The 57,671-nt window shown below is 49.6% G+C and carries 44 protein-coding genes (2 of these 44 cut by a window edge); 31 read left to right on the forward strand and 13 right to left on the reverse strand.

What is annotated here, in order from left to right; all coding sequences use genetic code 11:
* The 15 genes from J2Y43_RS16210 to J2Y43_RS16280 form a co-directional block, all read left to right on the forward strand.
* Positions 1–2,996, forward strand: partial view of a two-component regulator propeller domain-containing protein gene (locus J2Y43_RS16210; protein ID WP_309984503.1) — the 3' portion only. The gene continues 1,123 nt to the left of window position 1, outside the view; the window shows 2,996 of its 4,119 coding nt (coding positions 1,124–4,119); the start codon falls outside the window, past its left edge; it ends in the stop codon at positions 2,994–2,996.
* 384 nt (positions 2,997–3,380) lie between these two features.
* Positions 3,381–6,599, forward strand: coding sequence for a TonB-dependent receptor (locus tag J2Y43_RS16215; protein WP_309984505.1), 3,219 nt, complete (start codon positions 3,381–3,383; stop codon positions 6,597–6,599).
* 38 nt (positions 6,600–6,637) lie between these two features.
* Complete coding sequence (locus J2Y43_RS16220) at positions 6,638–8,263, forward strand: RagB/SusD family nutrient uptake outer membrane protein (protein WP_309984507.1); 1,626 nt, start codon at positions 6,638–6,640, stop codon at positions 8,261–8,263.
* Between the two features lie 19 nt (positions 8,264–8,282).
* On the forward strand, positions 8,283–9,452 hold the full coding sequence (locus J2Y43_RS16225; protein WP_309984509.1) for a glycan-binding surface protein: 1,170 nt from the start codon (positions 8,283–8,285) through the stop codon (positions 9,450–9,452).
* A gap of 182 nt (positions 9,453–9,634) precedes the next feature.
* Positions 9,635–11,983: a TIM-barrel domain-containing protein gene (locus J2Y43_RS16230; protein ID WP_309984511.1), complete on the forward strand. Its 2,349-nt coding sequence runs from the start codon at positions 9,635–9,637 to the stop codon at positions 11,981–11,983.
* Positions 11,984–12,142: 159 nt separating this feature from the next.
* Complete coding sequence (locus tag J2Y43_RS16235; RefSeq protein WP_309984514.1) at positions 12,143–12,724, forward strand: sigma-70 family RNA polymerase sigma factor; 582 nt, start codon at positions 12,143–12,145, stop codon at positions 12,722–12,724.
* An 85-nt stretch (positions 12,725–12,809) separates the two neighbouring features.
* Positions 12,810–13,895 carry a FecR family protein gene (locus J2Y43_RS16240; protein WP_309984516.1) on the forward strand — a complete coding sequence of 362 codons (1,086 nt, stop codon included), beginning with the start codon at positions 12,810–12,812 and terminating at the stop codon, positions 13,893–13,895.
* 134 nt (positions 13,896–14,029) lie between these two features.
* Positions 14,030–16,918, forward strand: a complete 2,889-nt coding sequence (locus J2Y43_RS16245; RefSeq protein WP_309984518.1) for a TonB-dependent receptor domain-containing protein — start codon at positions 14,030–14,032, stop codon at positions 16,916–16,918.
* Positions 16,919–17,011: 93 nt separating this feature from the next.
* Entirely contained in the window at positions 17,012–18,664 is a 1,653-nt protein-coding gene (gene pafA / locus J2Y43_RS16250) for an alkaline phosphatase PafA (protein WP_309984520.1), read from the forward strand.
* A gap of 83 nt (positions 18,665–18,747) precedes the next feature.
* Positions 18,748–19,557 (forward strand): SDR family oxidoreductase, encoded by an 810-nt coding sequence (locus J2Y43_RS16255; protein WP_309984521.1) that lies wholly within the window; start codon positions 18,748–18,750, stop codon positions 19,555–19,557.
* Between the two features lie 28 nt (positions 19,558–19,585).
* Entirely contained in the window at positions 19,586–20,491 is a 906-nt protein-coding gene (locus J2Y43_RS16260) for a helix-turn-helix domain-containing protein (protein WP_309984523.1), read from the forward strand.
* A gap of 45 nt (positions 20,492–20,536) precedes the next feature.
* Entirely contained in the window at positions 20,537–20,884 is a 348-nt protein-coding gene (locus J2Y43_RS16265) for a DUF488 family protein (RefSeq protein ID WP_309984525.1), read from the forward strand.
* A gap of 138 nt (positions 20,885–21,022) precedes the next feature.
* On the forward strand, positions 21,023–21,214 hold the full coding sequence (locus J2Y43_RS16270; RefSeq protein ID WP_106595025.1) for a hypothetical protein: 192 nt from the start codon (positions 21,023–21,025) through the stop codon (positions 21,212–21,214).
* 383 nt (positions 21,215–21,597) lie between these two features.
* Positions 21,598–22,014, forward strand: coding sequence for a hypothetical protein (locus J2Y43_RS16275; protein WP_309984528.1), 417 nt, complete (start codon positions 21,598–21,600; stop codon positions 22,012–22,014).
* A gap of 646 nt (positions 22,015–22,660) precedes the next feature.
* Positions 22,661–23,488 carry an SGNH/GDSL hydrolase family protein gene (locus tag J2Y43_RS16280; protein ID WP_309984530.1) on the forward strand — a complete coding sequence of 276 codons (828 nt, stop codon included), beginning with the start codon at positions 22,661–22,663 and terminating at the stop codon, positions 23,486–23,488.
* A gap of 12 nt (positions 23,489–23,500) precedes the next feature.
* On the opposite strand, the gene J2Y43_RS16285 is transcribed toward J2Y43_RS16280, so the two are convergent.
* Positions 23,501–24,058: a DUF4468 domain-containing protein gene (locus J2Y43_RS16285; RefSeq protein ID WP_309984533.1), complete on the reverse strand. Its 558-nt coding sequence runs from the start codon at positions 24,056–24,058 to the stop codon at positions 23,501–23,503.
* A 135-nt stretch (positions 24,059–24,193) separates the two neighbouring features.
* Between J2Y43_RS16285 and J2Y43_RS16290 the strand changes: the two genes are divergently transcribed.
* The 5 genes from J2Y43_RS16290 (at position 24,194) to purL (ending at position 29,400) form a co-directional block, all read left to right on the forward strand.
* Positions 24,194–24,547: a DUF6152 family protein gene (locus tag J2Y43_RS16290; protein ID WP_309984536.1), complete on the forward strand. Its 354-nt coding sequence runs from the start codon at positions 24,194–24,196 to the stop codon at positions 24,545–24,547.
* A gap of 2 nt (positions 24,548–24,549) precedes the next feature.
* Positions 24,550–25,035: a DUF6644 family protein gene (locus J2Y43_RS16295; RefSeq protein ID WP_309984538.1), complete on the forward strand. Its 486-nt coding sequence runs from the start codon at positions 24,550–24,552 to the stop codon at positions 25,033–25,035.
* Positions 25,036–25,112: 77 nt separating this feature from the next.
* Positions 25,113–25,358 carry a transposase gene (locus J2Y43_RS16300; protein WP_309984540.1) on the forward strand — a complete coding sequence of 82 codons (246 nt, stop codon included), beginning with the start codon at positions 25,113–25,115 and terminating at the stop codon, positions 25,356–25,358.
* 18 nt (positions 25,359–25,376) lie between these two features.
* Complete coding sequence (locus J2Y43_RS16305) at positions 25,377–25,574, forward strand: hypothetical protein (protein WP_309984542.1); 198 nt, start codon at positions 25,377–25,379, stop codon at positions 25,572–25,574.
* 160 nt (positions 25,575–25,734) lie between these two features.
* Positions 25,735–29,400 carry a phosphoribosylformylglycinamidine synthase gene (purL, locus tag J2Y43_RS16310; RefSeq protein WP_309984544.1) on the forward strand — a complete coding sequence of 1,222 codons (3,666 nt, stop codon included), beginning with the start codon at positions 25,735–25,737 and terminating at the stop codon, positions 29,398–29,400.
* Between the two features lie 91 nt (positions 29,401–29,491).
* Here the strand turns inward: purL and J2Y43_RS16315 are convergent, their stop codons facing one another.
* From J2Y43_RS16315 to J2Y43_RS16340, 6 genes are all read right to left on the reverse strand, one after another.
* Complete coding sequence (locus J2Y43_RS16315; protein WP_309984546.1) at positions 29,492–31,300, reverse strand: sialate O-acetylesterase; 1,809 nt, start codon at positions 31,298–31,300, stop codon at positions 29,492–29,494.
* Positions 31,301–31,326: 26 nt separating this feature from the next.
* On the reverse strand, positions 31,327–32,763 hold the full coding sequence (locus J2Y43_RS16320) for a hypothetical protein (protein WP_309984548.1): 1,437 nt from the start codon (positions 32,761–32,763) through the stop codon (positions 31,327–31,329).
* A 265-nt stretch (positions 32,764–33,028) separates the two neighbouring features.
* Entirely contained in the window at positions 33,029–34,429 is a 1,401-nt protein-coding gene (locus J2Y43_RS16325; protein ID WP_309984550.1) for a hypothetical protein, read from the reverse strand.
* A gap of 16 nt (positions 34,430–34,445) precedes the next feature.
* Positions 34,446–35,900, reverse strand: coding sequence for a hypothetical protein (locus J2Y43_RS16330; protein WP_309984552.1), 1,455 nt, complete (start codon positions 35,898–35,900; stop codon positions 34,446–34,448).
* Between the two features lie 262 nt (positions 35,901–36,162).
* On the reverse strand, positions 36,163–36,933 hold the full coding sequence (locus tag J2Y43_RS16335) for a nucleotidyltransferase domain-containing protein (protein WP_309984554.1): 771 nt from the start codon (positions 36,931–36,933) through the stop codon (positions 36,163–36,165).
* A gap of 109 nt (positions 36,934–37,042) precedes the next feature.
* On the reverse strand, positions 37,043–38,677 hold the full coding sequence (locus J2Y43_RS16340; RefSeq protein WP_309984556.1) for an RNA-binding domain-containing protein: 1,635 nt from the start codon (positions 38,675–38,677) through the stop codon (positions 37,043–37,045).
* 321 nt (positions 38,678–38,998) lie between these two features.
* On the opposite strand from J2Y43_RS16340, the gene J2Y43_RS16345 reads away from it, so the two are divergent.
* Positions 38,999–39,241, forward strand: a complete 243-nt coding sequence (locus tag J2Y43_RS16345; RefSeq protein WP_309984558.1) for a hypothetical protein — start codon at positions 38,999–39,001, stop codon at positions 39,239–39,241.
* 125 nt (positions 39,242–39,366) lie between these two features.
* On the opposite strand, the gene J2Y43_RS16350 is transcribed toward J2Y43_RS16345, so the two are convergent.
* Complete coding sequence (locus tag J2Y43_RS16350; protein ID WP_309984560.1) at positions 39,367–40,719, reverse strand: alpha-L-fucosidase; 1,353 nt, start codon at positions 40,717–40,719, stop codon at positions 39,367–39,369.
* A 125-nt stretch (positions 40,720–40,844) separates the two neighbouring features.
* Here J2Y43_RS16350 and J2Y43_RS16355 point away from each other — a divergent pair, with 125 nt between their 5' ends.
* Together J2Y43_RS16355 and J2Y43_RS16360 are read left to right on the forward strand one after the other, a co-directional pair.
* Positions 40,845–41,468, forward strand: coding sequence for a hypothetical protein (locus J2Y43_RS16355; protein ID WP_309984563.1), 624 nt, complete (start codon positions 40,845–40,847; stop codon positions 41,466–41,468).
* Positions 41,469–41,734: 266 nt separating this feature from the next.
* On the forward strand, positions 41,735–42,334 hold the full coding sequence (locus tag J2Y43_RS16360; RefSeq protein WP_309984565.1) for a 2'-5' RNA ligase family protein: 600 nt from the start codon (positions 41,735–41,737) through the stop codon (positions 42,332–42,334).
* Here the strand turns inward: J2Y43_RS16360 and J2Y43_RS16365 are convergent.
* Together J2Y43_RS16365 and J2Y43_RS16370 are read right to left on the reverse strand one after the other, a co-directional pair.
* Positions 42,321–42,644, reverse strand: a complete 324-nt coding sequence (locus J2Y43_RS16365) for a hypothetical protein (protein WP_309984567.1) — start codon at positions 42,642–42,644, stop codon at positions 42,321–42,323. The genes J2Y43_RS16360 and J2Y43_RS16365 overlap by 14 nt on opposite strands.
* Positions 42,645–42,650: 6 nt before the next feature.
* Positions 42,651–42,803, reverse strand: a complete 153-nt coding sequence (locus J2Y43_RS16370) for a hypothetical protein (protein WP_309984569.1) — start codon at positions 42,801–42,803, stop codon at positions 42,651–42,653.
* A gap of 226 nt (positions 42,804–43,029) precedes the next feature.
* Here J2Y43_RS16370 and J2Y43_RS16375 point away from each other — a divergent pair, with 226 nt between their 5' ends.
* Positions 43,030–43,587: a hypothetical protein gene (locus J2Y43_RS16375; RefSeq protein WP_309984571.1), complete on the forward strand. Its 558-nt coding sequence runs from the start codon at positions 43,030–43,032 to the stop codon at positions 43,585–43,587.
* A 58-nt stretch (positions 43,588–43,645) separates the two neighbouring features.
* On the opposite strand, the gene J2Y43_RS16380 is transcribed toward J2Y43_RS16375, so the two are convergent.
* Both J2Y43_RS16380 and J2Y43_RS16385 read right to left on the reverse strand, forming a co-directional pair.
* Entirely contained in the window at positions 43,646–45,574 is a 1,929-nt protein-coding gene (locus tag J2Y43_RS16380; RefSeq protein WP_309984574.1) for a T9SS type A sorting domain-containing protein, read from the reverse strand.
* Positions 45,575–45,613: 39 nt separating this feature from the next.
* A complete protein-coding gene (locus J2Y43_RS16385) occupies positions 45,614–47,425 on the reverse strand; it encodes a T9SS type A sorting domain-containing protein (protein ID WP_309984576.1) in 1,812 nt (603 codons plus the stop codon).
* Positions 47,426–47,718: 293 nt separating this feature from the next.
* Between J2Y43_RS16385 and J2Y43_RS16390 the strand changes: the two genes are divergently transcribed.
* The 6 genes from J2Y43_RS16390 to J2Y43_RS33600 all read left to right on the forward strand — a co-directional run bounded on the left by J2Y43_RS16390 (position 47,719) and on the right by J2Y43_RS33600 (position 55,299).
* The gene (locus J2Y43_RS16390; protein ID WP_309984578.1) at positions 47,719–48,291 is read left to right on the forward strand and encodes a sigma-70 family RNA polymerase sigma factor; all 573 of its coding nucleotides are present in this window, start codon (positions 47,719–47,721) and stop codon (positions 48,289–48,291) included.
* 73 nt (positions 48,292–48,364) lie between these two features.
* Positions 48,365–49,450: a FecR domain-containing protein gene (locus tag J2Y43_RS16395; protein ID WP_309984580.1), complete on the forward strand. Its 1,086-nt coding sequence runs from the start codon at positions 48,365–48,367 to the stop codon at positions 49,448–49,450.
* A gap of 160 nt (positions 49,451–49,610) precedes the next feature.
* Complete coding sequence (locus J2Y43_RS16400) at positions 49,611–53,060, forward strand: SusC/RagA family TonB-linked outer membrane protein (RefSeq protein WP_309984582.1); 3,450 nt, start codon at positions 49,611–49,613, stop codon at positions 53,058–53,060.
* Between the two features lie 23 nt (positions 53,061–53,083).
* Complete coding sequence (locus J2Y43_RS16405; protein ID WP_309984584.1) at positions 53,084–54,694, forward strand: RagB/SusD family nutrient uptake outer membrane protein; 1,611 nt, start codon at positions 53,084–53,086, stop codon at positions 54,692–54,694.
* Between the two features lie 218 nt (positions 54,695–54,912).
* Entirely contained in the window at positions 54,913–55,125 is a 213-nt protein-coding gene (locus J2Y43_RS16410; RefSeq protein ID WP_309984586.1) for a type II toxin-antitoxin system Y4mF family antitoxin, read from the forward strand.
* Positions 55,126–55,299 (forward strand): HipA N-terminal domain-containing protein, encoded by a 174-nt coding sequence (locus tag J2Y43_RS33600; protein WP_409014437.1) that lies wholly within the window; start codon positions 55,126–55,128, stop codon positions 55,297–55,299.
* Here the strand turns inward: J2Y43_RS33600 and J2Y43_RS16415 are convergent.
* A complete protein-coding gene (locus J2Y43_RS16415; RefSeq protein ID WP_309984588.1) occupies positions 55,296–56,030 on the reverse strand; it encodes a DNA-formamidopyrimidine glycosylase family protein in 735 nt (244 codons plus the stop codon). The two genes, J2Y43_RS33600 and J2Y43_RS16415, sit on opposite strands and share 4 nt — an antisense overlap.
* Positions 56,031–56,273: 243 nt before the next feature.
* On the opposite strand from J2Y43_RS16415, the gene J2Y43_RS16420 reads away from it, so the two are divergent.
* Positions 56,274–57,671 carry the 5' portion of an MBOAT family O-acyltransferase gene (locus J2Y43_RS16420; RefSeq protein WP_309984590.1) on the forward strand. Its footprint extends 6 nt past the window's final position, so the window shows 1,398 of its 1,404 coding nt (coding positions 1–1,398); its start codon is at positions 56,274–56,276; the stop codon falls past the right edge of the window.

Below are 57,671 nucleotides of genomic sequence, written 5' to 3' on the forward strand. Positions count from 1 at the left end.
GCCTGCCATTCGACGACGTGAATGTGTTTGCAGAAGACCGCAAGGGTAATCTGTGGGTAGGCACCAACGGAGGCGGGCTGATTTACTATGACCGGGCCAACAACAGCTTCCGGCAGTACCGGAACAAGCCAGGAGATGCCGGTAGCCTTAGTAATGACGTGATCGTGAGTCTGTTTCTCGACCGGCAGGATGTACTCTGGATCGGGACTTACTTTGGGGGACTCAACAGTTTCGACGGACAAAAATTTACCCGCTACCTGCACGATCCGGCCGATTCGACCAGTCTGATCGACGACCGCGTTTGGGAGCTATTCGAAGATTCACAGCGACGATTGTGGGTAGGTACCATGGCCGACGGGCTTGATTCGTTCGACCGGTCATCGAAGGTATTCAGGCATTACCGCAACCTGGCGCCCAATTCCGTTCGCTCAGATTACATTTCGGCCATGCTGGAAGACAAGCAGGGTAACCTCTGGATCGGTACCGCGAACGGAATCGACGTGCTGATGCGTCAGACCGGCCGTTTTGTGCATTACCAGCATACCGACGGCGACGCTAACAGCCTCAGCAGCGACGCGGTGACCGCGCTGGCGCAGGATAATGCCGGTACAATCTGGGCTGGAACCTCCGAAGGCCTCAACCGGTTTGATGCCGCGCGAAATGTATTTGTAACTTATGACACCCGTCACGGACTGCCCGACAATTCCATATTAACCGTAGTGATTGACGCGCATCAGCAATTATGGCTTGGTACTCCGAAAGGCGTAGTGAATTTCCGGGTCGGCAAACAAGTACGTACCTATAATGAGGTTGATGGTTTGCAGGGCCGCGGCTTCAACGAGAACGCGGCACTCCGGTTGCGTTCGGGCGAGTTGGTTTTCGGCGGGGCCAACGGTTTTTCGATTTTTGATCCCGCACGCGTGACCGATGAGCGAGCCGCTGCGAAAGTGATGCTGACCGATTTTCAGATTTTCGATAAAAGCATTCGTCCCGGAATCCTCGCGGACGGCAGTCAGGTTCTTGAAAAATCCATTTCAACAACGGAACGCATCGTGCTGGAACACAGCCAGAATGTATTCACCATTGAATTTGCAGCGCTGAATTTCCTTCACTCCGAGAAGAATCATTATCTCTATACTTTACAGGGCTTTAACGACCAGTGGTTTGAGGCCGATAACACCCGCCGGGTCACCTACACCAACCTTGATCCGGGTAGTTATGTGTTCAAGGTTAAAACCAAAGAAGGCGGCGCTGCAACTGAACGCCTGTTGGAAATCAGGGTATTGCCGCCGTTCTGGCGGACGCCCTGGGCCTATTTACTGTATTTCTTGCTGATAGCAGGCGCATTGATGATCGCCCGTTGGATCCTGATCGAGCGGGAGCGGATGAATTTCAAGCTCGAACAGGAGCGGCGGTATGCCCAGCAAATGCATGAACTGGATTTGATGAAGATCAAATTCTTTACCAACGTGAGCCATGAGTTCCGGACGCCGCTGACGCTCATGCTCACACCGCTCGAAAATCTGTTGCGCGGCATCCGCTCCGACCATACCGTGCATCGGCAGCTCTCGCTCATACACCGCAATGCCCAGCGGCTGCTCAATCTGGTAACGCAAATGCTCGATTTTAAAAAGCTCGAAGTCGAAGAAGCCCGTTTCATGGCCGAGCGCGGAGACATCGTGCAGTTTATAAGGCAAATCACGCAGACATTCTCCGACCTTTCAGAGCACAAGCATATCCGGTACCGGTTTGAAAGTGACCTGGAATCGCGCTATGCCGATTTTGACCAGGATAAATTATCGAAGGTGATGTATAACCTGTTGTCGAATGCATTCAAATTCACGTCTGAAAACGGCCAGGTGACCGTGCGGCTGCGGACGGTGGAGCAGCAGAGTGGGCAGGCCCTGGAAATCAGCGTTGAAGACTCCGGTATCGGCATTCCGCCCGAGGCGCAGCAGAAGGTCTTCGACCGTTTTTACCAGCATCCTATGCCGGGGCACATTGTGAACCAGGGCAGCGGTATCGGGCTGTCCATTGCCGGCGAGTTTGTGAAAATGCACGGCGGCACCATCGAACTGGAAAGTGAAGTAGGCAAGGGCAGCACGTTCACCATCACACTGCCCCTGCGTGAAAGCCTTGCGAGGGAGTTGCCTGCGGACATAACGGAGGCGGCCCCCGTGTACGCGCCGAGTATCGAAATTGATCTTACCGAGGAAAAGGCAGGTAAAGAAAAGCCTTTGATCCTGCTGGTGGAAGACAACGACGAGTTCAGGGAGTATCTCAAAGAAGTGTTTCAGAAAAAGTACCGCGTCCTGCAAGCCGCTAACGGCAGGACGGGCCTGGACATGACCCTTGAACATGTCCCGGACCTGATCGTGAGTGATGTGATGATGCCTGAAATGGATGGGATCGAGCTTTGCCGGACCATTAAAACCGACCGGCGTGTGTCCCACATTCCGGTGATATTGCTCACTGCGCGCGCAGAGGACGAGCAGCAATTGCAGGGATACCAAACCGGCGCTGATGCGTATGTGACCAAGCCGTTCAGGCTGGATATTTTGCTGGTCAGGGTCTCGAACCTGATCGTGCAACGCGAGCAGTTGCAAAGGCAGTTCCAGCAGCACGTGCAGATTCGCCCGAATGAAGTGGCCGTGCGGTCGATGGACGAGCAGTTTGTGAATAGCGCCGTGAAAGTAGTGGAGGACAACCTTTCCAATGCCGAATACACGGTGGAGCAGCTGAGTGAGGCAATGTCGATGAGCCGCGTTTATCTGTATAAAAAAATACTTTCGCTAACGGGTAAAACACCCGTCGAGTTCATCCGCATTATCCGTATGCGCAGAGCAGCCCACCTGCTTGAAAAGAGCCAGCTGACAGTCTCCGAGATCGCCTACCAGGTCGGCTTCAACAATCCCAAGTACTTCGCTAAGCTCTTCAAAGAAGAATATCAGATGCTGCCTACCGAGTACCGCAAAAAGCAAGGGGCAGAGGCGTAGCGCATGTTCCGAAGCGGCCGGAAAACTCCATTTTGCAAAACCGCAATTCCGCAGGCCTTCCGATGGTAGGTATTGGAATAGTGCAACGCGCCACTCCGATACTCTTATTGCCGATCGCTAACACCTGCTCATTACTTGCTCACCTGTTCGTACCGTTTGTACATGCTCAAACTGGAATAAAAGGCGAAAAAATAGCCCGATTTTTCGTGCCGGTTTACAAATGATGCCCTATTTGTAAACATTTGGATCCCTTGCCGCATGGTTTTAAGAGACACATTTGTCCAACTATTCATTCGATTTATCCCATTGTTCGGTGCGCAACCCCGGGATATCGGAAATGTCTAAATCGGGATGAACCAATAGTCACTTTTAAAACAAAACAACATGCAACAAAATTTGTACGAAACAAGGCGGGCAAAGCGGCGTTTGCGCTTGCTGGCCGGGTTGCTGCGACCTCTCCTTCTGTCACTCGGGATCATGGGTACGGCCGTCGGCGCATTTGCGCAGTCGGAAACTAAAAGAGTTATTACCGGGACGGTCGTTGCCCTGGAACGAGGTGATGGAATACCCGGCGTGAGTGTGGTGGTGAAGGGCACATCCAACGGTACGACAACCAATACCAACGGGGCGTTTTCGATTGAAGCGAGCTCGGGCGGCACGCTCGTGTTTTCCTTCATCGGGTATGAGACTCAGGAGGTGGCCATCGGAAACAAAACCAAAATCGACATTAAACTGAAAGAAAGCATCTCCTCGCTCGAAGAAGTGGTGGTAGTAGGGTACGGGGAAATGAAAAAGACCGACGTTTCCAGCTCACAAGTGACGGTTTCGGGTAAGGATTTGAGCAAAACCATCAACACCTCGCTCGAACAGGGCTTACAGGGGCGCGCGGCGAACGTGTTAGTGCAGCAGAACTCGGGCCAGCCCGGGGCGGCACCTTCGGTACTCATCCGAGGGTTGAGCTCGCTCACCGGTACCACGCAGCCATTGTACGTGATCGACGGTGTGCAGATCAAACCAGATAACATGAAGGATGACCCTAACAACCGTCCTACGGGCTTTTCGAATATCCTTTCGAGTATTAACCCTGACGATATCGAGACGATCAACGTTTTGCAGGGACCTTCGGCGACCGCTATTTACGGTGCAGTGGGCGCTAATGGGGTGGTGATGATCACCACCAAACGTGGTAAGGCGGGCGAGGCCAAGATCACCTTCAATTCCCTCGTGACCGTGCAGGCGGAGCCTAAGCATATCGATGTGATGAACCTGCGCGAATATGCGCAGTTCAGAAACGAAGCTGCGGCGGTGGGCAGCACGGCCAGCGAGCCGCAATTTGCAGATCCGTCGGTGCTCGGCAGCGGTACCGACTGGCAGAGCGCGCTTTTCCGGCCTACGACCCTTCAAAAATACTCGTTGGGACTCAGCGGTGGTACCGAAAAATCGACCTATTATCTGTCGGGGGAATATTTCAACCAGAAAGGGATCGTGGAAGGTTCGGGCTTCAAACGTTACAACAGCCGTTTGAATCTTGAAAACCAGACCCGCAGCTGGCTGAAAATCGGCGCGAATATGAGTGTGGGTATCACCGAGGAAAAAGTGAATACCAACAACGGCGGCATTATCCAGCTGGCTCTGGACCAGAACCCAAGCGTGCCCGTTACCAATCCCGACGGCAGCTGGGGAGGACCTACTTCCACGCAGTTCCAGTTCACAAACCCGGTGATGATCTCGAAGATCTACAACGATTACAACCGCCGCACTTCGATCCTGGGAAGCCTTTTTGCCGATGTGAAGCTGGCCAAAAACCTTACCTGGCACACCGAAGCGAACGGTAGCGCCGAATTTTTGAAATACTATTCGTTCCACCCGTCGTATACCATTGGCGGTTACGTGGTGTCACAAGATGCGGCCACCTCGACCCGCTCGGTGAATACCAACACCTGGTGGAGCTTGCATAGCCGGTTAACCTATGATTTGAAACTCGGTCGCCATGGTATTAACCTTATGGCTGGTCACGAGGCGCAGGAGTTTGCTTACGAGTCGCTCTCGGGTACGCGTAAGAAGTTTATTACCAATACCATCGAAGAGCTTTCCGGCGGGGATGCTTCGGTGATTTCCAATGTGAGCAACAACAGCGGCAAGGGTGGCGGCTCGCGCGAATCGTATTTCGCCCGCGTGAATTATAGCTTCAACGAACGCTATTTCTTGCAGGGAACTTACCGGATGGACGGTTCCTCCTCATTCCGCGAAGGCCGTCGCTGGGGTAATTTCCCGGCTGTATCGGTGGCGTGGCGCGTGTCGGAAGAGCCTTTCCTGAAAAATGTAAAGGAGATCAATGATTTGAAACTGCGTTTCGAGGTAGGTCGCTCAGGTAACCAGGGCAGCGGCGGCAATGCGATTTACTCGACCTTGCAAACCGTGCCTACCGGCTGGGGAACGGGCTTTTTGGCGTCCAACTTCGCCAACCAATTTCTGACCTGGGAAAAGGACGATGTGATCAACGGCGGGCTCGACCTGCACATGTTCGGCAATCGCGTGGAGCTGATCGTAGATGCGTACATCAAGAACATTACCAGCCTCATTACCGTCAACTCCTATCCATTCACCTACGGCGGCGACATCGCTTATTCGCCGGGTTACCTGAGCTGGCCGGCAGTGAATGCAGGTTCGATGAAAAACCGCGGTATCGGCTTCACATTGAATACCGTGAATATCGACAAAGGCGGTTTTTACTGGAAAACGGGGATCAACCTCTCCTTCGACCGCAACAAGGTAACCTCGCTGCTGAACCCGATTACACCGATCTGGAATGCCACATCGGTAGGTTTCAAAACGGAAGTTGGGCAGCCTGCCAGCATGATTACCGGGTACATTGCCGACGGTCTTTTCCAGGATGCCAACGATATCAAGAACCACGCCATACAGACCTCGAATGGTCAGTTGACGATCAACCCGGCAACGGGCAGCTGGGTAGGGGATACCAAGTTCCGCGACCTGAACGGCGATGGGGTTATCGACGCCGAAGACCGCACCGTGATCGGTAACCCATGGCCGAAATTTACCCTCGGTTTCAACAACAACGTGACCTACAAGAATTTCGAACTGAATGCATTCCTGACCGGAAGTTTTAAAAACGACATTCTCAACTATCCGCGCTACCGGGCCGAAATACCTGGCAACGGCGGGGTGTTCGGCAACCAGTGGAAATCGGTGGCAAACTATGCCAAGCCAAGTAGTTACAATGCGGCCGATGCGGAAACTGTGACGCTCACCAACCCGGGTTATACCATCCCGCGTATTGCACCGGGTGACCCGAACGCCAACAATCGTATGAATACCAACTTCATCGAGGACGGTACTTATGTGCGCCTGAAAAACATCACGATCAGCTACAACTTCCCGAAATCGATGTTGAAAGACTTCTTCATCAGAGGGTTGCGAGCGTCCGTGGGAGCACAGAACCTATTCACGATCACCAAGTACAAAGGCTACGATCCGGAGATCGGGATGGTGAATTATGGCGGTACGGTGATGGCCGGCATCGATACGGGCCGTTACCCATCCGTGCGCATGTACTCATTCGGTTTGCTGGCTGATTTCTAAGCCGGCTGGTCCAACATCTATTTCAAAAAGATATTTATATGCAATTCAAATTCAGATTCATAGCGGCTATCGCGGCAGTGATGCTCTTGCAGGGATGCGGCGAGGAGTTCCTCAACCACCCGCCGCTGGACGCGATGACGTCGGGTAACTTTTACAAAACCGACGACGAGATACTGGCCGGAACAGGGCCGCTCTACAATATCGTTTGGTTCGATTTCAACGATAAGGCCAATATGGCGTTCCAGGAAGCGCGCGCCGGTAACCTCAATTCCAACGACCGCACGGCCTATATTAAGCACGCCATTCCGTCGACAGACGTGAGCACGCTGCTGCCGGGCTACAAGTCGTTTTACAAGATCATCGCGCAGGCCAACAATGCTTACAAGGCCATTAAAGAGGCACAGGGCAGCACCGCTTCCGCAGCTGTAAAAGCGCAGGGCTTGGGCGAATGCCGCTTCATGCGCGCCACGGCCTATTATTACCTGGTGACCTCCTGGGGAGCCGTGCCCATTGTTTACGACAATGTAGCGCAGCTCAACACGCCGCCCGTCCGCAACCGGATCGAGGATGTATGGAAGCTGCTGATCAACGACTATCGCTTCGCTGCCGAAAATTTACCGGTAACGACGGTACAGGGCCGCCTCACCAAGTATTCGGCGGAAGGAATGCTTGCACGCATGTACCTGATGCGCTCGGGCCTGAACCAGAAAGGTACCCGCAACCAGTCGGACCTGGACAGTGCGAAATACTATGCGGAAAGCGTGATCACCAAAAGCGGCCTTGCGCTCGCTCCTACGTATGCGGAGCTGTTCGAGAGCGCTAACCACAATGCATCAAAAAATAATCCGGAAAGCCTTTTCTCCCTGCAATGGATGCCAGTAAGCAGCCCGTGGGGCGTGAACAACTCGTTCCAGGCGTATTTTGCTTACGACGCCAACATTACTGGCCAGGGCGACGGCTGGGGTGCGGCACAGGGACTCTCGGCGGACCTGGTGAAATATTTCACCGAAAATCCGGCCGATTCATTGCGAAGGAAGGCGATCGCGATGTTCGATACCGATGTTTATCCTAACATTCAAAAGGCGACCGGCGGGTTGAAATACAACCGTCCGGGGGCATTGTCGGCCATTAAAAAGTACATTATCGGCTCGCCGGCCGATAATGGTGGCCTCGGCGGCTTCATGGCGGCGTATATCAACTCCTACATGCTGCGCCTGGCGGAAGTGTACCTGATCTACGCGGATGCGGTATTGGGCAACAACGCAACCACGGCCGATACCAAGGCATTGGAATACTTCAATGCTGTGCGTAAAAGAGCGGGTATGCCTGCGAAAACCTCGCTGACTTTCGAGGATATCTTCCGGGAAAGGAGGGTGGAAACTGTGTTTGAGGGTAATTCATGGAATGAAATCGTGCGCTGGTATTATTTCAATCCAGCCAAAGCGATCGCTTACACGGCCGGGCAGCATAAGGAAAACTACACGATGACTTACACAGCGGGCTCTATCAATCCCAAAAAATACAATGTGACCTATTCGCCGGCGGAATATTACCCGCTCACAGACGCCACATTGTACCTGCCGTTCCCTGAAAGTGAGATCGTGAATGCGCCTTCGTTGAAGAACGAGCCGGTCGCTTTTGATTTCAGCAAACTAGTCGATTAACTCCAAATCTGTGACCACAATGAATTTTAGAAATATATGTAAAGCAGGGCTGGGACTGCTCCTGGCGGCAGGTATGCTGCTGTCGTTCCAGAGCTGTAATGACGACGATATCGACGGCGCGCCGGCCATCAGCAATGTACGGCTGCTGGATCCCACAAAAGCCGACAGCTCGCTGACTGCCGCCGAGCCGGGCAGCCTGATCGTGATCCAGGGCCAGAACCTGGGCAGCGTGCTGAAAGTGTATTTCAACGATTTCGAAGCAAGTTTCAACTCCGCATTGGGCAGCAACTCGAATATTGTCATTACCATTCCCGCCAATGCGCCTACCAAAGCCGTGGACGCGGCTGTGCCCAACAAGATTAAAGTCGTTACCAAGGGCGGAGAGGCTACTTACGATTTCGTACTGACAGCGCCGGTACCGGTCATTTCAGGCTTGTATTCCGAGTTTGTGAAGGCCAATGGCACGGTGGTAATCAATGGGGATTACTTCTATAACATCAAGTCGGTGAAGCTGGGTAACACCAGTTTGCAGATCGTGAGCTCGACTGTGAAGCAGGTTACCGCTAAAATGCCTGCCGCCGCTGCTACGGACATTATCACTGTGGAAGGAGAGTTTGGTACTGCCAAAACGAACTTCAAAATCAACGACCTGGTTACGGGAAACATGGTTAATTTCGATGTACCTGCCACCACCTGGGATGCGGCAGTGTGCTGGGGTGGTGCGCCCATCGTGGCCGCTACTGACGCGCAAGCCATTTCGGGTAAGTTTTCCAGGATCAAGCAAACCAAATTGCCAGCCGCAGGTTATAACGACGGGTGGGTCTTCTCGACCTGCTACTTCGACTTCAAATTAATAGCCGGAGATGCTTCGACGCGCCAATTCAAATTCGAGCATAACATTGCAGAGCCTTGGAAAGCAGGAAGGTACGAGATTACCATTGGCGCCGGGGGCACCGAGTACATCTATTCATTCCAGCCCTGGAATTCCACCGAATACGCTTCGGCGGGTTACCTGACCAACGGATGGAAGACCGCCGTCATCGAGCTCTCCGAGTTTAAAAGTGCTTCGGGATCTACCATTGCCGACGTTTCCAAAATCACCGACCTGAAAGTGTCGTTCGGTTCGCCCGATGTGGCTATTGCTTCCTTCAACGGTAGCGTGGACAATTTCCGGATCGTAAAAAAATAGGTACGATGCCGAAAAATACATTATCCGCCATCGGTTGGGCGCCCGCAACACTATTGCAGGGTTGCCCTCCGGTGGCCGGACAAACAGGTATCACATTTGAAAAGCACTCCATGTACTCCTTAAAGCGTCCAACCCACCAGATACCTCACATTTTACAGCCTGATGCTTATAGCTTAAAGCTTATGGCTTACAGCCTCTTACTAACGCTACTAGCCAGTTTCCGAGCCAGCGCCCAGCATAGTAGGCTCGTCAACGAACCGGTCGATATCAGCGGTGATTTCCGCGATTTTTCCAATACTATTTTCTTTGCCGACAGCCTCGCCTCGTTCGAACCAGCTACCGGTGCGGGGAAAATCAAATGGAAAAGAAATGAGCCGTTTTCGGCCCATAACTTCAATAACTCGATGCTGAGCTACAAGCGCTCGTTCAGCAACGAGTTTCCAGCCATTGAATATGCCCAGGACCCTGTCTTGCCATTTTCCATCGAATTCACTTCTCCGCGTACGGTGCGCATCCGTGTGAAAACGGGCGCGCAGGGACCCGCTTCGGGCGCCTCGCTGATGCTTACGGGCGAGCCTGGAAAAGATGCTTCGTGGAGATACGACCGTATCAGCGGGGGACATCAGTATACCGGCACTTACGGGTCGGTGACCATTTATGAAAATCCCTGGAAAATTCTCATTCGCGATGCCAGCGGCAAGGTATTGACCCAAACCCGCAGCCAGGCCGACGGCAAGGCTTCTTACACGCCTACATTGCCCTTTTCGTTCGTCCGCAGGGCATCCGACTATTCGCGCAGTGTGGCCGCGGTGTTTTCCATTTCGCCCGACGAAAAGATACTCGGCTGCGGGGAGTCATTTACCCGCTTGGATAAAAACGGCCAGAAACTGGTGCTGTGGACCCACGATCCCAACGGCGTCGAAACGCCGACCATGTACAAACCCATTCCATTTTATATGAGCTCGCGTGGGTATGGTATGTTCATGCATACCACATCACCCATTACTTGCGATTTTGGAGCTACTTACGGGGAGTCGAATGCGATGCAGGTCGGCGACGAAAACCTGGACCTGTTCGTATTCCTTGGGCAACCCAAAGACATTCTGGACGCCTATACCGATCTGACCGGCAAGGCTTCCATGCCGCCATTGTGGTCGTTCGGGCTGTGGATGAGCCGCATTACCTATTTCTCGGAACAGGATGGCCGGAATGTAGCCGCCAAACTTCGCCAGAACCGCATTCCGTCCGACGTGATCCATTTCGATACCGGCTGGTTCGAAACCGACTGGCGTTGCGATTACCGCTTCGCACCGAGCCGTTTCAAGGACCCTGAGGGCATGATCGCCGACCTGAGAAAGCAGGGTTTCCGTACCTCGCTATGGCAGCTGCCTTATTTTGTACCAAAAAATGAGTTGTATCCCGAAATTGTGACAAATGGTCTGGCAGTTAAAAATGCCAACGGCACCCTTCCTTATGAGGACGCCGTACTCGACTTTTCAAACCCGAATACGGTGAAGTGGTATGAAGATAAAATCGCAGGACTACTGAAACTCGGTGTTTCGGCCATAAAGGTCGATTTCGGAGAGGCAGCGCCACTGTCGGGCGTTTATGCATCGGGGCGGACCGGTTTTTACGAGCATAATCTCTATCCGCTGCGTTACAACAAAATCGTGTCCGAACTGACCCGCAAAATGACCGGCGACAACATTATCTGGGCCCGCAGCACCTGGGCCGGTAGCCAACGTTACCCGATCCATTGGGGCGGCGATGCCGAAACAACTAACAAAGGCATGGAAGCGCAGCTGCGGGGCGGTTTGTCGCTGGGATTGTCGGGTTTTACGTTTTGGAGCCACGATATCGGCGGGTTTACGATGAAAACCCCGGAAGATCTATACCGCCGCTGGCTGCCAATGGGGCTGCTCGCCTCGCATTCCCGTACCCACGGGCAGGCGCCCAAAGAGCCCTGGGAGTATGGCGAGGACTTTCAGAACTATTTCAGGAAGGCGGTGGAAATGAAGTATAAGCTCATGCCGTACATTTACACCCAATCAAAACTCGCTTCGGAAAAAGGGTTGCCGATGGTGCGCGCATTGCTGGTAGAGTTCCCCGACGACGCCGGAGCCTGGCTGGTGGATAATCAATACATGCTGGGCTCAGACCTGCTTGTCGCGCCACTTTTCGAAAATGGCAAAACCCGCAGTGTGTATCTGCCAAAAGGTAAATGGACCGACTACCAGACCGGCAAAGTCTACGGGAGCGGTTGGCACGAGATCGCAGCCGGGGATTTGGACGTGGTGATCATGGTGCGCGAAGGAGCAGTGCTCCCGCACGTTGGCGTAGCACAGTCGACCAGTGATATCGACTGGTCACACATCACATTGGCGACCTATGGCGGCGGCACCACGGGCAAAGTGCAACTTTTCCTGCCTGGCCAGAAGCGTGTGAAGGAGGTTGTCCTCAAGAAAAAGGGAAGCAAGTATGTGGTGAATACCGATCCGTTCGGAGGGAAAATTAAATGGGAAATCCGGTGAGGCTCCGGCGATGATTTTACCTATTGGTTTTGTTTTGACGGGTGTGAATACTCACGGAAGTAACCATAAATTCATTTTGTTTAATTTAATCTTGAATTGTTGACAATTTTTGTTTGATATAGCTGAAATGAATTACTTTGTGCGATTACAGTTTGCACAATGGAACCATTTAACGACCAGGGTACGGATGAGCTGCTGATTTGGAGGGCATTCAAGTCGGGAGATGAAGCGGCTTTTGGGGAGATGTACCGGACCCAGGTGCAGGCGCTGTTGAATTACGGAAATAAAATCAACCCGGACAGGCAGCAGGTTCAGGATAGCATTCAGGATCTGTTCATCGAATTGTGGAACAGCCGGGAACGGTTGAAGGACACAACCTCCATTAAATTCTATCTGTTCAGGTCATTGCGTAACAAGCTGAGTAAGCTGTCGAAACCCGATCATTCGTTTCCGCTCGATAACGCTTACGAAACAGTATCAGACCCGTCGGTTACTTTCTACTTTTTCGATCATGAAATTGAATCGGAGCGCATTGAACGGTTGCAGAAAACGATTTTAAAACTGTCCAGACGGCAGCAGGAAGCGATAAATCTCCGGTATTTTCACGATTTCAATAACGAAGAAATAGCTGAGATCATGGGTTTGAATTACCAATCGGCTTGTAAGCTCATTTATAGCGGGCTTAAATTTCTTAAAGAAAATGTAAAATTATTTACATTTATAATGCTCTTATTCAATTAGTTGAAAATTTTTTGCAATTTTTTTGAAATAGAGTGGACTAAAAAGAGCTGGTTTCTCCATTAGGTGTTAAAAAACACATGACCTGATGAAAGGAGATCGCTCTTCGTACAAACTCAACGATTTTATCGCCGACGATTCTTTCAAGGAATGGGCCTTGGGAATGGCTGGTTCGGATTTCTGGGATGGCTATTGCAAGCAGTATCCCTTGCAGCAGCAGGTGGTGGAGCAGGCCAGGGTACTGCTTTTGTCGTTGAAGGCCTCGCAGGAGAGTCGCGAGGATGATCAGGTAGTTGAGGCAATCTGGGAAAATATCAAGAAGGGCAAGGCCCAAAAGTCGCAGACCGTGTTTTTCAGTCCTGTATTTTGGCGGGTAGCAGCGGCTGCCGCGGTGTTGCTGATTTGTTGGGGTGGATACCGGTTTAGCGCCCAAAAGCAGCCGGGGTTTGGTTGGCAGGATTCCATTGCCGCTTTGTCGGACATGACCGAGGAAAGCAATACATCCGGCAAAGCGAGGGACATCAAGTTGCCCGACGGGAGTACTATCAGGCTGGAAAACAATACTGTTCTCAAATACGACAAGGATTTTAATGTTGCTACCAGAACAGTTTTCCTCCGTGGAAAGGCATTTTTCGATGTCGCAAAGAATGCTCAGAAACCATTTGTCATTCACTCCAATGGGCTGGTTACCAAGGTTCTGGGGACCAGTTTTACGATCGCAGCGAATGAGGATGACCAGGATGTGACGGTTTCAGTAGTGACTGGCAAAGTGGCCGTAGTCCCACAGGACAGGTTCGAAGCCCTGCCCGAAAAGCAAAGCGCCCAACTTTCGGGACTTGTGCTGACACCCAATCAAAAGGCTGTCTACTCCCGCGAAAGCGCACATTTAGCCAAAACACTGGTTGAAAACCCCGTCGTGGTTGACAAATCGCTGGTGCGCGATCATTTCACTTTTGAAAACACGCCGGTCAATGAGGTGTTCGCTGTTTTGTCGAAAGCATATGGTATTAACCTGGTGTACGATAGCGCAACCTTCCAAGAATGCTCGCTGATTGTGGCGCTGGAAGATGAGAGCCTCTACGACAAGCTCCGCGTCATTTGCAAAACGTTGAATGCTACGTATAGGGTAATGGGTAGCGAAATTCTGATTGAAGGTAAAGGATGTAAACAGTAATAAGTGCAGGTATAAAAAACCGGAAATGCTCGCAACATTTCCGGTTATAAGGCCCTTTCTGCTCCCTCGCAAGGATAGGAAAGGTGTAGTTCGTCAATCGTTTCTTAATTAATTAACAAAACCAGTTCAAATTTATGGAAAAACATCGACAATTTCTCTCTACCCTGTTGACAGTTATGAGGATCGCCGGGCCGCCATTGTTTATTGTTTTGCTCACTTTCAGTCTGGGTGTGGCTAAGGACGTATATAGTCAGGAGTTATTGAAAAGGCGAATGAGTATCGACGTCAGTAACGAGGAGTTCCGGAACGTTTTGTCCAGGATTGAAAAAACAGCGGATGTCAAATTTTCTTTCGTGCCGCAACTGATTTCAGCCCACGAGAAAGTATCTGTTTCGGCTCAGGGCGAGACGCTTGCAAGCGTGCTGGACGAGGTGTTGTCGCCGCTCAAAATCAGCTATGAGGTATCCGGGAAATATATTGTTCTTAAAAAAAACATCATAAGCCTGCCCACAACCCTGGTGCTGCCCCGGCCACTGATAGAAGGAAGCACGGTCCGGGGTAAGGTAACCGACGTGAAGGGCGAGTTGCTGATAGGTACGACAGTGTTCTTGAATCAGACCCGGAACCAGATCGTGGACCAGGAGGGGATGTTTGTTTTCAATAACGTACTCGACGGCAAGTATACGATCCAGTTTACCAGCGTCGGGTTCAAAAGCCTCAAAAAGGAAATAGATGTAAAAGGAGGTGATTTGCGGCTCGACATTGTGATGATGGAAGACAATTTGCAGCTGGATCAGGTGGTGGTGACCTCGGGTGGTTCGCCTAAGAAAAAGATCGAGTCGAGCGTTGCGGTGACAACCATCAGTGCCAAACAACTTACACAAAGACCGCCGTTGAACAGCACGGATATGCTCAAAGCTATTCCCGGCCTTTCGGTGGAAAGCAGCGGGGGCGACGGCCCGGGTAGCGTGCGCGTGCGCGGTTTGCCCGGAGGCGGGTATGTGTTCATGGGCGTTATGGAAGATGGGTTGCCCGTGCTTCCTACCGGGTTTACGACCAGCCCGTCGGCCGACCAGTATTATAAAGTAGACTTGACTGTCAAGAATGTGGAGGCTGTTCGTGGAGGTAATGCGTCGGTGATTCTGGCCAATACCCCCGGCGCACTGATCAACCTGTTGTCCAATACGGGCGGAGAGACGTTTGGCGGTAAGGTGAAATACACACGCGGCCTTTCCCAGAATGCAAACCGGGTGGATTTGAATCTGGGCGGGCCGCTTAGTTCTAAGGTAAAGTTCAATGTAGGAGGGTTTTACCGTGGCGATGCGGGGATTCGCCCGCCGTCGTACCGGGCCAACGAAGGCGGGCAGTTGAAAATGAATCTGACTTATCAGATCAAGCCCAACAGCTACATTCGTTTTTACGGTAAATACCTGAACGACAAAACCACCTGGCTTGTGCCCGCTTATTATAGCTACGATGGCTCCGGGCAAGGAAGAGCTTTACCAGGGTTCGATCCGCTGACGGAAATCCTGGCAACCAGGGACACGAAAGTAGAGCTGACAGGTCCCGACGGACAGAAGCGCAGCTATGATTTTGCCGATGGCGTTCACCTGAGGTCTGTTTCAGGCGGCATGGAGTTCAAGCATACGACAAGCGGGGAATGGACATTTAAAAACAGTATGCGTTACCAAAGCACGAAAGGTGGTTTTGTGGGGGCTGTCGTTACCTCGCCGTCGACCTACAAGAGTTCGGTAAAGTATTATTACCCCGGTGGGCAGGAACTGGTGAACCCAACCGGGTATTATACCGGACAAAATTTCACAGGTACTACCACCAGAGACAATCAGTTCGTAGATATCCTGGACATCGGTAAGCAAATCGGCCGGCATTCCTTGTCTTTTGGCGGAGCGTTCCATTCCTATGATGTAAACACGTATACCCTCGGCGCAACTTTTTACACCGAAATCAAAGACAAGCCGCGTACCCTGCTGATCGGCGATAACAAGGGAAATGGTTACAGTGGCGTAAATATTGCCAACTATCGGGATGGGTTGACGACGATATCTTCGGTGACCATCAGTGACGAAATCAATTTGGGCAAATTAACGACGGATCTGGGTTTGCGGGTCGACCGGTTTCATGTGAAAGGTAATCGCTTGCAAAATGCTGCTCCGTTCACGAATGTCACGACTTTTGATGAAAGCAATACGTATTTCACAGGTTCATTAGGCCTGAATTACAAAGTGAATGATGAGCACGCGCTGTTTGCAAGAGCTACCAAAACTTACAGTGCATTGAATATCAATGATTATTCCAACTTTAATTTCAACCCTGAAACTGTAAAGGACCGTGGTGTTTTTATGGCGGAAGGCGGGTACAAAGTCAATACCTCCCGGTTTGCGCTGTTCAGCTCGCTGATTTATGCCAGACTGACCAACATCGCCTCCACGATGGCGATCCCGAATACAACGGCCGGCTTTATTAATATCGGGACATTTGCATCAAGCCGTAACCTGAGTGCGGAAATTGAAGCAATTTACACTCCGTCCAAAATGCTGAATTTCAGATTGACCACCACTTTCCAGAATAGCAAGTACACCAAGTACGAAGTTACCGCTCCGGACAATGCCCGCGAGGATCTGGCCGGGAAGCCATACATCTGGTCGGGGAACAATGCCGAGCGGATCCCGAGCTACATTATCGAACTGTCTGCCAGTTACACTTACAAGATCTTCGATGCATTCCTGAGCTTCCGCCAGATCGGAAAGCGGTATACATCGCCCAGCAATGTGTACCGCCTGAATGGCTACAATGAAATTTCAGCGGGGCTGGACTGCAAGATCACCAAGGCGATTGGTTTGCGGGTGTGGGCCGACAACCTGGCCAATAGCCGTGGTCTTACCGAGGGTAATATCCGTGGAGACCAGTTCCTGGCCAATGGCGCTTTCGAAAAGGGCTCCCTGCAAATTGGCCGGGTTATTTTGCCAAGAAGCTTCTGGACTGCCCTGACCATTTCCTTCTAAATCTTCATTTCAATGCAGGCGCAGTCGGGAAAGCGTTTTTCCGGCTGCGCCTGCTTTCTGAAAACCACTTATTTTTACATTCAGCGATTTGCTATGAAATATCTAACCTTCGCTTTCGCGATTGCCGGTTTGTTTTGCACCATGCCAGGCATGGCCGGCCAGCCTGATCAAGAAAAGACACTCAAACGCCCCCGGCTGGTGATAGGGATTGTTGTGGATCAAATGCGCTATGATTACTTGTACAGATATTATGATAAGTATTCTGCGGGCGGTTTCAAAAGAATCCTCGGAGAGGGTTTCAATTGCCGCAATCACCATTATCACTACGCGCTTACGGTAACTGCGGCCGGTCATGCTTCGGTGTATACCGGTTCGGCACCTTCCGTTCACGGCATTGTGGGCAACGACTGGTATGATGCCCATACCGGTAAGAAAACGTATTGTGTCGGTGATAGCAGCGTCGAAACGGTCGGGAGCTCTAACCCGGTTGCAGGTAAAATGTCGCCTAAAAACCTGCTGGTAAATACCATTACCGATCAGCTTCGCCTGGCGACCAATTTCCGGTCAAAAGTAATTGGTATCGCGCTCAAAGACCGGGGCGCGATTCTGCCGGCCGGTCATACGGCCAGCGGTGCCTACTGGTTCGATAGCAAGACCGGGAACTGGATTACCAGCAGTTTCTACATCCGGGAACTGCCCGGTTGGGTACGTGAATACAATGCCCGGAAGCGGGCCTCTCAACTCATGACCGAGGGTTGGGCGACCTTGCTGCCCGTTGGCGAATATGCGGAGAGCACACCCGACGATCAACCCTATGAAGCCAAAATGGGGCCGGCCAGGAAATCCGTGTTCCCATACGCGCTCGCAGGAACAGCGGGAGATGCTTTTGGGGTACTTTCCTCCACACCCCACGGGAATACGCTGACCAAGGAAATGGCATTCGAAGCTTTGGAAAATGAAAAGTTGGGTACGGGAGATTTTACCGATTTTCTTGCGGTCAGCTTTTCGTCCCCGGATTATGTCGGCCATGGTTTTGGCCCAAATTCAGTGGAGGCGGAGGATATTTATCTTAGGCTCGACAGGGATATTGCCGAAATGCTCAGCAAACTGGATGATAAGCTTGGAAAGGGGAATTACCTGTTTTTCCTCACCGCCGATCACGGCATTATGGATGTGGCGGATTTCTGGAAAGAGCACAAACTGCCTGCCGGCCGCATAGATTATGTCCAAATGAATGCGACCGTAAAGGCAGCCTTGAAAGCCAGGTTCGGTGAAGGGGATTTTATCGCAGCAAGTGAAAATTTTCAGCTATACCTCAATCATCGGTTGCTCGCAGAAAGGGGCATTGCGACCGAAGCCGTTTTTCAGACGATCCGTCAGGCGCTCGGCCGTTTTGAAGGTGTAGCTGACATTGTGAATCTGCCGGAGCTGTATAAATCGGGACTGAACGAGTACCAGACCACCTTATTCAAAAATAATTACAACCGGAAGCGAAGCGGGGATATTCAGATCGTCGTCGAGCCGGGCTGGATGGCCGGCCCTATTGCAGCAAACCACGGATCGCCTTACAACAACGACACGCATATCCCGCTTTTGTTTTATGGCTGGGGGATAAAACCAGGTGAAACTTTCCGCAGAACCTCGGTAGCGGACACTTCACCGACGCTCGCGGCCCTGCTGAGCATTTTGGAGCCTAATGGCAACATGGGAAATCCGATTGAAGAGTTGATTGACAAGGGGCGTTGAAAAGTATAAGTCTTGCATAGAAATCTATAAGCCCGCCGGCCCTGTATCTGCCAACTTTGCATCCATCAATTAAACAAACCAAAATGATGACAAAGACAGTTTTGATTACAGGCGCTTCTTCGGGATTTGGGAAGGATGCAGTAAGGTTGTTTCAAAAAAACGGATGGAATGTAATCGCTTCGATGCGTTCACCGGAAAAAGAGATGGAATTGGGCGGCCTTGACCGCGTAGCGCTGGTGCACCTGGACGTGACAGACAGCACAAGTATACAAAAGGCAGTGGAAGAAGGGATTGCGCGCTTCGGTAGTATTGATGCGCTGGTCAATAATGCAGGATTTGGCTCGCTGGGCGTGCTGGAAGCGGCTCCTGTGGAAGTAGTGCGCCAGCAATTCGATGTGAACGTGTTTGGTGTGATCGAGGTGATCAAAGCGGTGCTGCCGCATATGCGCAGAAACAGGAGCGGGGTGATCATCAATGTGGCGTCGATGGGAGGGCGCATCGCGTTTCCGTTCTCTACATTATATCATGCAACCAAATATGCGGTGGAGGGACTTTCGGAGTCACTGCAATACGAGCTCGAACCGCTGGGTATTAAGGTGAAAATCGTGGAGCCGGGCGGTTATAAAACGGATTTCGCGGGCCGGTCGCTGGCAACTTTTGGCACAGGTGATTTGTTGGACTACATGCCGGCCTACAACGCTTTTGCCGGACAGGTTGACAACTGGCCGATGTCCGAGCGCGTGTGGGAGGTAGCGGAAGCTATTTTTGAAGCAGCCAGCGACGTTTCACAGCAGTTGCGTTACCCGGTAGGCGCAGATGCGGTACAGTTGCTTCAAGCCCGGAAAGAAATGGATGATCTGGCGATCAAAAACCTGATTGCCAGCCATATTTAGCATTAACCATTCAGCTGTTTCCCCTGTTATGACCAGCCAGTACCTCGATATCGAAACCATCAGCGGCCTGCACGATTACGTAGGTGCACCCGGGCCCAGGCACCCACTGATCAGCCTGATCGACAATACCCGGTTCTATGCGCAATGCCCGCGCGCGCTGACGGCCTTCCGGTTTGGGTTTTATACGATCTCTTGCAAGCGCATTCACGGTGTTTTGAGGTATGGGAAAGGACATTACGATTTTAGTGAGGGCTCTCTGATGTTCACCGCGCCCTGGCAGGTCATAACAGGCAGCATCGAAGAAACCGGCGTCGAGCAGGGGTGGGCGCTTTTTATCCACCCCGACTTGCTCAATGCAACCGAACTTGGAAAAAAGATGCATCAATATTCGTTTTTTAACTATGATGTCAACGAGGCATTGCACGTTTCAGAGGACGAAAAGCAGGTGATCCGGGACTGCGTGGACAAAATCGAACGGGAGTATTCCCAGAATATCGACAAGCATACGCTACGGCTCATTACAGGCAATATCGAGCTGCTATTTAATTACTGCGACCGGTTCTACGACCGCCAGTTTTACACCCGCGCGAAGGTGAGCAACGATCTCGTACAGCATTTTGAACGGTTGCTGAACGAGTATTTTGCCAGGGATACATTGATCGAGACGGGCCTGCCCAGTGTTAAGTACTTTGCCTCAGAGCTGAACCTTTCGCCCAACTATCTGTCCGATCTGCTCAACCGTTTTACCGGCAAGACTACCCAGGAGCACATTCATTTGCGGCTGATCGATAAGGCGAAATCGCTTTTGTGGGGGACTGAGCAGTCAATCAGCGAAATAGCCTATGATCTGGGTTTTGAGCATCCTTCCCATTTTACCAAAATCTTTAAAACCAAAACCGGTAAATCGCCCAGCGCATTCAGGAATTTGAACTGACGAATGGCTAACTTTAAAGGTTGTGATACATTTAATCGACAGCCTATGACTATCAAAACAAAACGCATTTACGAACCCGCAACGGCCACCGATGGCTACCGTGTACTGGTAGACCGCCTGTGGCCGCGCGGGCTTACGAAAGAAGCAGCCGGCATTGACCGCTGGATGAAGGAAGTGGCGCCATCCAACGAGTTGCGAACGTGGTTTCACAGCCATATGGACGAATGGGATGAGTTCAGTGCCCGCTACAAGGCCGAACTGAAAGATTCCGAAGCATTGGCTGCATTGCACGAGATCATTTCAGATCACGAAGTGGTTACCCTTCTTTTTGCCGCGAAAACAGAAGACCGCAATCAGGCGCTGGTCTTGAAAGAACTGCTTGAAAAAGCCTGATCCCCCCTCAACGTGCCGATATTAACCCAGCTGGTTACGCCACGTTCAGGTAAAAATTTTATAGGAACTATTTAATAAAAAATAGGTATAATCAAAGTGAATTGATTATATTTAAGTAAATCAAAAAATCCTCAGATCATGATGCCATTCATTAAAGTTACCGGCGAGTTCGACGAAAGCCTGAACGTAAGTGTGGAGAAGATTCTGTACTACATGGGATATAGCCATGGGAGCACGATCTGGCTTGCAACCAGTATTTCCCTTCGTGTGAAGGAATGCGAAGAGGATATTAAAAGGCTCATCGAAGAAGCATATATGCAGGAGGCATAAGCCGGAAGGCTGCATCACTGTATGCAGCATCGACCTGTACCAAACAGTGATTGATCGCTGGCGGGAAAGCGTATCCCTGCCAGCGATTTTTTTTGGCTGACGCAGTAGCTGGTTAGTTAGGAAATTGTATTAATAGGATTATTTCAATAATTTAAAATGCCAATACGAAGAATTTTGAGTAAATGGAAAAGGAATATTTAGATTTGTAAACTATTGATATACAATAATAGTTAGGGGAAATAAATGTTAAAGATGATTCCGATGGAGTAATGTGACTGATTGATATTGTTTAGTACTTTACCATTATGATAGGATTGTCTTAATAATTGGCTAAAAACCTCCTGAAAATATTGCCCTGTGGGCATTCAGTAAAATTCAATACCATGAAACAAGTAAAAAAGAGTAAAAGCAAGCATGTGCCGGTAGGTTTCCGGGCATTTCTCGGTCAGTTTTTCACAGACCACACACCGCTAAAAGAAGAAGGTTATTCTGAAAACCGGTACTCGGTTCTATACACTTTGAATGAGCAGTACCAGCATGTTGGCTGCCCGACGCAGGAAGAAGCGCAGTTGGTGCAAAGCCTGATGCTGACGGATGAAAACCGTGTTCCGGTGGGAATTTATGACTCCCGAACAGATTCTTTCGAATGGGAAATCGTAGGGGAGTATCTCGCTGCCCGTGGTTCCGAAGCGCATCAGCGCGACCGCGAGGAGGCTATTCTGACCATTGCGCGTGCATTGCGCCGCCGTGATGCGAGCTGGCATCCGGAGTACCTGCAGCGTCCGAGCTTTTTTGCCTAAGCGCAGGAAGAAATTTTTGTTATTGTATCAAAAGCAACTAGGCCGTCTCCTGAGGAGCACGGCCTAGTCTTTTTAATGTCTTAGTCTATTACCAGGTAAGGATAACAGAAACATTAGGAAGAATAGAATCAAGCCACAAAAGAAGCTGAGTAAGAGAAAGTCCAATTCCTACCATGATATTGATGAGGTTAGTGTTTTTATTGCCTACTCGATTCCAGTGGTTTTCGGCTGTCCCACACCTTGCAAAGTGTTGTAATATTAATGCTACACTTTATTAAAAGCAAATTCGATAGTTCGATGTTTCGCTACTACTGGATCTAAACATGTTGATTTGCGAGCGTTGTTTGGTGAATCAGCCATAAATAGATTTCTACAACAAGAGTATTTTTTAATCGATTGATTATTAATGCATTATAGTTGATTTGGATGGAGTGGTGTTTTTTGTTGAAAAAGACTAAGCTATAAAATCGTGTCGCATTCGTGTAGAATAAATTTAGTTGCTATGAATTAAATTTGACCTTCTTTCACGATTTATGCCACAATGACCAAGGGTGAGCTCCGGAGTTTTTAAGGGGCGAGATGGTAAATTTGCAACGTCAGAATGCTTGACTTAACTTTCGGGAAAATTCCAAATCCCTTTAAATTGATGAAAAGATTTCTGCTCCTGCTTCTGCTTACGGTCATCTTTGTGGCTTCCAAACCGCGCAAAATCACTTGGGTGGCCATCGGAGATTCCATTACTTACCTGAACGATCACCAGAACGAAACCGGAAACCGCGTCACAAAAGGGTACCTGACGTTGATTTCGGAGAAATTTCCGCAGGTTACCTACGTCAATCAGGGCCATAATGGTTGGACGTCGGTGAACATTGCCGATAAAATCGAGTCGCTCGGGCTTGTGAAGGCTGATGTTTACACCGTTTTCCTTGGGACGAACGACTGGTGGCAGGGAAAACCGCTCGGCACAATCGCCGATTACGAGCAGGGGAAAGGAAGCGGAACAGTGTATGGGGCTTTCAGGGTCATAACCGATAAATTGAATCAACTCAATAAAAAGGCCAGGATTATCCTCATTACGCCCATGCAGCGCGGGGATTTCGTGTATATCAACAGCTATAAAAACAATGCATTCGGATCCTACAAGCCTAAAAAGGACCAGACTTTGGAGCAGTTTGCTAATGCGGTGGTGGAAATTGGGAAGAAAGGAAAGATGCCGGTTGTGGATCTATATCATGACAGCGGCATCAATTTGGACAACATGGTTCGTTTCAAGCGCCTGAAAGACCCGCAAAGCGGCACCTACAAGGATTTTAAGTACCCTGACTACATCAACGTGCCTTTCAACCCGGAGACAGACGAGTATCCATACCCTGAGCAATCCATCAATATGACCTACGACGGCCTGCACCCATCCGATAAGGGGTATGAGGTAATTGCTGAAATGCTGATCAAAAAGTGGAAGGGGCTGAAATAATGCCCCCTGTCGTTAGTCCGCTTTGGGGTTAGTAATGTAGGTTTTGAGGTCCCCGAGCAGATTATATAATGACGCGTTGATGCCTTCATTATCTGCTTTCGCGGTTTGCAGGGCTAATTCTGCGTCTTTGCGCTTTTTGCGGCTGCTTTCTGTTTTAATGATTTGCTCTTTGGCGGTGATATTGTCGTTTTCCTTCGCACTCAAGCGGATGGGGCTGTGCTCAGCGGAGACGCCATCGAGCGTGGTAATGCGGGCGTCATACTGATTATCCTTGTACTGAACGCCGAGATCGAACCGGATATACTGGTAGTCGGAATGAATGACCGGTATGTAGCTGGTGATGAGTATGATACCTGCCTGGGTGTCGTCGCTGGTGATCGCATTCTGTGCATTTCCAAATTTCCTGTCGACCCACGCTCTGACTTTCTGGTGGAGTTCCGTCTTGGTCAACTTAGGCTGTCCGGAGTCGGTATAGCTAATGTTGTTTTTCGAATCGAGTGGCAGTTTGCCATCCTGTGCGAAGGTGTGGGTCGCCGCTGCGAGCAGCGCGCAAAGAAGCAAATGTTTCAAGACAAAGTGTTGAATTGGTGACCGGGCAAATATAGCGGAAAACATTTTGGTGGCGCTTTCGGTGACTTTGTATTTGGCCCGGTTTTTTAAAAGGGATGAATTGGTTACTTTTAAGTGTACTAAACTCAATAGGTTATGGCTAGATTCAAAAACGTTTCGCTTGCAATTGCGCTGCTGATCTGCGCTTCGTTTACTGTGCTGCACCACGGCTGGGCCGATTATGACCAGACCAAGCCAACAGATTTTAAAGCCAAAATCGAGGACCTTACCTACGAAAACCCGCACGTACTCGCGAAAGTCAAATATAATAAGGAGCTTACGACTGTGTATCTCGCGCCCGTTAGCCGCATGGAGTCGCGAGGATTAAATGCCGACATGATTAAAAAGGGCACAACAATTCGGTTTGTGGCCTATCCGCACAAAACCGAAAAAAACGAAATGCGTGCCGAACGCATTTTTGTTGGCAATGACAAGTACGAACTCCGTTAGGCGTGCAGGCGTATCATCAATGGCTTGAATGGCTCGAAAAGTCGGCGTGGTCCGTGGGGATCCGCCAGTCGTTGTGGCTGTATCCGGCCCTTGAAATTGTCCACATTTTGGGCATCGTGTTCTTGGTAGGCGCAGCATTCCTTTTTGACCTGCGCCTGCTGGGTTTTTCGCGTAACCTGCCTGTTATTGCGCTTTCAAAACACTTGTTGCCCTGGTCGCAGCGCGGGCTGATTCTAATCGTTCCCTCGGGCGTCTTACTGTTTTTGACCAATGCGCAGGCACTGGGTGTCGATCCGGTTTTCTGGACGAAAGTCGGTTTGATCGTAGTTGCTGCGCTGAATGTGCTTGTGTTTCACCGGTTTATTTATGAGCCTTTCAAGCGCTGTGGCGCAGAGGGTGAGCTTCCGTATCCGGCGCGGCTTTGTGGGGTTGTTTCGATTGGGGTTTGGGTTGCGGTGGTGGCTTGTGGGAGGTTGCTGGCTTATTGAGCCGGCGCCGTTTGCTCATTGTATTTTAATGTTCGGACTTAAGACATTAGCTTTTTGCTGAACGTAAATTCCTGGCGATGGGCAACAGCTATTCTCAAATCTTCATTCAGTGTGTTTTTGCAGTGAAATACCGTGCGGCCCTGCTGCGGAAGCCGTGGAGATATGAGTTGTTTGGGGTTATTGGCAATCTCATTAATGAGGCGGGAGCGGAAACGTTCATCGTGAATGGAGTCGAGGACCATGTGCATTGTTTGTTCAGGTTAAAACCCTCGCTGCCGGTCTCGGATGTCATGAAGGTAGCAAAGGCGAAGTCTTCGAAATAGATCAATGAATCCGGATTTTTGAAAAGCCGTTTCGAATGGCAGGTTGGTTACGCGGCGTTTTCGTATAATAAGTCAGAGATCAAGCGGGTTTACAGGTATATAGAGAATCAGGAAGAACATTATTACGGAATTTCCTTCCCGGAAGAATATTTGAACATGCTCGTAAAAAACGGCGTCGAATTACAGGAACAATATCTTTTTCATGCGCCCGTCTGATTCCTTTTTCAGGGATTTAAATCCCTGGCTGGAGTTTGGTTCGTACCTCTGGCACTTAATCCCAGCAAGTGCCGGAGGTACGAACGATTTTTTACCCGGGCAATTCATTGCCTGGTTTAAAAACTAAAAAAGACGTACCTTTGCGCCTTAATTGGATATCATGATTTACTTCTTCACTGGCGGAGACGAAACCGTCTTTGCACTACAAACCGAGCGAACGCTCACTGCCTCCGATTCCTCCAAATTAAGCTGGCTTTTCGGCGGCGCAGAACTCCGGAAGGAGACCGTTCTCACAGACTTTTTCGTCGGGCCGCGCGCTGCTATGATCACGCCGTGGAGCACCAATGCCGTCGAAATCACCCAGAATATGGGCCTGGAAGGCATTGTTCGCATCGAGGAATTCAAGAAAGTAAGTGCTGATTTCACGGATTTCGATCCGATGCTTTCGCAGAAATACAGCGAACTGAACCAGGATATTTACACCATCAATATCAAACCCGAACCCGTTCAGGAAATCGACGATATTGCTGCCTATAACAAACAGGAAGGCCTCGCATTGAGCGACGAGGAAGTTGATTATCTCAATGGCCTCGCCGAAAAACTCGGTCGCAAACTGACCGACTCCGAGGTATTCGGTTTCTCACAAGTGAACTCCGAACACTGCCGTCACAAGATCTTCAATGGGGTTTTCGTGATCGACGGGCAGGAACAGCCGGTTTCACTTTTTAAGCTGATCCGTAAAACTTCGGAAACGAACCCGAACTCGATCGTTTCGGCCTATAAAGACAACGTGGCGTTTCTGAAAGGTCCTGTCGTGCAGCAGTTTGCGCCCAAGCGCCCGGATGTGCCGGAATATTACGAAATCAAGGATTTTGAATCCGTACTCTCACTGAAAGCGGAAACACATAACTTCCCGACCACCGTGGAGCCATTCAATGGGGCCGCAACCGGGTCGGGTGGTGAGATCCGCGACCGCCTCGCAGGCGGGCAGGGCGCGATCCCGCTCGCAGGGACAGCTGTATATATGACCGCGCTCTCGCGTCTGGAAGAGAATCGCCCCTGGGAGAAAGGCGTGGAGGAGCGTCAATGGTTATACCAAACACCGATGGACATCCTGATCAAAGCTTCCAATGGTGCCACCGACTTTGGTAACAAATTCGGTCAGCCGCTGATCGTCGGCTCTGTGTTGACATTCGAGCACGAAGAGGACGGTCGCAAATTGGGTTACGACAAAGTGATCATGCAGGCTGGCGGTATCGGATATGGAAAGGCCGATCAAGCCAAAAAACACACGCCTGCCACTGGCGATAAGGTGGTGGTAATGGGCGGTGAAAATTACCGGATCGGGATGGGTGGCGCGGCTGTTTCGTCAGCGGACACCGGTGCGTTTGGTTCGGGTATTGAATTGAATGCGATCCAGCGCTCCAACCCTGAAATGCAGAAACGTGTGGCTAATGCCGTACGCGGGATGGTGGAAAGCGGAAACAATACCATCGTTTCCATCCACGACCACGGTGCAGGTGGACACTTGAACTGTTTGTCTGAACTGGTGGAAGAAACAGGCGGCAAGATTGATCTCGACAAGCTGCCGGTAGGCGACCCTACACTTTCTGCCAAAGAAATCATTGGTAACGAATCCCAGGAAAGAATGGGCCTCGTGATCAGCCAGGACGATATCGACTTCCTCCAACGCATTGCCGACCGCGAGCGCGCGCCGATGTATACGGTAGGAGAGGTGACCGGCGACCATCGTTTCACATTCGAATCATCGACCAGCGGCGCCAAACCGATGGACCTGGCGATGGACGAAATGTTCGGCAGCTCACCCAAGACTTATATGCGCGATAAAACCGTTGAGCGCACTTACGAGGCGGTTCTGTACGATGCTGAGAAACTGCATGAATACCTCGAACAAATGCTGCAACTCGAAGCCGTTGCGTCGAAAGACTGGTTGACTAACAAAGTTGACCGCTGCGTAGGCGGCCATGTGGCTAAGCAGCAAACTGCGGGACCGCTGCAATTGCCTTTGAACAACGTTGGCGTAATGGCCCTCGATTTCCAGGGCAAGGATGGTATCGCAACTTCGATAGGTCACGCGCCGCTTTCGGCATTGATCGATCCGGCAGCGGGTAGTCGCAATGCGGTAGCAGAAGCGCTGTCCAACATCGTTTGGGCACCATTGAAAGATGGACTCGCAACAGTTTCTCTTTCGGCCAACTGGATGTGGGCATGTAAAAATGAAGGCGAGGATGCGCGTTTGTATAAAGCGGTACAAGCATGCTCAGACTTCGCGATCAGCTTGGGCATCAACATTCCAACAGGAAAAGATTCCCTGTCGATGAAACAAAAATATAAAGACGGTGATGTAATCGCACCCGGTACTGTCATCATTTCGGCTGGCGGGCATTGCGACGACATTACTGCCGTTGTAGAGCCGGTACTGCGGAAATCAGGCGGTTCTATCTACTATATCAATCTCTCGGGTGATCGTTTCAAACTCGGCGGGTCGTCATTTGCACAAATTCTGAATAAGATCGGCTCCGAAACGCCGGATATCCAGGATGCAGCACAGTTTAAAGCGACATTCAATGCGATTCAGCAACTGATTAAAGCTGGCAAAATCCAGGCTGGCCACGATATTGGCAGCGGTGGTCTGATTACCACACTGCTCGAAATGTGTTTCGCCGACCGCGATTTGGGTGCTTCCGTTGACTTGTCGGTACTTGGCGATCAGGATATTATCGAGAAGCTGTTCTCCGAAAATATCGGAATCGTATTCCAGGCTGAGGAGTCGGCAGAGGCTGTGCTCACAGAAAACGGCATCGCATTCCACAAAATCGGAACTGTGAACCTCGCTTCAACACTGACCGTGAAAGATGCGACGGGCAAATGGGATTTCGATATCGACCACCTGCGTGATGTTTGGTTCAAAACTTCTTATTTGTTGGATCAGAAACAAACCGGCAACGGCCTGGCAAAAGAGCGCTTTGACAACTACAAGCACCACGTGCTGCGTTATAAATTCCCGGCACAGTTTGACGGTAAAAAGCCAGCAATCGACCCTTCCAAGCCACGTCCTAAGGCCGCAGTACTTCGCGAAAAGGGTAGCAACTCCGAACGTGAACTGGCTAATGCCATGTACCTGGCCGGCTTCGACGTGAAGGACGTCCATATGACAGACCTTATTTCTGGCCGTGAGACTTTGGAAGACATTCAGTTCATCGGTGCTGTGGGCGGTTTCTCGAACTCTGACGTGTTGGGTTCTGCCAAAGGCTGGGCAGGAGCATTCTTGTACAACGAAAAAGCTAAAATCGCGCTTGAAAACTTCTTCAAACGCGAAGACACGCTTTCTGTTGGTATCTGTAACGGTTGCCAGCTTTTCGTTGAGCTCGGCCTGATCAATCCGGATCACGAAGAGAAGCCGAAGATGCTGCACAATGCGAGCCATAAGCACGAAAGCATTTTTACTTCGATGACTGTTCAGCCGAATAACTCGGTGATGCTTTCTTCGCTTGCAGGTAGCACGCTGGGTGTTTGGGTTTCACACGGAGAGGGTCGTTTCCAACTTCCGCTGGCCGAAAGCGAGTACAACATTGTTTCCAAATATGGCTACGAGACGTATCCTGCCAATCCGAATGGTTCGGATTACAACACTGCTATTCTTTGCGACAATACCGGCCGCCATTTGGTGACCATGCCGCATATAGAGCGTTCGTTATTCCAATGGCACTGGGCGCATTATCCGGAAGGGCGCAAAGATGAAGTTTCGCCATGGATGGAAGCGTTCGTGAATGCTCGGAAGTGGATTGAGGAGCGGAATAAGTAAGTTTTTAAAAGAGGAAGGGAAGAAGGGAGGATGGAGAAAGAAGCTTCCAAATATTGGCCCGTCGCGAGTGATCGTGACGGGCCTTTTTTATTTAATTACTCACACGCGCCAATTTCTTGATGGTATAGCTTTCATTCACCTTCAACCTGCAAAACAACAGCCCATCCGGGTTGTCAGGCAGCTCCTTCACCGTGTACTGCCACTTTCCCTTCGCGTGCGGATTGTGCACCACAGTTTTTACAACACTTCCCTGAGTATTTATTATTTCCAGTTTGACATTACTATTATCATCCGGCACATCGAAAGCGACAGTGAAGCTATGCGTGAATGGGTTGGGGTAGGCGGTCAGTTCGAAGCCGGGTTGTTCAATAGGATCCTCGGCAATTTCCGTCCCTTCCCGTTGGCTAACATACTGTCCAATATTTATAGCCGCTGAAACGTGCCAGTTTCCAATCGCGTCTTTCATATAGCATTTCATGCCAAACCAACTTTGGTCGGTAGTATACACGCTGGACGTTCCGCCGGCGACACCCTGATTGTTGATGTGAGTGGAATTCCAATGATACTGGACACCCCCGGAAGGAGCGGTAAGCGTTCGCCAGTCATTGTTTTTTGAATACATAAGCAGCGGAACGTAACTGGCTGTCACGGGATTGCTCAGGGCGCCAATCGTCGCAGCCCATTTGCCAGCGAGCCAGCTAAGGCCTTTGATTTGTCCTGTACCCTCATAAAAATGGGTGCTGTCTTTACGATATTCGTCACCTCCATCACTTACAGTCGTAGCTCCTACATTTCCATTCACATAGTCTGTCTCTGCGCCTGCAAGAATCGTGGAGCCCGTTGGCATATTGCTTTGCCCTGTTCTAATCGTCGCGTTGATCGGCCCAAACTTGCTGATAGTTGCCTTGCAAATGTACCATGTGAGGTTAGGCGCCGCAAAATCGGACCGGGATTTGGCAATCACGGCTTGCAGTTTTGCCTGATAGTCGGCGGCACTGCTTGCTTTGTAAACCGGGTCTACATTGGCGTCTGCGTCAGCTTCACCCTGATGCCAGAGCACAGCCCGTACACCATACAGCGATCCGTAGTAATTCAAGGCGGTTTTCAGCGCTGTGTAGGGCTGGCCGTAATAGTCCTTTGGAATCACAGAGCCTCCCATATAGCCCAAACAAACTTGCGCTCCCGTGTAGGGATGTTTAGCCTCGATACCATCGGCCCCCTGCTTCCATTCGGTTACGCTCGATCCTCCGGTAGCTGCATTGAAGAATGCCACTGGCATCCCTCCATTGGCATCGGAAATCAGCTTGCCAAGGACTGCATAAGCCCACACTGTATTTCCAGTAGGTCCCAAAGGGCCCGTTCGCTTCATATTATCCGAGGTGTTCAATGGAAACATGTTGGTAAATGATTCGGGCAATTTTCTGGTACAAGTCTTGACCTCGGACGTTCCCACGACCCACTCTGGTATGCCAGCGCCGGAAGGTAATTGATTGGACAGGGTAGGAACGCCTTGGGCGTTGGACTGGCCGGCGATGATAAACACGTCACCGACCCCAAATTTGTTAGCGGTGTAAACTACTCCATTTACGAGGATTTCACATAAGTACCAGCCCTTGTTCATCACGGGTAACGCATAAAACATGCCATTGGGGGCAAGGTTCAGATTGGTGACGGCACCAGGTGCTCCCGCTATCCCCGTCGGACCTACCGGGCGAAACCGATAACTGACTGTAACAGCCAGATTACTGTAATTAAGCTGGCCAGCAACAGTCACAGTGGCCATGTTGAGTGTATTGCGCTGGATTACACTGTTGTTGACCGGGTAAGACAACGACACTGTTTGTGCTTGGGACACATAGGAGGTGAATAGGAGTGTCCATGCGATTAGTTTTTTCATCATCAAAAAAGATCAATGGTTAACAAATGCTATTTTTCAAAGCCTGTCGTCCTCACAAAGCCGGCAATATCGATCAGCGGAATCTTTGCGCCGTAATGCTTATTAATCGCCTTGATAACTTCATTGGCAATAATGGCCTGTCCGAACGGCGTGGGATAGATGCCGTCCGACGAAAAAAAGTTACCGTAAGCGGTTCCATCCACTTCAATACCGTCATCTGTTTTATACCCTCCCTGGTGAATGCGCTGATAAAGGTCGAAGAGATCTACCACGGCGAGGTCTTTTTCCGCCGCATATTCTCTGATCTTTCCATTATAGTGTTGTTGCGGATCGGACATGAAGGATTCGTCCTCGTCTATTACTTCAAAATCTTCGAAATTGACCCGGAACTCTCCCCCGCGGCTGAAATTTTCAAAAAGGTGATGTAGTTTGGCTGATGGGATCATGCAAAAGGGTCGTGAGGCATCTATGATCTGATCGGCGATACCGTTGCGATTAAAGCTGATGTAGAGTCCCCATCCTCTTTTGATTAGCTTATCGCGGGAATACCATTCCATGTACGGTAAGTCCTGATAGCGTGGAATGGTAAAGATTACCCCTTTCGGACGGGCTGCCAGAATGCCGTTGAGTGCGTAATCAGTAATTCTCCCGGAGTTTAAAATGGAGCCGTTGAAGTTGTAAACGCCGATTTGGCCCGTCATTCGAATTCCTCGCATCCACCAATCGAAAAACTCCTCGATGACGACAAAATTGTAAGGTACATCCTCTCTGATCTTGCGAAATGCTTGCGAAGGGTATTGGGGTATATAACGTTTAACCCTGCTGAGAAAGAGCTTATTCAAGCCACAATTCTCACAATCGGCGCCATGTACATACCATTCGGCGTCGCCGTCGGGCAAGCCATAATTCGAGATCTTATCAAGATACTCAGGCATCGTTGACGGATCGCCCGGCAAAAGCGAAATGGTATTGTTCACCACCCGGTCCCACTGGGGATACCCGCTTTCCGTATTACGATATACGTAATAACCCGTCCCATTGAAATGCTCCTTATCAAAAAGTGGCATTTCAAAATTCTTGATACCCATTTGATGCGCCAGTAAATTGGTGTAATTGGTTTGCTGACTTTCCCGGGTAATGCCGCCATTCATCACACCGGCCGTCAGTCCTCCTCCGAATGCGACCATTTCCATCTCTTGCCCCGGTTTGAGGATACGTCCAAAGTCGGCCAGCGGGGTCGGTGAAGACAGCCATTCCTCTATTTTGAGTATCGGCTGCCGCTCGATGATGTCATGAATCATTTCCGGGTACTGGCCCATCGGGTGAATACGCATAAAAGGGCTATTCGTCCGGGCCGAATCCTCGGCCGTTGCGACCTCGAATGGCAGGCCGGGAACGGGATCAGGCCAGCCATTGCCAGGCTGATTGCATCCGATAAGAGCGAGCAGGAATAACATCTTCTTCATAGATAGTTTTGTTTAAAATGAAACATGCGGACAAGTGGACTGAAACAGGCTCAGAGAACCCGCGTGCTGTAATGCCTGTCTGCTGCAAAAGCAGATCGGCACGAACTGTTTTAGGGGTTGAAGTCCCGGAAGAAATGTTGAGTCCTAAATGGTAGAATTATTAGCTCGTCAAGTATGCTGCAATAGAATGTAATTTGATTGCAAAGGCAAGCGAATGTAGTAGAAGAATGTCCAAACGGTTGACCGATGATCAAACGGTTATTTTTTATTGATTCGCAAATACTATTCTCGTCTTCTCGGCAAATCCAGCGATATCGATGAGTGGAATCTTTGCACCATAATGCCTATTAATCGCTTTGATGACCTCATTTGCAATAACGGCCTGTCCGAGCGCTGTGGGATAGATTCCATCAGAGGAGAAAAAATTGCCATGCTCAGTTCCATCGATTAATATGCCGTCATCTGTTCTATATCCGCCCTGATGAATGCGTTGATAGAGATCAAAAAGGTCAACTACCGCAAGGTCCTTTTCTGTGGCGTACTCCCTGATTTTCGCATTGTAAAAGAGCTGAGGATCGCTTTCATAGGTTTCTCCATAGTCAATTACCTCAATATCATCGAAATTAGCCGAGAACGCGCGACCTTTGAATCTTTCACAAAGTGCATGCAGTTTGGCTGTGGGAATCATCGAAAATGGCTTTAAAAAGTCTATGACCCCATCCGCAGTACCATTTCTATCAAAAGTGATGTATGCATTTTGAAACTCTTTCATCGAATACCAATTCATGTAAGGCAAATCCTGGTAGCGGGGAATGGTGAAAATCACGCCCTTTTTACCCCTCAGATGATAATTGATGGAATAATCAGTGATTCTACCGGAATCCATGATCGAGCCGTTAAAAGAATAGTCGAAACCTCCGATTTGACGCGTAGTTTGAATCCCAAACATCCAGCGGTCAAAAAATTCCTCAATAACTATAAAGTTATAAGGCAGCTCATCCGGCGAGCGTCCCTTGAATCTTGAGGCAAGAAGCGTGGGTAAGTCGCAATTTTCACATCCCCAGCCTGGAACATACCACTCCGTGCTTCCTTCAAATAGTCCGTAGTTTGAAATTTTTCCTTGGTAAAGCGGTATCGTTGACGGGCTCTCAGTAGTAACAGAAATGGTATTGTTTATAACGCGGTCCCAATTCGGATAACCGCTCTCCGTGTCGCGATATATGTAATAACCCGTCCCATTGAAATGCTCTTTATCAAAAAGCGGCATCGCAAAATTGGTAATACCCATCTGATGGGCGAGTAAATTAGTATAATTGGTTTGCTGACTTTGTCGAGTAATACCGCCATTCATAACGCCGGCCGTCAATCCTCCGCCGAATGCCGCCATTTCCATTGCCTGTCCGGGTTTCAGGGCCCGCCCGAAATCGGCCAGCGGGACGGGTGTAGACAGCCATTCTTCTATTTTAAGTTCCGGTTGCCTGTTGACGTTGTCCTTAATCATCTCCGGATATTTGCCCATCGGATGGATGCGAGAGAAAGGACCAAGTACCTTGGCCGAATCTTCGGCCGTGGGTATGTAAACAGGCTTTATGGGAACGGGATCGGGCCAGCCATTGCCAGGCTGATTGCATCCGATAAGAGCGAGCAGGAATAACATCTTCTTCATAGCTAGTTTTATTAGGTTAAATGTGAAATTGATTTTTTTCAAACCCTGTCGTCCTCACAAAGCCGGCAATGTCGATCAGCGGAATCTTTGCGCCGTAATGCTTATTAATCGCCTTGATGACTTCATTGGCAATAATGGCCTGTCCGAACGGCGTGGGATAGATGCCGTCCGACGAAAAAAAGTTGCCGTAAGCGGTTCCATCCACTTCGATACCGTCATCTGTTTTATACCCTCCCTGGTGAATGCGCTGGTAAAGGTCGAAGAGGTCTACCACGGCGAGGTCTTTTTCTGCGGCATACTCCCTGATTTTACCGTTGTATGGGCTGGGATCAGAACAGAAAGTTTCCCCTTCGTCTATCACTTCTACATCTTCGAAATTGACCCGAAATTCCCCGCCACGGCTGAAATTCTCGAAAAGGTGATGCAGTTTGGCAGACGGGATCATAGAACTGGGTCGTGAGACATCCAAAAGCTGATCTGCCTTGCCATTGCGGTTAAAACTAATGTAAATACCCCATCCTCTGCTTGCCAGCTCCTGGCTCGAATACCAATTCATGTAAGGTAGATCCTGGTAGCGGGGCACTGTAAATATCACCCCTTTTTGACCTTTGTTCAATACGCCATTGAGGGCATAGTCGGTGACTCTTCCCGAAAGTTGAATTGAGCCATTGAAAGCTATGTCATACATCCCTAATTGACCTGTCAATCTAATTCCAGTTATCCAGCGATCGAAAAACTCATCGAGAATGACAAAATTATAAGGTACGTCTTCCCTAATTTTGTGAAATGCCTTGGACGGCTGTTCGGGTATGTACCTCTTGAACCATGGTACCATGACTTTATTCAGGTCGCAGTTCTCACACCACGTACCATGTATAAGCCGCTCCGCTCCCCCGTCAGGCAATCCATAATTAGATATTTTCCCAAGATACTCCGGCATCGTTGGCGGATCGCCCGGCAAAGCCGAAATAGTATTGTTCACCACCCGGTCCCACTGGGGATACCCGCTTTCCGTATTACGATATACGTAATAACCGGTCCCATTGAAATGCTCCTTATCAAAAAGTGGCATTTCAAAATTCTTGATACCCATTTGATGCGCCAACAAATTGGTGTAATTGGTTTGCTGACTTTCCCGGGTAATGCCGCCATTCATCACACCGGCCGTCAGTCCTCCTCCGAATGCGACCATCTCCATCTCTTGCCCCGGTTTAAGGATACGCCCAAAGTCGGCCAGCGGTGTCGGCGTAGACAGCCATTCCTCTATTTTGAGCATCGGCTGCCGCTCGATGATGTCATGGATCATCTCCGGATAGTGCCCCATCGGGTGAATACGCATAAAAGGGCCGTTCGTCCGGGCCGAATCCTCGGCCGTTGCGACCTCGAATGGCAGGCCGGGAACAGGGTCGGGCCAATCGTCGCTGGGTTGGTTGCAGGCTATTAAAACGAGTAGAAACAACATTTTCTTCATAGCTAGTTTGTTTAAAAATGAAACACGCTGCACAAATGGACCGAAATCGAACACGGGACCGACGCAAGCGCATGCTGCTGCGATGGAAGCAGATCTGCACGCCCGGTTTCGAAGATTGAAGTCCTAGAAGAAATGTTGAGTTTTGACGAATAGAGTTATTGTCCGTCAGACGTGATGCAATAAAAGGTAATCTGAATGGCAAAGGCAAGCAAATGTAGTAGAAGAATGTCCGATCGGTTGACCGATGATCAAACGGTTACATTTACATCCAGACTTCCGCAAGCGTTTCCCTGAAAAGTGCATTCAATGCGTCGGTGTCGGGCATCGTCATGGGCGGGAGTTGTTTTGCATATTCTTTGTAAAACGCGAGTTTTTCGGTCAGGAAATCATGCAGCAGCGGAATGCGTGGCTCCTCAGCGAGTTCTACGCCGCTGGATTTGCGAACGAGCAGGGCATCGATTTCGAGTCGCAGGGCATCGTCTTGCACCTGGCTATCGAGCAGTTTGACGAACTCCGTAGGCGCCATCGTGTCCGTCGTGCGTATCCAGTCGCATGCGAGGATGGGCCGCAGCGCATAGAAATACTTTTTCGTACGCACCATGTCTTTGAGCAGGTAATCGTTGTAGTTGGCGTTGGTCATGCTCAGGTAATGGTGCAGGCAGGCGCGCGGATTGAAATACTGCTTTTGCAGCTCCCGCAGTCGCCCGGCGGTTGTGAACTGCTCGCGGTAGACGATCGGACTGCCTAGCCATTCCAGCATCGACGGGTTCGATTTCCTGAAAAGCCGCAACGCCTTCCGCAGCTCCCATCCGGCGAGGTCGAGGTCGTTGGGCAACATCTCCTCCTGGCTATCCTTCTTATCATCGATCTGCAAATACCACTCCGGCCGGTGCACATAAATATACCGCACATCCCAATCGCTATTCACCGAAGCAAACCCCCAAGCCCGGCTGCCGCTTTCTACGGCGTAGAGTATTTGAATATTGTGTTGGGTTTCGAGACGGGTGAGTTCTTGCTGGATTTCGGTGGTCATTGTATCTAGGCTTCAAAGTTAAGGAAGCCAATATACTGGCTTTTGTGGTTACTCCCTCATTTGCTACATCACTTACTCCATCTGTTGGTGAATCAAATTCGATTTCTAATCAATCATTCTTTACAAGCCTATTTTCAAAATACTCTGTGATATAGTATCCTCCCGTCTTTGTTGGGCCTAGGAATCGGACAATGTTAAGTGCTTTTGCTCTTCTCATTTGCCGCTCAATGGTGGGCCTCGATCGTTGAAGTATAGAAGCTATTTCATGCGCCTTTTGACCTGCCTTGTCGAGAACGATAAATACGATCTGAATCAGTTCGATTCTGCCTGTATTTGTTAATTCATCCAACTCTCCATTAATGATACTGTTTTCTATGAGTCGGTCAACCAGTTCTATGAGCAGAGTAGGCACTAATTGTCCTTTGCAAAATATTGGATTGCCCCTGGGGTTGTACCGGGCATTTGACAGGGTATTGGACGCCGCATTAGGAATTCTAAGGAAGTCATTTTCTCCCTCAATTACTCCCTCAATTGTTCCATCGTTTACTCCATCACTTGCTCCATCACTCTTAATAATTGGAATGGGGATCTTGGCTCTAAATGTGATTCCCTCGGTGAATTCTGGCTTACGTTTACCCGCATACTGTTTGGTAAGGCGCGTGACGTTCAAAACGCCGGAGCCTAGTTCGTCAACTCGCCCAAGCTGGATAAAAAATTTGGCGATAGTTGGATTTTTAGGAAATGGTGCGAAACGATCGGGGTTAATTAACCCTTCGCCGTGTGGATTGTTCGCATTTTCTGTTTCAACGTAGTTTTTCCCAATTACAAAGATGCAAGGCTGAGCATTTGTGTATTCTCTATGAACAATAATATTGGCGACAATTTCTCTGAATATGCTTGTCCTGAGGCTAATGCGCTGGTCTCTTAGAAGAAAGAATTTGTCAGGAAGGTGTTTTTCAACAAAACCCATTAGCTGTTCATAGGCATCGATCAGGTTTGTCTGAATGTAAAGCCGGTCGTCATAACGGTTTGTATCGCGTATTCTAGTGATCGCATCTATTTTGAAATGCGGTAGAATTTGAGTGATCACCTCATCCTTTCCAAGCAAAAGAGCTGCTGCAAGCGTGTAGCCTTCCTGACCATTAAGAAAGTCTCGCTTCCACAGCCCTGCTGTTTCTAGGAGCTGTTTGTTGTCCAGTGCCAGCCATGGATGATCTGCATTGTTACTGCGGATTAGATTTCTGAGCTTAGGAAAAAGTGCCGCATTAAAATCTTCGAAGCGAAATGCAGGAAATACCGAACTCTCCGTGTAGTGGATTCTTTTGCGATTAAAAATCTCTGCGATTTGTGAAGCCTCTGTCACCCTGAAATCTCCGTCGCTGCTTCTGACGTAAATTGTTTTTGAGCACCTATGGATCAGAGAGCTTGCGGGAACATGCAAGTGGATGAGCCATTTGTCCGCAACGTGATGTTGTCGCGGGAAAAGAAGGAATGCAGGACTGATTTTTGTCGGATTGTTGGAAAGGCTAGCCAGGTCATCCATCATCTTATTCAATTGGCTGGCATCGATTCCCGTGATTTTACCAGAGTCATTCACCCCGAGCAGAATATCACCGCCGTCCCCGTTAAGCATAGCGCAAACCGTCTCAAACAGATTGTCAGGTAGCGAATAGGTTGCCTCTTTGAATTCAAGATGTTGACTTTCTTTTTGTTGTAATAGTTGAAATAGTCGGTCTTGTGTCATTGGCTTTTCGTTTTTCGGTGTTACTTCCCGTGAAAGAATCTAGCCTATAAACTGTTATCAAATGGCTTGTAGAATGAGCTATCGGTTGACGAAGCGGAAAAATGTAGGTCGTAATGCCGTTAGAAAATTCCCCGCACCCTAATTTGCATTCCACCCTTTTTCTCCCGAATATTCCTGCTTCCCAAAACAAGTAAAACTATGAAACACATTAAAAACATTGCCCTGTCATGGTGTGGGGCCAGCGAAAGCACCCCGAGTGTGATTTACTTACACTGGGACACCTGAAGACAGGGCATTTTTCCATCCCAAAACAAGTAAGTTATGAATCAACAAACACTTTCCGAATCCCCGGATTCGCCCACGCTCTCCTATGCCGACCACGTAAAAGCACTCCTAAGCATGAACGCCCCCGCAGACTGGATCGAAGACCTGTGGACCATCTACACCGGCTTCATGATCGCACAGGGAGAACTAGGCCACAATCCAAGAGCAAGCGACCTGTTCTGCACGTTCCGCGAGCTGATTTTGTTCTTCCAAAAGCTAGAAGAACGAAAGGCAGCGTAGGACCAATGGATAATTAATGCAGCCTTTTTGCACATTCGTAATCACTCACGTTCCCCTATTACTTCAAACAAAAAATGGAGACCACCTAAGCAGCCTCCATTCAAATACATTAACAGAGTAAGAAACTATTGCGCCCCGTCAATCCCTGATTTCGAAGTCTTCTTTTCCTCAGGAGCCTTAAACTTCGCATTGGAAATCTTCAAAACCACTGCATTAGGCCAGGTCCGGTTCGTGTAAAACCGCTGACCGTTTACCGCGCTCACAGCCAGGCCCAGTGGCGTTGCCGCCGAGCGGATAGTTGCATCGAAATTGTTTACATATTCCACCAGTTCGCTGCCGTAGCCGAGTACTTCCACTTTGGTAGCGGCGGTTCCTTCAATCATCGGGAAGAGAAACTCCCGGCGTTGGCCGTATTTCCATTCGTCGTCACGCTTCTTAGTCACGAATGCGTAAATGGCCTTGTCGTCGTTGGATTGCGTGAACCAGATGTCCTTGTCGCGGATGACAGGGAGCGGTTTAACGGCGTATATAGACTCTCCGTTCGCGAAGTTCCAGAGCGCAATTTCGCGTAGCAGGGCTTCCTGTTCGATCTGGATCTCGCCGTTCGGTTTCGGGCCGACGTTCAACAAGAAGTTACCGCCCTTGGCGCGAATTTCGATAAGCATGTTGATGATCTCGGTGCCCGATTTGTGTGGGTCGTTGGTCGGTTTGTATTGCCAGTCGGTACCCATCGTGTAGCAGGCTTCCCACGGGCGCGGGGAGGCTTTGTCGGGGATATTCTGCTCGGGCGTGTTCATGGCGTCGCGCGTGATCACGAGCTCGGGTTGCAGGCTCCACGCGTACTCGCGCAGGCCGTCGCCTGGTCCGTCGAAAAACATGATGTCGATTTTACCATAATTGGTGAGCAGTTCTTTGATCTGCGCCTTGTCGTATTCCATCAGTTTGGGATTGTTCATCGGAAACTGGCGCTTATCCTGCAAGCGGCCGAGCGGGATGCCGTTCTGGTGGAAAAACAGAAAGTCTTCCGGGGAAAAATAAAGCCCGATAGCGATGCCCTGCTTGCGAAATGCTTCGATAATCTCCCTCGTGATGTCCCGTTTGAACGGCGTATTCATCACATTGAAAGTCGTCGTTTTGGTGTCGAACATGCAGAAACCCGCATGATGCTTGGTCGTAAAAACTACGTATTTCATTCCCGCAAGCCGCGCCATCGTGGCCCATTCGTCTGGATCGAACTTTTTCGGATTGAAGAATGTCGGCAGCTCTTTCATATACCGGTTCACGTAATCTTCGGAGGCCCCGGCGAGGGAATGGCTGATCACCGTCCCGAGCGAAACATCCACATTCCAGTGAATGAACATCCCGAAGCCCAGGTCCTGGAACCATTTGACGCGTTCGGGTTTGTTAGTGGTTTGCTGGGCGTGGGTGCCAGCTACAAGGCCGAGAAGTAGGAGGAGTGTTAAGAGTCTGGTGCGCATTGTTTTTGAAAGGTATTTTTGGAAAGACTGAATTTGGTGCTCGCGATACTCTGTTTTGGACGCGTTTTTGAAAATAGTTTGGGATCAGTGGCTATATTAGAGGGTTCGAAAACACTTCATCATGCATGAAAATTCTCAAATTGGCATTGCTGTTCATCCTTGCTACCATTACGGTTGCGATAGCCCAAGTCGATGAAATCTACCGGCTTACATTCAGTGATCCGACTAATTTTGACATTATGAATAGTCTGTCGCATAAACAGCCGAAGACAATTCTAATTTCGAATGTAACCGATAGCTGGGACTACACCGTTTTTTGGAACGGGTTGGTAGGCGGCGAGACGCAGGATCAGATAGATCGGGAGACTAAAACGACCCGCCATGAATCCTACGATCCTGAATACCTTTTTCGCGATCCGCAAATGCTGAAAGCCATCAGCACAACAGAACGCAAGTCACTTCGGAAAAAGACTCTTAAACCAACCGTAAAGAAGATTTCTCTAAAAGGAGTTAATTATCATACGATTACGTCGATCAAGAATGTAAAGGGCTTCTGTGTAGCCACTACCGAGCCCATTTTTACTTCTGAGGGACGGTATGCGTTTATTAAGGTCGATATCTATTTTGGCGGGCATTACCAGATTGATGGTGCATGGCATGGAGATTTTGGATCCGTTACAATCGTATACGAGAAGCTGCCGAATGGTAAATGGAAGAAGTATAAAAAGTTTGATCACCTGATTTTGTAGAGGGACGCAATGTTGTCGAAAATTCTAATTGTAACAAAACAGATATATTTGATAAAAAAACAAAAGATGGTCCGAAAAATAGCCATGGTTAAGCATCAGTACGACTTGAAGACTTATGACCAGGCAAGTTGTGATTTGGAATACTGGTTAACCAAAACACCTCAGGAGAAATTGGCAGCTGTGACGTTTTTGATAAGCCAAAAACTAAAACCTGGTGAAAGAATGGACAAAACAGTGTTTAGTCAGCGAAAATTAAAGTAAATGTCATGTCGAATCTTTGCGCATACTCACTCGCCATAATGCCGGCGCCGCCCATCGCCGAAGAGGTCCGTGGCTTCAAATCAGACTACCGCTCTGCCATCGGCAAAAGCTACGGCAGTGCTAACGCCGACGGCCATATTTCACTAGACGGTTTCGACGCGGCAGAAGCGGATTATCCGTTAATTCTGGCAGAATATACCCGGTTGGTCTCGCAGTTGACTCCTTTCCACTTAAACTTCTCAGGCTTCGGCGACTTCGATAGGGCTAATTTCTCAGCATTCTATATCAAGCCGACCGATGAATCGTCCAACGCCATACGCGAGCGCACGCAGACAATCATGAAGGGTTTCGATAAGAAATTCAAAAAGCAGTACATGCAGAAATGGGCGGACGAGTCGAAGAACCCGCATATGTCCATCGGGCGCAGGCTTACGCGCGAGTGGATTGCATTGGCCTATTCACTTTTTACGGAATATGAAGCCGGATTTCTCTGCGAATCGTTCGCGATCCGGAAGTATAATGAGAAGCGCAGGCAGTATGATGTGATTGATACGATTCCCTTGCTGGGACAGAATGGAGCAGGAGAGCAAATCAGTTTGTTTTAGTCTGAGAGGCTCTCTCCACATTAAGTTTGCTGTTGGTCCGGTAAGGCTTGGCCCGGATCATCCTGATATTGTTAAATTCTTCGATAATAAGCGTATCGTCTTCTGGCACAATACCGCGCTTGATCCAGTTGCTGACGGTTTCGGTGTTTTTGATGCCAAACCGTCGGCAATACTCCTTAATGGTTACCCATTCGGCCAGGTCGATGACCTCTCCCTGACGGATCAGATAATCGTTTGCCTCCTTGATCGCCTTGTCGGCTTGCTTCATTAAATCCTGAATCCGGGCTTGAAATTCTTCGCGTGTCTCCATCGTAGTTTATGGCCGTTTTTCTAATTTGTCAATCACTTTGGTCAACCGGGATATTTGTTCCAGTATTTCGTCAATCTGCTGGGGAGTCAACATTTCAGCTTGATCTCTCAGGGCTTGTTTCAATGCTGCTCTCAGCATTCTCAGTTCGAAGAGGTTCATTTTTGCCTATATCAAATTTACAAATTGTTATTTAGCATAACAAGTCTTGGAATTCGGAGAAATGTGCGTTTAGAGCTTGAAACTGAGTAAACGCTGCTTTACTACTGCTAAAAAATGATCAAAGAAGTGATTTGGATGATCAATCGGCGATATTACGGATACCAGTATACTTTATCCGTAAATATGTAATTTGTCGGTTTCGTGCTCTAAACATTCCTCCCACCCAATGCTACAAAACTACACTTCCAACGAATTTTACGCCGATCGACTTTCGCATCGCCTAGCCCTGGCTAAAAAATGGTTGGACAGGATCCTCTTTTTTACGGTTGCCGCCGTGTTTGTGACAGTCTGGCTGGGGCTGGTTTTGAAAAAGGAAGATGCAGGCGCATTGATGGATCGATTTAGCGGAACGTTTGCGAAATGGATTTTTGAAGAGCCCTATTCCCAGGAGCGTATGTTGGGGATTTTTGGGCTGGTATTCCTGGCGAACGCAGGACCATCGATAGTATTTTTTGTGCGGAAGAACTGGGTTTTTCCAAAGGCATCCATGACTTTGCGTGGGTATGCTACCGTTCATTCCAAGGAGGTGGTCAAGCTGCCGCGGAGCCGGGGAGCAACCAAAACACCGAAGGCATTTTACGTGTATGTGAGCCATCCGGTAACAGGGAATGTAATACCCGTAGAGATTTCGGAAGGTTGGTATACGAATCTCGAAGTCGGCAACCGGGTTAACGTACATTATCATCCCAGCAGCGACAATGTAGTTTATCTGATCAATTCCTGATAGGCGCAAAAAAAGCAGAGGCCGAAACCTCTGCTTTGTTATAGAATGTTGTCAGTTTTTACTTCCCTATTACCACGCGACCTGCGGTGACGCTGCCATCTTTCTGCACAACTTGTAAAAGGTACGTACCGGCATTTAAATGCCCGGTTTTGATCACCGAGGTCGATTTGGACGTTTCGAAAACTTGCTGCCCGGCCTGGTTTAGCAGTTTTACAGAAACCGCATTGGCCAACACTTTTTCATCCAGCAATAACTGTTCTCCCACAGGGTTGGGGTAGAAAGGTGCCGATCGCTGATCTTCAAAAAACAGCCGTTTGATACTGCTATACGCGAATGTCCCATTGGTATCCACCATTTTAAGCCGGTACAAGTTTTCACCCGGGAGTGGTGAGAGGTCGGCAGCATGGTAACTGGTTTTGACACGGCTCTCGTTGGCCGCTGTGAGTGTTCCAATAACTGTCCAGTTGTGACTGGTTCCACTTCGTTGGATTTCGAAATGGCTGGAATTGGTTTCTTCCGCCGTAGACCAGGTCAGATCCGCCTGATTTTCCTGCTTCTCCGCAGTGAAGTGAGTCAGTCTAACAGGCAAGGCGGCGTCATTCGTGAACACAAAGGCAGCGCCTGCATTAAGCGCCGAATTCGCATTGTTTTCATCATCGTCTTTCGAGCTGGCTCCCACGATGATGTTTTTACCCTCCAGAGCGACTGAATACCCGAAAGAGTCGTCACCCTCTCTGGAAGAAGCAACTAATTTCTTCACCATCGCCCAATCATCATTGCCGGAATTTTCGAAAATGAATACTGAGCCCGCGGCGTTGACTGGATTGGCGTCATTGGCGTCATTGTCATCGGTATTGGCCCCAATAACGACGTGGTTGCCTTTTAAAGAAACACTTCCACCAAAACCCTGAAAATCGACCCGTTTAGTGGCAGTTACCTTCTTTAACAGACCCCAGTTCGATGTTCCTCCCTGACCTCGCTTAAAAATGTAGGCTGATCCGGAATGCGCAAGAGTGTTTGTTTCCGCTGCATCTTCGTCCTCCTGACTGGCCCCTACTACGGCATAGTCCCCATCAATGCTCACGGACGTTCCGAAATAGTCGTATTCAGCGCGGACAGGGGCTGTGATTTTCTTAATCTGTCCCCATGAATCGGGCCCACCGTTGTTTTTTTCAAAAATATAGGCAGAACCGGCCGCCCATACGCTACTCGAACCATTAGCATCGTGCGATTCCTGCATGGCGCCTACAATGGCTTTATCCCCCGAAATCGCGACTGATTTGCCAAATTGGTCGCTTCCCGAGCGATCGGACGACAAAATTCTTTTCAGGAGGCCCCAATTATTGCTCCCGCCCTGGTCCTTTTTGTAGAGATATGCTGCGCCTGCGAAGTCAAGCGAATTATCGGGAGTTACGTCGGTTTCATAAGGTACGCCTATCAATACATAATCTCCACTGATGGCCAATGCATTGCCAAAAGTGACGTTGGTCTGAGGTTGCGGTGACGTGATCTTTTTCACCAGTCCCCAGGCATTACTTCCACCCGCATCTTTTTGGAAAATATACACCGCGCCGGCGCCGTTAGCGACACCTCCGCCGGGTAAACTGATGTTTTCATAAGGCGCACTCACCACAAGGGTTTCGCCGTTGAACGCTACCTGCGTGCCAAAGAGCATAAAAGGCGACCTAACTGGTGCCGTAATTTTCTTTACCTGTACCCATACGCTGCCCACCTTATGAAAGATATAGGCCGCACCCGCCCGCTCCATAGAGAAGTTACCATTTGCGTCGTCGTCTTCGCCGAGTGCGCCCACAACGGCGTAGTCGCCGGATATGGCCACCGAACTGCCGAATACGCTCAGATTTTCACGGTCGGCAGCAACGATCTTCTGAGTAGGTTGCCACTGCGCCAGCCCGATGTGCGGATACGATGCAGCGAACATCAGCGGGAAAATCCATTTTTTGATAAAGGTAGTTGTGAATCGCATGAACTGTTTTTGTTTAGGGTTTAAGAGGGGAATCGTGGCCTAGTTACCGACGGCAACCGGGCTGCTTGTCATAGTTCCGTCTTTCCTGGTGATTTGCAGAATATAGGTTCCGTTGGACAGGTGACCTGTATAGATAACCGGTACCGGTTTGGACGTCTCGAAAACCGGCTTGCCCGTTTGATCCAGTAATTTAAGGGACACGGCATTTCTCAAAGTTGTTTCAGCAAGCAACAACCGGTCCGATACCGGATTGGGGTAAAATGATACGGATTCTAGTCCGTTAAAAGTCAGTGCCTGGACTTTGCTGTAAGCGAATGTGCCGTCATGGTCTACCATTTTGAGGCAGTACAGATTCTGGCCCGCAAGCGGCGATTTATCCCATGCATCGTAATGCATCGTAACACGGCTTTCGTTGGCAGCTTTTACGTTTTCGAAGGTTATCCAGGTGCGCCCGTCAGCACTTCTCTGGATTTCGAAATGGTTTGAATTGGTTTCCTCGGTAGATGTCCATTTCAAATAGACTTGCTTTTCCCTTTGTTCCGCCGAAAAGCTGACAAGTTTCACAGGCAAAGCGCTTTCACGCGAGAAGCTGTATGCCGCGCCAGGGTAATATAATGCAAACGGATCTCCATTATTTTTTGCAATAGCACCCACAAGGATCAGCGTGTCATTGAGTGCCACCGCATTTCCAAAGAAGTCACCGTTATCCCTGTCAGGTGCGTGAATTTTCGCTGTTTGTCCCCAATTCCCAATGCCGCCACGGTTTTCAGAAAAGACCCATGCGGCTCCGGCATTTATCACGTAATCCTCGTTCTTATAGTCAAAGGCCTCGGTCCGGGCACCGACTACGACGGTACCTCCCCTGATAGCAACTGAACAGCCGAAGTTGGATCGATCTCTCCTCACATCCGCGGTCAATCTCTTTTCAAGTCCCCATTGGTCAGGCCCCCCATTATTTTTTGAAAAAACATATGCGGCACCTACACTATACATTAACGTAGACCCTTCCATTACCCTCTCGCGCGGAGCGCCTACCACAACCTGGTCGCCATCGATCGAAACAGACAGTCTGAAGGATACGCTTTCTGCTATGGAAGGTGCCATAATTTTCTTTGCCAATCCCCAATTGTTAGCTCCGCCCAGCGTTTTTTTGAAGATATGGGCCGAACCGGTTTCTTGGACTTCCGGGCCGGCTCCTGAGTTATAGTCGGATTGAGCGCCTACGACCACATATTCGCCGCTTATGGCTACTTTTCCGCCGAAGGAATTGGAACCATTTCCGGTTTGTGGAATCAAAGTTGCCACAGAGCCCCAGTTGTTAGTTCCGCCCGCATCCTTTTCAAGTACGTAGCCCCGGGGTTCGTAGTACACACCTGCAATGGCATTATTTCCGTCGATAGCAACGCTGTTACCAAAGTATTCATTAACCTGACGATTCGGCGATGTTACTTTTTTTACAAATCCCCAGTTATCGGCTCCGCCCTGGTTTTTTGCAAATATGTAGGCAGCACCGGCGCCAGACATCCAATTTTGTTCATGGGCATCTGTTTCAGACTTGGATCCGATGATAATGTAGTCATCTTTGATGCAAACAGATATGCCAAAATAGTCTGATGCAGCCCTGACCGGCGGATAGATTTTTTTGATCTGTTTCCAGACGCCATGGTCATTGAAAAACAAGTAAGCGGCACCCGCCCAATCGAGCGAGGGTTTGCCATCGGCGGCACCATTGTCGGAAAGTGCACCTATGAGGGCATAGTTTCCGGAAATGGAAATGTCATGTCCAAACGAACCATGCGAAATTCTGTCACTTGCAACTACTTTTATCCCGGGTTGCCAACTCTGTCCCAAGGATATGGAAGCTGATAAAATAAATGATAAGAAAAGAAAGGTTTTCTTAGCGGGTAAAAAAACGAATGCATGTTGATGCTTTAAAGATAGAGAGGTGAGTAAGTAACTAATATTAAACTATTCGCAAGTTAGCGGAAAAATTCCGTGCAGGTGCGACGTGTAATATTTTGCGATGATCTATTGTGATCATTCTTACAATTTTCCGGGAACGTTGTCAGGTGCACCGCCGGATTCCTCGTCTATGCCTGTTAATCAATCACTGCGTATTCAATCTTTTGGGAAATTTGGACAGGATGGCGGACGACAGCGCGCTTTGGCTGGCTTACCGAAATGGCGACGATGAAGCTTTGGGCGTACTCGCCGAGCGTTATTATGGCGCGTTGCGGCGGTACGGTATGAAGTTTTATGTGGATGGAAGCATTGTCGAGGATTGTATCCAGGACCTTTTTTTGGATCTCTGGCAGAACCGCGAGCGGATCAGCCAGACACCGTCGGTGAAATTTTACCTTTTCAAAGCTATTCGGCACAGCATTCTGGGGCATATGCGTTACCAGCAGCGGTTCACAAATGAGGCGTCGCTGGATTGGGACACTTCCTTACCCGAAAATTTCAATGCGGAATCGCTGCTGATCGAGCAGGAAACCTTGAATAGCCTCGTCGCACAAATGCATGCCCACATGGAGGCGCTGCCCAGGCGCGAGCGCGAAGCGCTGTACCTGCGCTACTATGAGAACATGAGCGTGGCTGATATTTCCGGACTGATGGGCGTCAATCGGCAGTCGGTTTCCAACTTTCTTCAAAAAGGCATCACCCGCATCCGCGCCAAATGGTTTGTGACGATGGTACTAAACCTATTCTTTTTTTAATTTTTTTTCTCCCCCGAGGGTATATCGGTTCCTGCCATTCATAATATCATAGAAATCATTTGAAAAATGAAGAATGGACAGGCCAGACTACGATTTGAATACCCCTGAAGATTTTCTGCAAAATGACCGGTTTCGCGATTGGGTGAAGTACCGGCTGCCGGAAGACAGGGTATTTTGGGAAGATTTTCTCAACACTTATCCCGAAAAACGTCCCGTTTATGAAAGAGCGGTAGCAATGCTGCTGGTGATATTCGGCAACGAGCAGGCAAACGAAGCAGGAGAGGGAGCCGGAAGGCTTCGCGAAATACTGAGTACCGTCGCCAGCCACACCGAAGCAAACCACCACGAACCTCTGCCATTGTGGCGCTGGCTGCGCTGGTCGGCGGCTGCTGTGTTGGTGATCGGGCTCGGATTCTGGTGGAGCAGGGGAGGGCGTCAGGCCGGGATTATTGCAAACGGCGTTGTGCAAACAGACCAACCTGCGCAAAGCAAATGGATCGTTCGGGAGAATCAGTCGCAGGCGGTAATGCTGGTGAATTTGCCCGACGGATCGTCGGTATTGCTCAGCAAAGGCAGCAGCATTCGTTTTGGAAAGGAAATGAACGATGCAGAGCGCGATGTGTTCCTTGACGGCGAGGGCTTTTTTGAAGTGGTCAAAAATCCTGCAAAACCATTTCTTGTACATACCGACAAGCTTACCACACGGGTTTTAGGCACAAGTTTCCGCGTAAAGTCGTTCCCTGGACAGGCCGATGCCGAGGTCGCGGTAAAAACGGGTAAGGTGGCTGTGGTCGCGGATGGCAATGACGCTGCCGAGCCGCTGATGCTATATCCCAACCAGCGCGTGAGCCTCGTTCGAAAAAATGACAAGTTCATCAGTTCGGTTACCGGGCCGGCCCGCAATGAAACCGCCACGCCAATCGAGACCGAATCCTTCGATTTTGAGTTTACACCAGTTTCCGAGGCATTCAAAATACTCGAAACGCATTATGCAGTGAAAATTAGTTTCGACCAGGAAAGGATGAACAATTGCACCGTGACTGCATCCCTGAAAGATGAGCCGTTTCTCGAAAAAGTGCGGTTGATATGCCTCGCAACGGAAGCATCCTTTGTAGTGAATGGCGACGAAGTGACCATTTCCGGAGCCGGCTGTCCCTAGTCGGCATCCCTAGCCGGGCGCCCCTAGCTGCTCTAATCCCTCATAAAATTCTCACCTAACTCTTACCGTATGAAAAACACCAGCCGCACTGTACCCTTTTGACTATTTCTCCCATGGGAGATAAGAACTACTATCTCATGTTTCTGAATTTTAACCAATTATGAAGAGAAATCTATCTATTAAAGTGACTACCCCAGGCATTGTCCGGTCTGCCCGAGGGCTATTGTACCTGCAAACTTTGCTCATGCTGGTATTCATGCAATTCAGCTGGGCCAAGAGTGGAACTGCCCAGGAAATGCTGAATCAGCGGATAACCATCTCGGTGGAAAACGAGCGGATCGAATCGGTTATCAGCCGGCTGGAAAAGTCGGCGAATGTCCGCTTCCTTTATAGCAGGGAGATTATCCAATCGAAAAGAAAAGTCAGCTTTACTGCCGAAAATCAACCATTGTCGTCGGTACTGGAAGGCATTTTACAGCCGTTAAAGCTGAAATACGAGGTGTCGGGCGATAAGATCATCCTTAAAAGACAATTGAATACATCGGAGGCCGAGCCACAGATTTTGCCGACTCCCGATGCGCCGGCGGCGGAAATCAACCTCACGGGAACGGTGACGGACACCGACGGCATGGGTTTGCCGGGTGTTAGCATTCTGGTCAAAGGAACGCAAACCGGCACCACCACCGACGGGGCCGGTAAATTCCGGCTCGATGTGGCCGACCGTAGCGCAGTACTTGTTTTCAGCTTTGTCGGATACATTTCACAGGAAATCGCAGTTGGAACGCAATCTGTACTGAATGTGAAGCTTGCTGCCGACGACAAGGCTTTGGAGGAAGTAGTCGTGGTAGGTTATGGTGTTCAAAAGAAAGCCAATTTAACGGGAGCGGTTTCGACGGTCGATTCGAAGGCCATTGAAAACCGTCCGTCAAGCAACCTGGCAACCGGTTTGCAGGGGGTGACACCGGGCTTGATCATTACACGTCAGACAGGCCAGCCGGGCCGTGAAAACATCGCTATCCAAATTCGGGGGGCGACTTCTGCAAACGGAAACGTTAACCCGCTGGTGTTGCTCGATGGAGTGAGTGTGCCCATCAGCACGATGCAGACGATGAACCCCAACGACGTGGAGAGCATCAGTGTGCTCAAAGACGCTGCCGCGGCGGCGATTTATGGCGCGCAGGCAGCAGGTGGTGTGATTTTGATTACTACCAAAAAAGGAAAGGCTGGGAAAGTAGCATTCGACTATTCGGGACAGCAGGGAATCGATTGGTCCACGAATGTGCCCGACAGGATGTCGCTGCTCGACGAAGCTCTTTTTTCGAACCTGGCCCGCAAGAATTCGGGTAGTGCACCAGAGTATACCGACGAGGAGCTCCAGCGCATCCGCGACGGCGTGCCTTATGTTGTCAACCCGGCTGATACCTCGTCCTACCTGTATTATAACCAGGAGCCGATTGCGAACCAGCTTTTGAGGAAACACACTTCCATGAGCACGCACAACCTGACTGTGCGTGGAGGAAGCGACAAACTGAACTTCCTGATTTCCGGCGGATACTATAACAAGCAAGGGGTGTTCAAAGTAGGCCCTGACAGCTACGATCGCTATAACGCCCGCATGAACCTTGGCGCGGAACTGAACAAATACCTTTCGCTCGACAGCCGTTTGTCTTTCACCAACGACCGTACGAAAGCATCCTACGCCGAGGCAAACGGTGGCGGATTGATTTACCAAGTTTACCGTTTCCGGACCAGAAACCCCGTATTTACACCCGAAGGACGCTATAACTCGGCCAATAGCACTTATGCGCAACTCAAAGAGGGGGGCTATAACGATTACAAACGGAACTACTTTGACGGGGTATTTACCTTGACAGCCGCCAATTTTGTAAAGGGCCTACAGATCCGCGCGGTGGCCGGTACGCAATACCGCAGGGGCGACCGACGCGTATTTAACCGTACGGTGCCCCTTTGGAGCAAGTCAAAAATTGCAGGATGGGTGAACCAGGTGAATTCCTACAACGTAACCAACGAGCTTACCAAGAATACCAACTTGCAGGCATTGGTCAATTATGATTTCAAGATTGCCGAAAAGCACAATTTCGCGCTTTTCGCGGGGTATCAGTGGGAGGACTATCGTGAAGACTTCAACTCCGCCGGCGCGACTAACTTGGTGAGCAACGATTTGCCGACGCTGAACCTGGGCGACGATAAAACGAAAACCAATAGCCAGGTGATCGCTACCCGTGCATTCCAGTCAGTGTTTGGCCGTTTTAACTATAACTTTCACAACAAGTACCTTTTTGAAGCCACGATCCGCTTCGACGAAAGTTCCAAACTCGCACCGGAAGGCCGCCGCAAGGCATTCCCTTCGGCATCGGCCGGGTGGAATGTGCATCAGGAAAACTGGTTCGCCAGCACCCTTTCATTTTTCTCAGAGTTTAAACTCCGGGCTTCATGGGGACGTTTGGGGGGCGCGCTTGGCGACGCTATTGGAAACTACGACTACCTGAGCCAGCTCAGCCGTGGAAATGCTTTGGTGTTGGGAGACTCGCGTACTTCCTACATTTTTCAGGGCTCAATTCCATCGGCCAACCTTTCATGGGAAACCATCGAAACAACCAACGGTGGTATAGACATTGGTTTGCTACAAAACCGTCTGCAATTCAGCGGGGATTATTATGTGAAATACAACCGAAATATGCTCACCGCCCAGCAGCTGCCCGGCACGATCGGGATCGGCACGCCGCGCAAAAACAATGGCGAGCTTAAATCGTGGGGTTGGGAAACCGAGCTGCGCTTCCGTGACCAGATAGGGAACGATTTCAATTATTCATTTGCCATTAACTTTTCGGATAACAACAACCGTTTGATCAGCTTTTCAAACCGCAATGTAGTGGGGGCAGGCACCAACGGTCTGATCGAAGGGTTTCCTTTGAACACCATCTGGGGTTATGAAACAGCAGGCTATTTCAACACTGAGGACGAAGTGAAGCAATGGGCATTTCAAGACAACCGCACCGGGGCAGGCGATGTGAAATACGTCGACCATGATGGTGACAAGCGCATTTCCGTGGGCAAAGGAACCGTCGAAAACCATGGAGACCTGGTCATGCTCGGAAGCACTTCTCCGCGCTATCTGTTTGGCGTAACACTCGGCGCCAGTTGGAAAGGATTTGACTTTTCCGCATTCTTCCAGGGAGTAGGCAAACGTCATTACCGCGCTACCGCGGAGTCGATCGCGCCGCTGCTGGTTACCTGGAAACAGGCCATGGGCATTCACCGAGACTACTGGACGCCGGAAAATACCGATGCATTATTTCCGCGCCCCTATACGACCGGCACACACAATTACCTGACTTCGGATAAATGGACATTGAATGCAAGCTACGTGAGGCTGAAAAATATCCAGGTGGGTTACACGATCCCGGCCAGAATTACCGACAAGGTCCGCATTTCACGGGCACGTGTATTCTTTTCCGGTCAGGATATCCTCACATTCTCGGGAATGGGTGGTTTTAAAGGGTATTTCGATCCTGAGACCCGGGATGGCGTCGAGAACGACTATCCGTTTTTCGCTACGGCGGCTTTTGGTCTAAACCTTTCATTCTGATCCAGCTTTCAATCTATTATTTTATGAAAATCACTTTAAAACATACCTTGGTGGCTCTTGCGTTGATGATGGCTGTTTCGTCCTGTGACGTGGAACGCCTGCCGGAAACGAACATCAGCGACCTGAACTTCTGGAAAACGGAATCGGATATCAAAACCGCTAACAACTACCTGTATACGTTTTTGCCCGGGTTTGGTAACGAAGACATTTGGTCGGACGATGCGTTTGGCCTCTCTGCAAACTCTATCAGCGACGGTTCACGGCTGGCGCCTGCCACTGCGGGAGATTACAATTCGCCGTACAACCTGATCCGGGCTGCCAACAACGTCCTTGAAAAGGCACCACGCGCGGAAGTATCCGCCACGGTTTTGAATCGCTATCTTGCCGAAGCGCGTTTCTTCAGGGCTTGGGCATATTTTTCGCTGGTGCAGAAGTATGGAAGCGTGCCGTTGATCCTGAAAACGCTAGATGAGAACAGCCCCGAGCTTGTTGCACCTGCCGCCGCACGTGAAGCGATCGTGGACCAGATTTACGCGGATCTCGACTTCGCGATCACCAATCTGCCTACCATCACGACGCTGGGAACAGCCGACTATGGCCGTATTTCCAAAACAGCTGCGTATGCATTCAGGGCAAGGGTTGCGTTGTTTGAAGGTACATTCGCCAAATTCCATTCCAAAGGCGATGCTGTAAAGCATTTGACGCTCGCTTTGGCTTCCAGCAAAGCGGTGATCGACAGTAAAGAGCACGCGTTGTTCGGCAACTATTTCGATTTGTTTCAAATGGCAGGAGAAGGCCGCCAGAACAAGGAGAATATCATTGTAAAGCAATATGGCGTCTCTAATACGGAGCGTGTGGCTACTCACAACTTTTACCGCGGCTCCCTGGAAACCGGCAACCTGAATCCTACCAAGTCGCTCGCGGATTCATACCTTATGAAAGATGGCTTGCCCATTTCAAAATCGTCGCTTTGGGTAATGCCCGATTCCTCCCACAAGGTTTTCAGAAACCGTGATGCACGTATGAGCGCGACGTTCATGAAGCGCGGGGACGCGATGATGACTACCAAGCCGATTTTCGATATCGCTAATCTGGTTTTCAACAAAACCGGCTACATGTTCCGCAAATTTGCCAATATCGATGATTGGAACAGCCAGGCATCGACCATCGACCGCCCACTACTGCGTTATGCCGAGGTGCTGCTGACATTTGCCGAGGCGTCTTACGAGCTGAATAATGCAATCACGGATGCTGAATTGGATATGTCGGTGAACCTGCTGCGCGAGCGCGGCCAGATCGCGAAGCTGAGCAATGCATTCGTCAAAGCTAACGGACTGGATATGCGTGAGGAAATTCGCCGAGAGCGCCGGGTCGAACTTGCGCAGGAGGGCTTCCGGTATTGGGACATTATTCGCTGGAAAACGGCAGAGACGGAGCTCGTGAAGCCTGTTTTAGGTAATTTCTATTTCAAAAGCGAATTTGCCGCTGCCACGGTGAATCTTACACCCGATAACATTATTCTGGTACAAGCCGCCAGCTTCCGCAAATTCGATCCTGCGAAAGATTACCTGTGGCCTTTGCCGATCAACGAAATCGCGCTGAACCCCAAGCTGGACCAGAATCCGGGCTGGTAGGGCAAAAGGCGGAAAGAGGGAAGGGGAAAGAAGTTACATTCTGGTAAAGTGGATAGCCATTTGCGGGCTATCCACTTTTTATATTTAAATGCATATAAATACTCATTTTTAGTGGAATTTTATATGTATTTAAATATAATTTAAGTAACAGAATAGAAATTACATGCAATTGAATATAATTTGACTATAATTGAGATAATTATATTTTAAAGCATATAATGGAGACGCTGGCTCAATTTGTAAAATCACGCCGAAAGAACGTAAAACTGACGCAAGAAAAATTCGCCGAAAAAGCTGGTGTGGCGCTGACAGTCGTTCGCAAAATCGAACAGGGAAAGAAAAACCTTAATCTGGATAAGGTAAATCAGGTACTTCGGATGTTTGGTCATGAATTAGGACCTGTGTTGATGAAACCCATTGAAGAAAACTAAATGAGAAGCGCGTCGATTTACTACGATCGGGCATTGGCCGGGACATTAACGGAGACTGAGGAAGGACTTTACACATTCGTTTATCACCCCGAATACATCCGCCTGTTTCCAGATCAGTACCTGACCTTTTCTATGCCCGCCACAGAAAGATTTACAGCGGCTGGCCTAGGTTAATACAAGCGCTGGCAATTCTCGCAAAAATAGCTCCGCCGCTTCGTTCGTCCCAGGTATTCCTTATGGAAAGGGATGTTACACCGGGGACAGATTTTCTTCGTGTGCGCGAGCCAGTGTTTCTTTAAAGTAAACTCCTTTTTCCACTCCAGAAAATCGAACGCGTAGGTCCGGGTTTCCTTTACCATCTGCTTCAATTTGGCGTCGGGGATTTTGCCAAGCTCGCTAAGCGGGTGCACGCGGATGCGAAAGAGTACCTCGTTTTTGATGATATTGCCGCTGCCGGCGAAGATCTCCTGATCCAAAAGCGCGTCACAGACAAGCATGTCGGGTTTTTTCTTCAACTTGCTGAGCGCAGCAGCGGGCTCCCAGGTCCTGGACATAATATCAACCGACCAATCGTAGATTTCATCGGCGGGAGCATCAATGAGCTGAACGGATGACGTATAAAAATTCAGTTCGTGATTGTCAAAGATAAGGCTTAACCGCGGCGGGTTTTTCTTTTGCTGGTCAATGAGATATGAACCGAAGAGCAGGAAGTGAATGCGGATGGTAAAGTCCTTGAAGCAGATCAGGAAATGTTTTCCCCACGACCTGAAATCAGTGACAGTTTCACCGATGAGCCGGTCTTTATCAATCTTGGAGTTCCCCTCCACATGGAGGACAGCCTTTCCTTTCAGCCCCAGTTGCTCGACAGCTTCTCTCAAAATCACAATGGACGGTCCTTCGGGCATGGCGTTTTTTTTCGCACGTTTTACTAAAAATGTGCCAGAGGTGGAAGGGACGAAAGGGAGAAAGGGAAGACAGGGAGGAAAGGGAGGAAGGAGGACGGGACAATTCCTTCCTCCCTTTCCTCCATCCTCCCTTTCCTCCTTTGTCCTTTTGATAATTCTTCCGCCCCCTTTGCAATCTTTTTTCGTGGAAGAGCCCTGTTCATGCTTTGTTTTAGTACAGGTTAATTATTGGGCTCTATACACATGCTTTTCAATTCCCTTCATTTTATCGTTTTTTTTCTATTCGCTACAACTACCTATTACACATTACCCGGGCGCTGGCGTTGGTTTTCACTCCTAACGGCCAGTGCCTATTTTTATGCTTCATTTATTCCCGCCTACCTATTGCTGCTGGGAATGATCATCGTTTTCGACTACCTGGCCGGGATAGGTATTGAAAAACTGTCGGGCAATCTCCGCAGGTTGATGCTAGCCTCGAGTCTCCTATTCAATGTCGGGTTCCTTTCTTTTTTCAAATATTTTGATTTCCTGAATGCCAATATCTCCGGGCTATTGTCCATTGCCGGTATCGATTATGGGGCTGCGACCATGGCGGGGTTGTACCCAGGTCTGGCGCTGCCTATCGGTCTGTCGTTCCACACATTTCAGTCGATGAGCTATACGATCGAAGTGTATCGCGGCCACCAGCGTGCCGAGCGTCACTTCGGGATTTATGCATTATATGTATTGTTTTATCCGCAACTGGTCGCCGGCCCCATCGAGCGTCCGCAGAATGTGCTGTGGCAGTTCAGGCAGCAGATGGATTTTGATTGGGATAACCTTCGGACGGGGTTGTGGTGGATGGTGTGGGGTATGTTCAAAAAAGTGGTAATCGCCGACAGGCTCGCATTAGTAACCGACCCGATCTTCGCTAATCCCGAAATACAGAATGCCGGCAGTCTGGCCGTCGCAGCTATATTTTATAGTATTCAGATCTACTGCGACTTTTCAGGTTATTCCGACATCGCGCTGGGGGCCGCCAGAACCATGGGGTTCCGGTTGATGGTCAATTTTCGCTCGCCCTATTTTGCCCGGTCAATAGCGGAGTTCTGGCAGCGATGGCACATTTCGCTATCGACCTGGTTTCGCGATTATGTCTATATTCCAATGGGCGGAAACCAGCGCGGGCGTTTCAGGACGTACACGAATTTGCTGGTCGTCTTTCTGCTGAGCGGGCTATGGCACGGTGCCGATTGGAAATTCGTGATTTGGGGCGCGATCCACGGTTGTCTGCTCATTCTCTCGCGAATAGGCAATGTCGATAAGGACTATTCTCAGAAACTGCCGGGCTGGTTGCAAACCGCTCTGACGTTCGCCGTGGTAACTGTTACCTGGATTTTCTTCCGTGCGCGCAACGTGGGCGAGGCATTTATGATTGTGTGCAGGCTCGCGAAGCCTTCATCATGGGATTTACCTAATCTGCCCATCAGCGATGGCGAGACGGGGTTTTGCATGTTGCTGATTGTGTTTCTGTTTTTAAAAGAACACCTGCTTCCCGATTACATACCTGCGCGAAGGTCGTTCTGGCCGTCGCTGGGTGTAGCCACATTGCTCTGTTACTTGTGGGGAGTGTTTGGGAGCAACCAATTCATCTATTTTCAG

Source organism: Dyadobacter sp. BE31 (assembly GCF_031457695.1).
Lineage (GTDB): Bacteria > Bacteroidota > Bacteroidia > Cytophagales > Spirosomataceae > Dyadobacter.

Bases quoted from the DNA above. Each gene is read 5' to 3' on its own strand.
- J2Y43_RS16215 (WP_309984505.1), top strand. From the start codon at position 3,381: ATGCAACAAAATTTGTACGAAACAAGGCGGGCAAAGCGGCGTTTGCGC.
- J2Y43_RS16220 (WP_309984507.1), top strand. From the start codon at position 6,638: ATGCAATTCAAATTCAGATTCATAGCGGCTATCGCGGCAGTGATGCTC.
- J2Y43_RS16225 (WP_309984509.1), top strand. From the start codon at position 8,283: ATGAATTTTAGAAATATATGTAAAGCAGGGCTGGGACTGCTCCTGGCG.
- J2Y43_RS16230 (WP_309984511.1), top strand. From the start codon at position 9,635: ATGGCTTACAGCCTCTTACTAACGCTACTAGCCAGTTTCCGAGCCAGC.
- J2Y43_RS16235 (WP_309984514.1), top strand. From the start codon at position 12,143: ATGGAACCATTTAACGACCAGGGTACGGATGAGCTGCTGATTTGGAGG.
- J2Y43_RS16240 (WP_309984516.1), top strand. From the start codon at position 12,810: ATGAAAGGAGATCGCTCTTCGTACAAACTCAACGATTTTATCGCCGAC.
- J2Y43_RS16245 (WP_309984518.1), top strand. From the start codon at position 14,030: ATGGAAAAACATCGACAATTTCTCTCTACCCTGTTGACAGTTATGAGG.
- pafA (WP_309984520.1), top strand. From the start codon at position 17,012: ATGAAATATCTAACCTTCGCTTTCGCGATTGCCGGTTTGTTTTGCACC.
- J2Y43_RS16255 (WP_309984521.1), top strand. From the start codon at position 18,748: ATGATGACAAAGACAGTTTTGATTACAGGCGCTTCTTCGGGATTTGGG.
- J2Y43_RS16260 (WP_309984523.1), top strand. From the start codon at position 19,586: ATGACCAGCCAGTACCTCGATATCGAAACCATCAGCGGCCTGCACGAT.
- J2Y43_RS16265 (WP_309984525.1), top strand. From the start codon at position 20,537: ATGACTATCAAAACAAAACGCATTTACGAACCCGCAACGGCCACCGAT.
- J2Y43_RS16270 (WP_106595025.1), top strand. From the start codon at position 21,023: ATGATGCCATTCATTAAAGTTACCGGCGAGTTCGACGAAAGCCTGAAC.
- J2Y43_RS16275 (WP_309984528.1), top strand. From the start codon at position 21,598: ATGAAACAAGTAAAAAAGAGTAAAAGCAAGCATGTGCCGGTAGGTTTC.
- J2Y43_RS16280 (WP_309984530.1), top strand. From the start codon at position 22,661: ATGAAAAGATTTCTGCTCCTGCTTCTGCTTACGGTCATCTTTGTGGCT.
- J2Y43_RS16290 (WP_309984536.1), top strand. From the start codon at position 24,194: ATGGCTAGATTCAAAAACGTTTCGCTTGCAATTGCGCTGCTGATCTGC.
- J2Y43_RS16300 (WP_309984540.1), top strand. From the start codon at position 25,113: ATGGGCAACAGCTATTCTCAAATCTTCATTCAGTGTGTTTTTGCAGTG.
- purL (WP_309984544.1), top strand. From the start codon at position 25,735: ATGATTTACTTCTTCACTGGCGGAGACGAAACCGTCTTTGCACTACAA.
- J2Y43_RS16315 (WP_309984546.1), bottom strand. From the start codon at position 31,300: ATGATGAAAAAACTAATCGCATGGACACTCCTATTCACCTCCTATGTG.
- J2Y43_RS16320 (WP_309984548.1), bottom strand. From the start codon at position 32,763: ATGAAGAAGATGTTATTCCTGCTCGCTCTTATCGGATGCAATCAGCCT.
- J2Y43_RS16325 (WP_309984550.1), bottom strand. From the start codon at position 34,429: ATGAAGAAGATGTTATTCCTGCTCGCTCTTATCGGATGCAATCAGCCT.
- J2Y43_RS16330 (WP_309984552.1), bottom strand. From the start codon at position 35,900: ATGAAGAAAATGTTGTTTCTACTCGTTTTAATAGCCTGCAACCAACCC.
- J2Y43_RS16335 (WP_309984554.1), bottom strand. From the start codon at position 36,933: ATGACCACCGAAATCCAGCAAGAACTCACCCGTCTCGAAACCCAACAC.
- J2Y43_RS16340 (WP_309984556.1), bottom strand. From the start codon at position 38,677: ATGACACAAGACCGACTATTTCAACTATTACAACAAAAAGAAAGTCAA.
- J2Y43_RS16345 (WP_309984558.1), top strand. From the start codon at position 38,999: ATGAATCAACAAACACTTTCCGAATCCCCGGATTCGCCCACGCTCTCC.
- J2Y43_RS16350 (WP_309984560.1), bottom strand. From the start codon at position 40,719: ATGCGCACCAGACTCTTAACACTCCTCCTACTTCTCGGCCTTGTAGCT.
- J2Y43_RS16355 (WP_309984563.1), top strand. From the start codon at position 40,845: ATGAAAATTCTCAAATTGGCATTGCTGTTCATCCTTGCTACCATTACG.
- J2Y43_RS16360 (WP_309984565.1), top strand. From the start codon at position 41,735: ATGTCGAATCTTTGCGCATACTCACTCGCCATAATGCCGGCGCCGCCC.
- J2Y43_RS16365 (WP_309984567.1), bottom strand. From the start codon at position 42,644: ATGGAGACACGCGAAGAATTTCAAGCCCGGATTCAGGATTTAATGAAG.
- J2Y43_RS16370 (WP_309984569.1), bottom strand. From the start codon at position 42,803: ATGAACCTCTTCGAACTGAGAATGCTGAGAGCAGCATTGAAACAAGCC.
- J2Y43_RS16375 (WP_309984571.1), top strand. From the start codon at position 43,030: ATGCTACAAAACTACACTTCCAACGAATTTTACGCCGATCGACTTTCG.
- J2Y43_RS16380 (WP_309984574.1), bottom strand. From the start codon at position 45,574: ATGCGATTCACAACTACCTTTATCAAAAAATGGATTTTCCCGCTGATG.
- J2Y43_RS16390 (WP_309984578.1), top strand. From the start codon at position 47,719: ATGGCGGACGACAGCGCGCTTTGGCTGGCTTACCGAAATGGCGACGAT.
- J2Y43_RS16395 (WP_309984580.1), top strand. From the start codon at position 48,365: ATGGACAGGCCAGACTACGATTTGAATACCCCTGAAGATTTTCTGCAA.
- J2Y43_RS16400 (WP_309984582.1), top strand. From the start codon at position 49,611: ATGAAGAGAAATCTATCTATTAAAGTGACTACCCCAGGCATTGTCCGG.
- J2Y43_RS16405 (WP_309984584.1), top strand. From the start codon at position 53,084: ATGAAAATCACTTTAAAACATACCTTGGTGGCTCTTGCGTTGATGATG.
- J2Y43_RS16410 (WP_309984586.1), top strand. From the start codon at position 54,913: ATGGAGACGCTGGCTCAATTTGTAAAATCACGCCGAAAGAACGTAAAA.
- J2Y43_RS33600 (WP_409014437.1), top strand. From the start codon at position 55,126: ATGAGAAGCGCGTCGATTTACTACGATCGGGCATTGGCCGGGACATTA.
- J2Y43_RS16415 (WP_309984588.1), bottom strand. From the start codon at position 56,030: ATGCCCGAAGGACCGTCCATTGTGATTTTGAGAGAAGCTGTCGAGCAA.